We start from the raw sequence: 52,800 nt of genomic DNA on the forward strand, positions 1-52,800 counted from the left end.
CACCCCTCATCCGTCTGCCTCCGGCAGCCACCTTCTCCCTCAAGGGGAGAAGGAAAGCGCCCTACCCTTTCAGCAGCCGATCCCGCGCGGCGTTGACGCGCGCGGCTAGGCCCTCGGTTCCGCCCTGGTCCGGGTGGGCGCGCGCCATCAGCCTGCGCCATGCCGCGTGGATCGTCTGGGCGTCCGCATCGGCCGCGACGCCCAGAATAGCGCGCGCTTCGGCCTTGCTCATGGGCTCGGCGGCTTGAACCGCCCTGCCCGCCACAGGCCGGATGCGCGACTGCACGGCCAACCAGACGCCTGCCGACGCCATCCCGCCCGCGATCAGCCAGGCTCCGCGCGCAGCCGCGAACACCGCTCCGGCCAGCAAGGCGGCGCTTAATATGGTCGCAGAGATGCGCCAGTGGCCGCGCCGGGCGCGTTCGGTCTGGCGACCCAGACGCACCATGGCCCACAGGGCCACGGCGGCCAGCCCCAGCCAGATCAGGCCCATGAAGCGATCAGGCCGCCGCGTCCATGGCGGCGATGGCGTCGTCCAGGCCCAGGGCCTGCATCAGATTGCGCATCTCCTGGCGCGCGGCGACGTGGGCCAGAGAGACCGACACCGGGCGGATGTCGTTCGACAGGTCCGCCACGGTCAGGCCGAAAGGGAAGAGCTCGCGATAGATGACCCGGTCGCGCAGACCCGGCCCGACGCGGAAACCGACCCGCTTGGCCAGCTTGTTCATGCGCGAGGCCAGACGACGACGGTTGCGCGCCTCGGCCACGGCCAGGCGGTTGGTGACGACGATCCAGTCGATGGTCACCTGACGGCCCTCGGTGATGGCGCGGTGCTTGCGCGCCTCCCAGACGCTTTCGGAATAGATGGAGGGTCGGATCAGATCCAGCGTCACCGGATCCACCTCGCCCAGCAGGTCGAAGTCGACGAAGCTGTCGTTCATCGGCGTGACGATCTGGTCAGCGCGGCCATGCGCGGCGCGTGACAGAGCCGTGTCGCCGCCCGGCGTGTCGATCAGGATGACGTCGGCCACGGCCTTGGCCTCGGCGAAGGCGGCCTCGAAGCGGGCCATCTGGTCGGCTTCATCAGCCTTGTGCAGAGCCTTGCCGTCGCCCATGTCCGGCACGATCGGCTGCGGCAGTTCATGGCCGTTGGCCTTGGTCCAGGCGAGGCGGTTGGCGAAGAACCGCTCTAGCGAGCGCTGACGCAGGTCCAGGTCGATGACCGCAACCTTGCGCCCGGCGTGCAGAAGGCCGGTGACGATGTGAATGGCCAGGGTGGACTTGCCCGCCCCGCCCTTTTCATTGCCGATGACGATGACCTGAGGCTGCGCCATGTGAAATCCCACTGTGATCAGCAGGCGCGACTCATCTTCGTCCGCCGCCCGCCCATGGGCCGCAAGATCAGCCTCCGAGGGGCAATCGTCAACGAAACCTTAAGCTGAGCCTGTGGACGATCAGACCGAGGCCGCGCCGGATCGTGCGCACCACGGGTCCGAAGCCGCCAGGTCGCGGCACAGGGCCTGAGCCTGTCCGGCGGTGGCGGCGACCTTCAGCCGGAACAAACGACGCCCGCCGATCTCGACTGCCTCATAGACGGGCTGAAGTTCCGACAGCACCGTCCCGCCCGGCCCTCGGCTCAACCGCATCCAGGCCGCGCGGGCGCCGTCCTCGCTGGAATAGGCGCCCAGTTGCACATGGCGGGCAGCGACTATCATGGGCTTGGGCGCCGTCACGGCCGGCGGCGGAGCCTCGGGATCGGGATAGGCTGTCGGCGTAGGCCCAGGCGTAGGTCCAGGCGCAGAGGCCAGGCGGACCTTGGCGGTCAGGCCTTCGCGCGCGTCCCACAGTTCATGCGGGGTCATCAGCTCGACCTTCAGCGGAGCGGCGCGCTCACGCGGACGATCCGACGCAGCGACCGAATGCGCGTTCCCCGCCTCCTCGCCGGACAAGGGAATGGCGGCGATCCGTTCGGCGGCGCTCTCGAACCGATTGGGGTCGCTTTCCACCACGCCGCAACCGATCAGCAGCCCAGCAAGGACGCAGATCGGCGCAAGACGCAGGAGGACGGAGGCGTTCATACCGCCACATTGGACGACGGATTTTGAGACAGGGTTGAGGAACAGGCTTAACGTCGATTTACCCTGTTCCTCAGCCGGGCCTGTCAGCCGATGGCGCCGACGCCGCCCTCGACATCGCCCGGCGCCACATCGGCGTCGGTCAGGGCCAGGGTCCAGCCGTGGTGGGTGTTCAGGCCCCAGCGACGCGCGCCCGAGCCGTCGCCCGCGTCGCCGCCCGCCGTCACCACGACGCGGCGGCCCTTCGGCAGGGCCGGCGGATCGATCTTGCCCACGGCCAGAGACGTCGGCGTCTCGCCGCCGTAGCCGTCGAAGACGCTGAGCATCGACCATTCGCGGCGCAGGCCGATCCACCAGGGATCGTCGCCGCTGATCGACAGGACGGCCACGCCCTTGCCCTCGGCCGCATGGGCCAAAGCCGCCTGCGGGTCGAGGACCAGCTTGATGTCGGCGGCGGCGCCGAAGCGCAGGCGGGCGCCGTCCACGGCCTTGGCCGGGTCGATGGGGGCCCAGACCTGGACCTGCAGACGGCCCTGACGCGCCAGACCCCAGCCGACGATCTCGCGCCACAGATGCTCGACCGCCTCGCGGTTCTCGGGTTCGCACTGTTTCAGCAGGCGAGCCTGAACGGCCTGCTCGCGGTCAGGACGCAGCTTGGTGTGGGGGCCGGTCGGGGCATCCTTGGCCTTGCCCACCTGGGCGGCGACGGACAGGCGGCGCTCGAACAGTTCGAGGATCTGATCGTCCAGGCTGTCGATTTCGGCGCGCAGGGCGGCCAGCGCCTTCTGTTCGGCGCTCAGTTCAATGGTTTCGGCGGGCCAGACTTGCTGGATGGCGGATTGCGACATGGGAGATGGCTTTCGGCATGGGGATTTCGATAGGGAGGTCGCGTCCGCCGATAAAGACTCAGGCAGGGACGCGCAGAATGGCCGCTTGGGAAGAAGCGGTCGCCAGTGAGACGGTCAGGGTTGGTTAGAAGCCCGACGCCTCAGCCGGCGTATCGAAAGCCGTAATAGCCGTAGCCAAAATAGAAGCCGGCCACCGCGCGCGTGGTGGTTTCAACGGTCATTTGTGCGCGCAGCGAGGACATGAATCCGGTCCGGTTTCTGGATCAAGGTCGATCCGACCGGACCTTAAAGCCGCAAACTTTATGCGCGGTCAACCCTGAGGGGCCGTGAACAGGACAAAACGCGTCCGGTTGTCGCTGAAATCCTGCAAATCGTTGCGCAGAACCACCAATCCATAGACCTCGGCGGCGCGAGCGGGCGCTACGGCGGCGCGGGTCACGTCGTCCGCCTCGGCCACGGCGGCGGCTGCGCCCCCGGTGTCAAACGCCTCGACCGCCGCGATCTTCATCTCATTCAACGCCTTGGAGCATTGCTGCAGGGCGACAGGATGGCTTTCAGCCGTCTTCACATCCGACAAGCGCGCCTCAGGCGCGCCCAGCAGCGCCAGGCGGATCGGCCGCCAGGCCTCGCTGACCGCGACCAGCCTGGCCTGCCGCACCAGGGTGGCGGCGGGTTCGACTACGCCCACGGTTGAGTTCTCGACGGGGATCAGGGCGCAATGGCAGTCGCCGCTCAGGACGGCGTCGATCGCGCCCCGAAAGGTCTCAAAGCCGACCGCCTCGTCCCACGGGCGCAGGTCGAGGCAAGCCTCATGGCTGAAGGCGCCCGGCGCGCCCTGATAGGCGACGCGGCCGGGCGTTTCGTCTTCTGCCGTCATGCGGCCTCGGACCGGGCCTGTCGCCCGGCCTTGAGGCGCTCGGCGACCAGGAAGGCCATCTCCAGCGCCTGATCCGCGTTCAGACGCGGATCGCAGTGGGTGTGATAACGGCTCGACAGATCGTCCTCGGTCACCGCCTGGGCGCCGCCGATGCATTCAGTAACGTTCTGGCCGGTCATTTCCAGGTGGACGCCGCCGGGGTGGACGCCCTCGGCCTCGGCCACATCGATGAAGCTGCGGACCTCGCCCATGACACGGTCGAACGGCCGGGTCTTGTAGCCGTTGCCGGCCTTCAGCGTATTGCCGTGCATCGGGTCGATCGACCAGATGACGCGCTTGCCCGCCGCCTTCACCGCCCGCATCAGACCCGGCAGGCGGTCGCCCACCTTGTCGTGACCGAAACGGCCGATCAGCGTCAGGCGGCCCGGGATGTTGTTCGGGTTCAGGGCGTCGATCAGCGGCAGCAGGTCGTCGGCCGTCATGGTCGGCCCGCACTTGACCCCGATGGGGTTGGAGATGCCGCGCATGAACTCGATGTGGGCGCCGTCCAACTGACGCGTGCGCTCGCCGATCCACAGCATGTGAGCCGAGGTGTCGAACCATTCGCCGGTCGAGCCATCCAGGCGCGTCAGGGCGCTCTCGACGTTCAGCAGCAGGGCTTCGTGGCTGGTGAAGACCTCGACGCGCGACAGGTCGGGATGGGTTTCAGGCGTGACGCCGACCGCCTCCATGAAGGCCAGGGCCTCGGTGATCTTGTCGGCCAGCTCGCGGTAGGCCGCGCCCGCGCCGTCGTCGGCGAAGCCCAGCGTCCAGCGGTGGATGTTGTACAGGTCGGCATAACCCCCGCCCGCGAAGGCGCGCAGCAGGTTCAGCGTCGAGGCCGACTGGTTATAGGCGCGGATCAGGCGCTGCGGGTCAGGCATCCGCTCTTCCGGCGTGAAGCCCATGCCGTTGATGATGTCGCCGCGATAGGACGGCAGCTCGACCCCGCCGATCTCCTCGACCGGAGACGAGCGCGGCTTGGCGAACTGACCAGCGATGCGGCCGACCTTCACCACCGGCTTGCGGCCGGCGAAGGTCAGCACCACCGCCATCTGCAGGATCAGGCGGAAGGTGTCGCGGATGTTGTCGGTCGAGAACTCCTTGAAGCTCTCGGCGCAGTCGCCGCCCTGCAGCAGGAAGGCGTTCCCCGCCTCGACCTGGGCCAGATGGTCGGTAAGCTTGCGCGCCTCGCCCGCAAAGACGAGGGGCGGCATCGCGCGCAGCTCGTCTTCGACGCGCGCCAGTTCGGCGGCGTCCGGATAGTCCGTCGGCATATGCAGGACGGGCTTGTTTCTCCAGGATTCGGGGGTCCAGCGCTTACTCATGCCGGCAAGATAGGCCTTTCCCCCGCCTTGAACAATGAAGCTTGCGCGAAATCAGCCGTTAAGCGGTTTCCATGCCTCATCGGCGGGCAGTGGCGCGAACAGGGCCTCGATCTGGGCGTTCGAAACCGAAGAAAGCTCGGCCGGCGACCACTGGGGCGCATTGTCCTTGTCGATGATGACGGCGCGCACGCCTTCCTGGAAATCGTGGGTCTGAACCACGCGCCCGCCCAGGGCGTATTCCATCGCCATGTTGTCGGCGAAGTCGGTCAGGGTCGCCCCGGTGCGGATCTGGCGCAGCGAGATCTTCAGCGACTGCGGCGACTTGGTCTTCAGGACGTCCAGCTGCTTCAGCGCCCACTCCGATCCGTCAGCCGCAAGGGCGGCGACGATCTCTTCCACAGTGTCGAAGGCGAAAAGGCGGTCGATGGCTTCGCGGTGCGGAGCCAGCGGCGACGGCCCGGCGTCGCCGGCGATGCGATCGGCGACCGCTTTCGGGTCGGCGGGCGCGGCCAGAAGTTCGGTCTTCAACGCCTCGACGCCCTCGCTCGGCGCAAAGTGGGTGTGAATGCCCAGCGCCACCGTATCCGCCGCCTTCAGACGCGCGCCGGTCAGCGCCAGCCACACGCCCGTCTGGCCCGGCAGGCGCGGCAGGAACCAGCCGCCGCCCACATCGGGGAACAAACCGATGCCCGTCTCGGGCATGGCGTAGGTGGTGCGCTCGGTGGCGATGCGGACGTCGGCGGGCTCGCTGATGCCCACGCCGCCGCCCATGACGATGCCGTCCACCACCGCCGTGATCGGCTTGGGATAGACGAACATCAGATGGTTCAGCTGGTATTCGGTGCTGAAGAAGGCCTTGGCCTCCGAGGCGTCCCCTGCCCCGCTCTCGGCGATCATGCGGATGTCGCCCCCGGCGCAGAAGCCGCGCTCCCCTGCATGGTCGATCAGCACAGACTTCACCGCGTCGTCAGCGCGCCAGGTCAGCAGCGCCTCGATCATCGCCTCGCACATGGGTCGGTTCAGGGCGTGGATCGCCTTCGGCCTGTTCAGGGTGATGCGGCCGACACCATTTTCGATGCGGGTGATGACTTCGGATTCAGTGCTCATGCCTTGGGTCTAGAGCCGGCGCCGTCGCGGGTAAAGCCGAAGAGCCGTCTTGCATTCGCGCTGCAGCAGCGTTGGTATGGCCCCGCCTGGTTCACGAAAGACAGCACTCCATGCTCATCGCCGCGATGACAGCCGCCCTGACCCTGACCGCCGCTCCCGCCGATGAAAGGGGCGCTCAGTGGGTGACGCACGACGTATCGGGCGAAGGCGCGGTCGCCAGCTTCCTGAACTGGAACTTCACCGGCGTCATCACCCGCGCGCACTGTGCGGGCGGCCAGGTCACATTCCAGTATTTCTATGACTTTCCGGGATCGCCCGCCCCCGGCCAGCGCGCCCTGACCCTGACGGTCGACGGCGCGGACTACCGACTGACGCCCTCGGTCGATGAGATGGACCGGCAGGTCTACACCCTGTCGCCCGAAGGCAAGGCCGCGCTGAAACAGGCGCGCAACGTCGATCTCGACGCCCCGAACGAGGCGGACGAGCCCTGGTATCTGGGCCAGTCCGCCGCGCTGGTGAACCTGGCGAGGCGCTGCGGCTGAGGCCTAGACCATTATCGATTCGGATTGGATCAATCCGAACTCGGATCAATGGTCCAGCATCAATGCCTAGAGCGAATATCTGAGTTCACATGCGATCGCATGTGAACCGACTTCGCTCTAGCGCGCCAGCTCGCGCGCCACGATCACGCGCATGATCTCATTGGTGCCTTCCAGGATGCGGTGAACGCGCAGGTCGCGCACGATCCGCTCCAGCGGGTAGTCCTTCAGATAGCCGTAGCCGCCGTGCAGCTGCAGCGCCTGATCGGCGATCTGGAAGCAGGCGTCGGTCGTCAGGCGCTTGGCCATGGCGCACCACTTGGTCTTTTCCGCGTGGCCGGTGTCGATGGCCCAGGCGCCGCGCAGCACCATCAGGCGGGCGGCCTCAAGGTCCGTGGCCATGTCCGCCAGCTCGAACTGGGTGTTCTGGAACTGGCCGATGGCCTGGCCGAACTGCTTGCGGCTGGCGACGTAGTCCTGCGCCGTCTCCAGCGCCAGACGCGCCCCGCCCAGCGAGCAGGCGGCGATGTTCAGGCGCCCGCCGTCCAGACCGGCCATGGCGTATTTGAAGCCCGCGCCTTCCTCGCCCATCAGATTGGCGACCGGCACCCGGCAGTCGTCGAAGCTGACCACGGCGGTCGGCTGGGCGTTCCAGCCCATCTTCTTCTCATTGGCGCCGAACGACAGGCCGGGCGTGCCCGCCTCAACCACCAGGGTCGAGATGCCCTTCGGCCCCTCGCCGCCCGTGCGGACCATGACGACATAGACATCCGACGTCCCGGCGCCGGAAATGAAGGCCTTGGCGCCGTTCAGCACATAATGGTCGCCGTCGCGCACCGCCGTCGTCCGCAGCGCCGCCGCGTCAGAGCCCGAGCCCGGCTCGGTCAGGCAGTAGCTGGCGATCTTCTCCATCCCGACCAGCGACGGCACGAAGCGCGCCCGCAGCTCGTCCGAGCCAAAGCTGTCGATCATCCACGTCGCCATATTGTGGATCGAGATAAAGGCCGCCGTCGCCACATCGCCGCGCGACAGCTCTTCAAAGATCAGCGCCGCCTCGACCCGGCCCAGGCCCATGCCGCCATGTTCCTCGCCCGTATAGATGCCGGCGAAGCCCATCTCGGCGGCGGACTTCAGCACGTCGACCGGGAAATGCTTGTCTTCATCCCAGCGGGCCGAATGCGGAGCCAGCTCGGCCTCGGCGAAGGCGCGGGCCGCGTCCTGAATGGCGCGTTGATCGTCGGTGAGGGCGAAGTCCATGAAAGCTCCCGCATTACAGCCTGCCCTCTGACGGGGCGTTCGGGGCGCTTCTAACGGCTGGCGACGCGCGCGTCACCTTGCAGATGCGTCAGCACCCACACCCCGCTCATCCCGACGGACGCCGGGATGAGCGGGAGATAGGGCGAGCATAGGTGGACAGTTCGTCTTTTGCCTCTACCCGCGCTTTGTTTTAAGCCGCGCGCATGACCATGCCCTTCCAGCCCGCCGCCTTTCCCTACGCCCGCCCGCGTCGCCTGCGTTCGCAGCCGTGGGTGCGTCGTCTGGTCGCCGAGACGACCCTGACGCCCGCCGATCTGATCTGGCCGCTGATCGTCCATGACGGCGCCGAGGACCGCCAGCCGGTCGCCTCCATGCCGGGCGTCTTCCGCCTGTCGCCCAAGGAGGCCGCCAAGGCCGCCGTCGAGGCGCGCGATCTGGGCATTCCGATGGTCGCCCTGTTCCCGAACGTGAACGACGGGCTGAAGGACAATGTCGCCACCGCCGCCACCGACCCGGACGGCCTGATTCCCGACTGCATTCGCGCCATCAAGGACGCTGCGCCCGAGATCGGCGTCATGACCGACGTGGCGCTGGACTGCTACACCGACCACGGCCACGACGGCGTTCTGGAGAACGGCCGCATCGTCAACGACCCGACGCTGGAACGGCTGGCCGAGCAGGCCTTCATCCACGCCCACGCGGGCGCAGACGCTGTGGCTCCGTCCGACATGATGGACGGCCGCGTTCAGGCCATCCGCGAGGCGCTGGAAGCCAACGGGCTGAGCGACACCCTGATCATCAGCTATGCCGCCAAATACGCCTCGGCCTTCTACGGCCCGTATCGCGACGCGGTGGGCTCGTCGAAATCCCTGACCGGCGACAAGAAGACCTATCAGATGGACTTCGCCAACGCCGAGGAGGCTCTGCGCGAGGTGGCTATGGACCTGTCGGAAGGCGCTGACGCCCTGATCGTCAAGCCGGGCCTGCCCTATCTGGATATCGTCCGACTGGTGTCGCAGACGTTCAAGGTTCCGACCTTCGCCTATCAGGTGTCGGGCGAGTACGCGATGATGCAGGCCGCCTTCGCCAACGGCTGGCTGGACCCGGACCGCGCGATTCTGGAAAGCCTGCACGCGTTCAAGCGCGCGGGGGCGTCCGGCGTCATCAGCTACTTCGCGCCGCAAGCCGCGCGGATGATGGGCTAAGTCCCTTCTCCCCTTGTGGGAGAAGGACGCGTCAGGCGGTCGGATCGACCGCCTTGCCGTATTTGCCGCGGAAATAGGTCAGCGCGTCGCCGGGCCGGGTATCGAACGCCTCAACCTGGCCGACGATGACCAGATGGTCGCCCATGACGATGCGCTCGTGAGTCCGGCAGGTCAGACGCGTCACCGCATTCAGCAGGCGCGGCGGCTCGGGATCATCCACCGCGAACTCATCGTCCGACAAACGGCACACGCCCCAGGCGAAGCGATCAGACATGGCCTGATCCTCGACCGGCAGCATGTGCACGGCGAAGCGGTCGGCCCCGGCGAAGGCGTCGTGGCGGTCGGACTTGATGTCCATGCACCACAGCACCAGCGGCGGATCCAGCGAGACCGAGGTGAAGCTGTTCACCGTGATCCCCAGCGGCCCGTCGACCGTATGGGCCGTGACCACGCACACCCCGGTGGCGAACCCGCCCAGCGCCCGGCGATAGGCGCGGGGGTCGAAATCATCGGCGGGGGAAGCGGGCGACTGTGACATGGCCATCAGCTAGGCTGTGCGACCCGCATCGGCAAGGGCGCGGCGCGCCGTCGCAGCTCTCCGCAACCGCTTCTTAAGCCCCGCATGGGATTTAGGGCGAACGAACACGGTTAAGACGGACCCGCCCCATGGCGCTGAACGATCGCCCGATCCTGATCAAGAAGGTGAAGAAGGTGTCCGGCCACGGCCATCACGGCGGCGCGTGGAAGGTGGCCTACGCCGACTTCGTCACGGCCATGATGGCCTTCTTCCTGCTGATGTGGCTGATCAACACGACTGATCCGGAGCAGAAGCGCGGCATCGCCGAATATTTCGCCCCGGCCAACGTCTCGGCCTCGACCTCGGGCTCCGGCGGCATCCTGGGCGGCACCTCGCTAGGCGATTCCGAAGGCGCCAAGGGCGCCGGGTCCAACGCCGTCATCGAACAACTGGCCCCCGAGGCCCCCGACGCCCCACAGGAAGCAGGCCAGAACTCCAACCTGGCCTCGGCCAGCGAAGCCGCCCTGCGCGCCGAGATCGCCCGGCGTGAGGCCGCTGACTTCGCCAGCGCCGCCGAATCCCTGCGCCAGGCCATGCAGTCCATGCCGGAACTGGCCGAGCTGTCGAAACAGCTGATCATCGACCAGACGCCCGAGGGCCTGCGCATCCAGTTGGTCGATCAGGAAGGCCGCTCGATGTTCGAGAACGGCTCGGCCCGCCCCAATCCGCGCGCCCAGCTGCTGCTGCGCGCCGTGGCCAAGGTCATCAACCAACTGCCCAACCGCATCAGCATCACCGGCCACACCAGCGCTGTCGCCGGCTCCAGCCGCGCCAGCAGCCCCGGCGACTGGCCCCTGTCCTCGGCGCGCGCCGACGCCTCGCGTCTGACCCTGCAGGGCGCGGGCGTGAACAGCGACCGGGTCTATTCGGTCGCGGGCAAGGCGGGCTCCGATCCGCTGTATCCCGACGACCCGTCGCTGGCGGGCAACCGCCGCATCGCCATCGTCCTGCTGCGAGAGGCGCCGGTCCTGCCTACGGACACCAGCCTGTGAGGCCGTGCGGCGACACCTTCGCCGCACGAAGAAGGCTTGCGAAAACGGCTGGTTGCGCGCCAAATCAGATCATGAGCCGCGCGTATCCATCCGGCCCCTGTGCGGGCGCTGAAACCGTCACGGAGCGACAGCCGTGACCCAGCACTTCTTCTCGCGCCAACTCCGCTTCTTCATGACGGCCAGCGCGCCCTGCCCCTATCTGCCGGGTCAGTTCGAACGCAAGGTCTTCGCCAACCTGCCGTTCAACGACGGGGCCGACGTCAACGACGCCCTGACCCAGGCCGGGTTCCGCCGCAGTCAGAACATCGCCTACCGCCCGGCCTGCGAGGCCTGCGCGGCCTGCGTCTCGGTGCGGATTCCGGTGGCGGACTTCGAACCCTCGCGCTCGCGCCGCCGCATCCTGGCCCGCAACGCCGACCTGTCGCGCGGCCTGGTCGAGGCCGAGGCGACGATGGAGCAGTTCAACCTGCTGCGCCGCTATCTGAACGCCCGCCACCCCGGCGGCGGCATGAGCGACATGAGTTGGCTGGACTATGTATCGATGGTCGAGGACACCGCCGTCCGCACCCATTTGATCGAATACCGCCTGCCCAGCGAGGATGACGGCCCCGGCCGCCTGGTCGGCGTCTGCCTGACCGACCTGCTGCATGACGGCCTGTCGATGGTCTACAGCTTCTTCGACCCGGATCTGGAGCGCCGCAGCCTGGGCCGCTTCGCCATCCTGGATCACCTGCATCAGGCCCAGACTGTGGCCCTGCCGTATGTGTATCTAGGCTACTGGGTCCAGGGCTCGCCCAAGATGGACTACAAGGCCGAGTTCCGCCCGCTGGAGGCCCTGCGCCCCTGGGGCTGGGAGCGGCTGGAGGAATAGACGCCACGCCTCTCCCTCCCCTTCATGGGGACGGTGGTCGCGCAGCGACCGGGTGGGGAGGGAGAAGACTGCGTCAGGTCGTCGGCACCGCCGTGCCTGCGGCCTGAGGCGCTCCGCCCCACGGCCCGTCGTCCCGACCGCCGGCGAACTGCACCAGGGCCGCGATCCTTTTCGAGATCGGCGGATGAGTGGCGAACAGGCCCGAGAACCCCGCCTTCTCCGCCGTATTATCCAGGAACATGCCCCTCAGTTCATCCGGCGCCTCCAGCTTCGACTGGCCCGACACCTTGCGCAGGGCCGAGATCATGGCGTCCGGGTTCTTGGTCAGCTCCACCGCCCCGGCGTCGGCCACATACTCCCGCGTCCGCGACAGGGTCATGCGGATGACGGCGGCCAGGCCGAAGCCGATCACCCCGATGGCCAGGCCGATCAGGATCAGCGGCATGGCGTTCTTGTTGTTCCCGCCGCGGCCGCCGCGCACATAGAACAGGCTGCGGAACACCAGTTCAGCCACCACGCTGATAATCCCCGCGAAGATCGAGGCGATCACCATGGTCCGCACGTCCTTGTTGATGACGTGGGTCAGCTCGTGCGCCAGGACGCACTCCATCTCGTCGCGGTTCAAGGTCTGCATCAGGCCGCGCGTGACGGTGACGCTGTAGTTGCCCTCGTGCAGGCCGGACGCATAGGCGTTCAGCGACGGGCTTTCGATGATGCGCAGGGCGGGCGTCTTCATCCCGCGCGAGATCGCCAGGTTCTCCAGCAGATTATAGAGGTCCGGCTCGCTCCGACGCTCAACCTTTCGCGCTCCGGTCATGACGTCGATCATCATCTGATTGCCGAAATAGGCGATGACGAACCAGATCGCCGCCGCGATGGCGGCGAAGGGCACTGTCCAGCCCAGCATGGACGCCGCCAGCGCCAGATCCTGACCCAGGTCGCCGCCCGAATTGGGCAGAAGGCCGAACCCCATCATCAGCACCTGAATGCCGAACAATATGCCGACCAGCAGCACCGGGAACCCGGCCAGCAAGATCGCCGACCGGGTGTTGTTCCGCCAGATGTGGGTCTTGAGGCCGACGGCCTGACCGAAAACCGCCATTGGGGCTTAGAACTTCACCGTCGGCGGGGCGGCGTTCAGGGCAGCACGTTCGCCCTCGCCCACGTCGAAGAAGGGCTTGTCCGCGCCGAAGCCGAACATCCCCGCGAACAGGACCGTCGGGAACTGACGGCGCACGGCGTTGAATTCGCTGACGGCGTTGTTGAAGAAGCGGCGCGCGGCGGCCAGCTTGTTCTCGATGTCCGACAGGTCCATCTGCAACTGCTGGAAGTTGGCGTTGGCCTTCAGGTCCGGATAGGCCTCGGACACGGCGAACAAGCGGCCGAGCGTCGCCGTCAGCATGTTTTCGGTCTGCACCTTCTCGTCGATGGTGCGAGCGCCCGCAGCGGCGGCGCGCGCCTGGGTCACGGCGTCCAGGGTGCCGCGCTCGTGCGTGGCGTAGCCCTTCACCGTCTCGACCAGGTTGGGGATCAGATCCTGGCGTTGCTTCAACTGCACGTCGATGTCGGCGAACGACTGGTTCGCCGTCTGATCCAGCTTCACCAGCTTGTTGTACGCGCCGACCACGACGAACAGCAGAATGACGACGATGACGCCGATGATGATCCAGGTGATCATTGAGCCTCCTCCGAAAGATCAGCCGCGACTATGCGGGCCGGAAGACGCCGCAACCAATGAATTCGGCGTCACCCTTCCCTCTCCCGCCGGGAGAGGGTTGAACTCAGCGGAACTTGCGCAGGCCGCGCGGACCCTGGCGGCCGGCGCCGGCGCGTTTGCCCAGCCAGTCCTTCCAGTCCGGCCAGTTGCGGCGGCGGCCGCCGCCGTCGGCCCATTCAGGCCCCGCTTCGGCGTTGAACACCGCCACATCGGCCAGGCCGCCCTGCTTGTAGTTCTGCAGCTTCACGCCCTTGCCCCGGCCCATTTCGGGCAGTTCGGCCAAGGGGAAGATCAGCGCCTTGATGTTCTCGCCGATGACGGCGACGTGGTCGCCCTGCGGCTGGCTGGGCACGCGCAGCATGGCCAGCATCTCGCCGTTCAGCACCTGCTTGCCGCCGCGCTTCTGAGCCAGAAGGTCGTTCTCGGGCGCCACGAAACCGTAGCCCGCCTTCGAGGCGACCAGCAGCTTTGCGTTCGGCTCATGCGCTACGACGTTGATGATCTCGGCCTTCTCGTCGAGATCAATCATCAGACGCAGCGGTTCGCCGTGGCCGCGCCCCGACGCCAGCTTGTCGGCGCCGATGGTGAAGATGCGCCCGTCCGACGCCCCGACCAGCAGCTTGTCCGTCGTATAGGCGGGGACCAGGAAGCCCAGCTTGTCGCCTTCCTTGAACTTCAGTTCCGAGGGATCGTCGACCTTGCCCTTGGCGGCGCGGATCCAGCCGCGATCGGACAGGATGACGGTGATCGCTTCGCGCGGGATGAAGGCTTCCGGCGCGACGAAGGCCGAGGCGTCGACCGCCTCTCCCATCAGGGTGCGGCGCGGCGAGACCAGCGCCTTGCGCACGGCCTCCAATTCCTTGCCGATGGCCTTCCACTGCCTGGCCTCGGAGGACGTCAGCGCCTGCAGCGCTGCAAGTTCTTCCGACAGCTCATTGAATTCCTTCTCGATCGTCATTTCTTCGAGACGGGCCAGCTGGCGCAGGCGGGTGTCGAGAATGAAGTCGGCCTGAAGCTCGCTCAGTCCGAACGTCGCGATCAGGGCCGCCTTGGGCTGCTCTTCCTCGCGGACAATGCGGATGACCTCGTCCAGGTTCAGGAAGACGATGCGCAGGCCTTCCAACAGGTGCAGGCGCTTCTCGACGCGGGCGATGCGCCACTGGCTGCGGCGGTTCAGCACCACGCGGCGGTGATCCAGGAAGGCCTGCAGGCATTCCTTCAGACCCATGACGCGCGGCGTGCCGGTGGCATCCAGCACGTTCATGTTGATGGGGAAGCGCACCTCGAGATCGGACAGCTTGAACAGGCTTTCCATCAGCATTTCAGGCTCGATGGTGCGGTTCTTCGGTTCGAGGATCAGGCGGATATCCTCCGCCGACTCATCGCGCACGTCGCCCAGCAGGGGCGCCTTCTTGTTCTCGATCAGGTCGGCCAGGGCCTCGATCAGGCGCGACTTCTGCACCTGATACGGCATCTCGGTGATGACGATCTGATAGGCGCCGCGATCGAGCTTTTCCTCGACCCATTTGGCCCGCAGCCGAACACCGCCACGGCCGGTCTCATAGGCGTCCAGAATGGCGGCCTGGCTTTCGACCGACACGCCGCCCGTCGGGAAGTCCGGCCCCGGCACGATCTGCATCAGATCGACGGTCGTGGCGTCCGGCCGCTCCAGCAACAGATGGCAGGCGTCGATCAGTTCGCCCACGTTATGCGGCGGGATGGAGGTCGCCATGCCCACGGCGATGCCCGACGATCCGTTGGCCAGCAGGTTGGGGAAGCCCGCCGGCAGGACCACCGGCTCTTCGTCCTGATCGTCATAGGTGGGGCGGAAGTCGACCGCGTCCTGATCGATGCCGTCCAGCAGCAGGACGGCGGCGGACGTCAGCTTGCACTCGGTATAGCGCATGGCCGCCGCGCTATCGCCGTCGATGTTGCCGAAGTTCCCCTGCCCGTCCACCAGCGGATAGCGCTGAGCGAAGTCCTGAGCCAGACGGACCAGGGCCTCATAGATGGAGGCGTCGCCGTGCGGGTGATAGCCGCCCATGACCTCGCCGACGACCTTGGCGCATTTGCGCGCGGCCGCCTGCGGGTTCAGCCGCATCTGGTGCATGGCGTACATAATGCGCCTGTGCACCGGCTTGAAGCCGTCGCGCACGTCGGGCAACGCCCGGTTGGTGATCGTCGACAGGGCGTAGGCCAGATAGCGCTTGGACAGCGCATCGCCCATCGGCTCTTCGACGATGCGGCCGCCTTCGGGCGTCGGGGTGTGGATGGTCATACGGCTTCGAATCAATGATCGGACGAGGAAAGTCTAGCGCAGCCGAGGCCTGACGCCGGGATTGTCAGCGCCTATCTGTGCAGAAACGCGCGAGGGAGCCCCAATGAAGACCGCCCTGACCGACCGCCTCGGCCTGACCGTCCCCCTGATCCAGGCGCCGATGGCGGGAACCTCGACCGCCGAACTGGCCGCCGCCGTGTCGAATGCGGGGGCGCTGGGCTCCATCGCCCTGGGGGCCATCGACGCCGAGGCGAGCCGTAAGGCCATCCGCGCGGTGAAGGCGCTGACCGACCGGCCGTTCAACGTCAATCTGTTCTGCCATGCGCCGATCGCGGCCGATCCAGCGCGCGACGCCGTCTGGATCGACAGCCTGCGTCCGATCTTCACCGAGTTCGACGCGGCGCCGCCCGAGCGCCTCAACGACATCTACCAGAGCTTCCTGACCGACGACGCCAAGCTGGCCGTGCTGGTCGAGGAACGGCCTGCCGTGGTCAGCGTCCATTTCGGCCTGCCGCGCGCCGATCAGGTGGCGGCGCTGAAGGCGGCGGGCTGCGTCCTGGTCGCCAGCGCCACCACGCCCGAGGAAGGCCGCGCCGCTGTCGCCGCCGGGTTCGACATGGTGATCGCCCAAGGGGTCGAGGCGGGCGGTCATCGCGGTGTCTTCGACCCTGCCGACGATCCGCGCTTTGCGACCTTGCCGCTGACGCGCCTGCTGGCGCGTGATCTGCCGATCCCCGTCGTCGCGGCGGGCGGGATCATGGACGGCGCCGGGATCGCGGCGGCGCTGACGCTGGGGGCGGCCGGGGCGCAGATGGGGACAGCCTTCGCATCGTGCCCGGAATCGGCGGCGGATGCGGCCTATCGGGCGGCCTTGGCAGGAGTCGAGGCCGGGCGCACGCGGGTCAGCGCGGCCATCTCCGGCCGCCCGGCGCGCGGGGTCGAGAACGCCTTCATGCGCCGCGCCGATGAGACGAAGATCGCCGCCTATCCTTACGCCTACGACCTCGGCAAGGCGCTGAACGCCGCGGCCAGGGCCAAGGGAGACAACGGCTATGCTCCGCACTGGGCCGGGCAAGGCGCGCCGCTGGGCCGGGCGCTGCCTGCCGCCGAACTGGTCGCGATGCTGGAAAGGGAAACGCGCGAGGCGATTGCGGGGCTGACCCGCCTCTGACCCTTCCCGCTCATCCCGGCGAAGGCGTTACAGCCGCCCGGCGTCGCCCAGCTTGTCGATCATCCAGACCCGCGCGGGCGGCAGGGGCCGGTTCAAGGCGTGGAAGACGAACTGCTCAAGAAAATGCCCCGTCAGCTCCAGCCCCGCCTTCACGTCTCCCTCGCCCAGCCCCGCCTGCGCGCCCAGCATGAAGGGGGGAAGAGCCAACAGCTTGTCGGCATAGGGCGCGCCCGCCTCACGGCTGACGGCGCGGCCGGTGCGGGGGCTGACCCAGACCAGATCGTCCATCGACCCCGTTGAGGCGCAGCGCGACAGATCGAGACCGAAGCCCAAGTCCTCCAGCAACCCGGCTTCGAACCGCACGAAGATGGCGGGCCAGACCTCGGGCACGGCGAACGCGCCCATCAGCGCCTCAAAGGCGTAAAAGGCGCCGGGATGCGGCTCCCGCTCCGGCAGGGCGCCCTGCGCCACCGCTGCGGCGGCGCTCAGTCCGGTCAAGGCCAGCGGGTCGTCGAACAAGGCGGCCGGGCCTTCGCCCACCGGCTCCAGCCGCGCCGAACCCAGCTGATCCGACGTCCGCGACCGCAGATCGGCCACGACCCGCGCGCCGGGCTGAAGGAAGGGCCGCATCCGACGCGACGCCCCGCCCGCGACATAGGCGGCGCGGCGGCCGTGCCGCTCGGTCAGCAGATCGACCACCGCCCCCGTATCGCCATGCGCCCGCGCCGACAGCACGAAGGCGTCGTCCTGAACCTCCATCAGTCGGCCTTGATGGCGTCGACGACGGCGCGCGCCTTGTCGTTCGGTACGGCGAAGCTGAGGACGTATTGCTCGATCTTCCAGCCGTCCTCGGTCAAGCGCAACACGCCCGAGCCGCGCGTGGTCCCATAGGCGTCATTGTCCAGCACCTCGTCGAACCAGGCGACGCAGCGGCAGTCGATCGGGGCGATGGTCACGGTCCGCGCCGTCGGTCGATAGGTCCAGCCCTTGCCCTGCGAGAAGTAGGGCGTGGCGTAGGCGCGGAACTCCGGCAGGCTCCACCGCTCGGCGGCATCGGTGCCGATGAAGCGGGCGTCCGGCGTGAAGGTCGCGAAATAGGCCTCGCCGTCCGCCACCGAGGCGGCGGCGTGCATGGCGTCCAGCGTGCGCTCGACAGGCGCAGTCTCGGCGGACGCGGCGGACAGTTGGAGCATCATCAGGGCGGCGGTGATCATGAAGATGTTCTAGTCCTGTTCCGAAGTTCGTGAAAGCTCCCACACATCCGCTCATCCCGGCCCCAAGAAACGGAAACCTCGCTCGCCCTGTGCGTTCCGCCTCCATCCGAAGGAGGGTCTCATGAAGATCGTCACCAGTCTCAGCTTCCAGGGCCAGTGCCGCGAGGCGCTGGAGTTCTACGCCCGCATCCTGGGCGGCAAGGTCACGGCCGCCTTTCCGTTCGGCGACGGCCCGCCCGACATGCCGGTCGATCCCAAATACAAGGACTGGTTGATGCACGGTTGGTTGGAGATCGGGGACCAGGCCATCATGGGCGCCGACCTGCCGCCAGAGTTCGCCCCGAACATCGACAAGCCCAAGAACGGCTTTGACGTGTCGTATCACACCGACGACCTCGCCAAGGCGCGCGAAGTCTTCGACGCCCTGTCCGAAGGGGGCAAGGTCGGCATGGCTTTCGCCGAAACCTTCTGGTCGCCCGGCTTCGGCAGCCTGACCGACAGGTTCGGCATCCCGTGGATGGTCAACACCAACCCGGCGGCGGACTGGAAACCCGGCGGTTGACGCCTTTGTGATCACGGACTGTTACGACCAAAGCCGTATTGGAATCAGGGTGATGCGGCGCCTATGTCCGCGTCGTTCCTTGAGCCCTCCCCGGCTCCAGCCGTCAGGTTTGCGATGTCCCGCGTCCGTAACGCCGCCCTCAAGTCGAAGATCATGTCCGCCCAGGACGCCGCCGCCCTGATCCCGGCCAACTCGACCGTGGGCATGAGCGGCTTCACCGGCTCGGGCTATCCCAAGGTCGTGCCGATGGCGCTGGCCGAGCGGATCGAGGCCGAGCATGCGGCAGGCAATCCCTTCAAGCTGAAGGTCTGGACCGGCGCCTCGACCGGGCCGGAACTGGACGGCGCCCTGGCCAAGGCCGACGGCATCGAGTTCCGCCTGCCCTACAACTCCGATCCCATCGCCCGCGAGAAGATCAACAAGGGCGAGATGGAATACCTCGACATGCACCTGTCGCAGGTGGCGCCGGTGGCCTGGCAGGGTTTCCTCGGCCCGCTGGAGACGGCGGTGGTCGAGGTGTCGGGCATCCGCGAGGACGGCGCCCTGATCCCTTCGTCCTCCATCGGCAACAACAAGACCTGGCTGGACCGCGCCGACCAGATCATCCTTGAGGTCAACAGCTGGCAGAACGCCGCGCTGGAGGGGATGCACGACATCTATTACGGCACCGCCCTGCCGCCCGCGCGGGTGCCGATCCCGCTGACCAAGCCGACCGACCTGATCGGCGAGACCGTCTTCCGCGTCGATCCGTCCAGGATCGCCGCCATCGTCGAGACGGACAGCCCCGACCGAAACCTGCCCTTCGCCGCGCCGGACGCCAGCGCGACGGCCATCGCCGGGCATCTGATCGAATTCCTGCAGCATGAGGTGAAGCTGGGCCGCCTGCCCGCCCATCTGCTGCCGCTGCAATCGGGCGTGGGCAATGTCGCCAACGCCGTGCTGGCGGGTCTGGCCGACAGCCCGTTCGAGAACCTGACCGCCTATACGGAGGTGCTGCAGGACGGGATGCTGGACCTGCTGGACTCAGGGAAACTGACCGTCGCCTCGGCCACCGCCTTCTCGCTCAGCCCCGAGGCCGCCGCCGATCTGAACAGCCGCATGGAGCAGTTCCGCGGCAAGATCATCCTGCGCCCGCAGGAAATCTCGAACCACCCGGAGATCATCCGCCGTCTGGGCTGCATCGCCATGAACGGCCTGATCGAGGCCGACATCTACGGCAACGTCAACTCGACCCACGTGATGGGCTCGCGCATCCAGAACGGCATCGGCGGCTCGGGCGACTTTGCGCGCAACGCCTATATCTCCTGCTTCGTCACGCCCTCGACGGCCAAGGGCGGCAAGATCTCGGCCATCGTCCCCATGGCCAGCCACGTCGACCACATCACCCAGGACGTGCAGGTTATCGTCACGGAACAGGGACTGGCCGATCTGCGCGGCCTGTCGCCCAAGCAGCGCGCGAAGGTCATCATCGCCAACTGCGCCCACCCCGACTATCGCGACGCGCTCAGCGATTATTACGCCCGCGCGCTGAAGGGCTCCTACGGTCTGCAATCGCCGCATTTGCTGACCGAGGCGCTGTCGTGGCACCAGCGGTTCATTGAGACAGGCTCGATGAAGGCCTGACCGGCCTTCGTCCTTATCGCGCCAGCGCCGTCGGGAACGGACGCCCCAGAGCCTCGGCCATCGCCTGCTGATTGATGAGCAGCACCTGATCGCGCAGGTGGTAGTTGTTCGACAGCACCACCACCGTCACTTCCTGATCCGGTTGATAGGACACCAGGTTGCGGAACCCCGCCCAACTGCCGGTGTGATAGATCTGGCGATCGCTGAACGGCGAAGAGGTCCGCTCGCCCAGGGCGCTGACGTAGATGCCGTAGCCATAGGCCCGATGCGGGCCGCGCCGCTCGGGCATGTCGTCCGGGGCGTGGTCGGCGATCAGGTCGTCATAGGCCTTGTCGCTCAGGACGTGGCCCTGATGCAGTGCCCGGTTCCAGGCCAGCATGTCGTCCAGCGTCGAGTACAGCGCGCCCGCGCCCGCAACGACGCTGACGTTGGCGATGGGCTGCGGCGTCAGACCGGCCGGAAACAGGCCGTAGCCCATGGCCAGACCCTGGGCGTCGTTATTCACGTCCGAGCCGGTGTCCTTCATGCCCAGAGGCTTGAGGATCGCCTGCTCCATATAGGTCTCGAACGGCTGGCCGCTGGCCTTTGACACGATCTCGGCCGCCAGGTTGAAGGCGGCGTTGTTGTAACGGACCTTCGTCCCTGGCTCGAACTGCAGGCCATAGCGGGCCGAGGTCTCGGTCAGTTCCTGCGGCGTGCGGTGGGTGACGCGGATACGCCCCCACTCCGCCTGGGCCATCACGTCCGGAATGCCCGACGTATGCGACAGCAGGTGATGGATACGCAGCGGCCGCCAGGCGTCGGGGCACGGCTCGATCCATTTGCAGACCGGATCATCGACCGACAGCCTGCCCTCGTCCTGAAGCTTCAGAACGGCGACGGCGGTGAACTGCTTGGACACCGAGGCCAGGCGGAAACGGGTGTCCAGGGCGAAGGGCGTGTCCGTCTCATAGTTCGCCTTGCCATAGACCTGACGGAACAGGATCTGATCGCCCTTGGCCACCAGCACGGCGCCCGTGAACTGCTTGCTGGCCGCCATCTCATCCAGCCGCGCCTTGAGGTGCGGCAGGGCCTCGACCACCTCGACCGGCGGGCGCTTGGGCAGGTCTGTCCGATAGACGGCGGCCGCCTGGGTTTCCGGCGCGACAGCCTTCACGAACCACGCCCCCGCCCCGGCCGAAATCAGGCCGGCGACGACGAGGGAACCGAGGAACCAGGGCCTTCCGCCCGCGGTCTTGGGGACGATAAACACGAGACTAGACGTCAAACTCCAGGCCGAACTGGGCGTACAATGCCTTTGAGTCTTGCCATTTGGGATCGACTTTGACGGTCAAAAACAGGTGAACAGGCCGATCCAGGATCTCGATCAGTTCCTCGCGCGCCTTCTGGCCGATCCATTTCAGGGTCTGGCCGCCCTTGCCCAGGACGATCGGGCGCTGGCTTTCGCGCTCGACATAGATGGTCTGTTCGATGCGGGCCGAGCCGTCCGCCTTGTCCTCAAACGAGGTCGTCTCGACCGCCGCCGAATAAGGCAATTCCTCATGAACGCGCAGATAGACCTTCTCGCGCGTGATCTCGGCGGCCAGAACGCGCAGGGGCACATCCGCCGACTGGTCTTCGGGATACAGCCAAGGCCCCTCGGGCATGGCCAGGGCCAGTCGGGTCTTCAGGTCGTCCACGCCGTCGCCGCTGAGCGCCGAGATCATGAAGACCTCGGAATAGACGCCCGTCTCGAACAGGCGCTGCGACAGGGCCAGCAGGGTGTCGCGACGCATCCCGTCGATCTTGTTCAGCGCCAGGATGACCTTGGTGTCGGTCGCCTTCAGATTGGCGATGATGGTCTCGGTGTCCTCGGCCGAGCGACGGTCGGCGGCGGTGCCTTCGCGACCTTCAGCGTCGATGTGCGACTGGGCGTCGATCAGGTGGACGACCACGTCAGCGTCCTGCGCCCCGCCCCAGGCCGAGGCGACCATGGCGCGATCCAGACGGCGGCGCGGCGTGAAGATGCCGGGCGTGTCCACCAGCACGATCTGGGCGTCGCCCTTGATGGCGATGCCGCGCACGGGAAAGCGCGTGGTCTGAACCTTCTGGGTGACGATGGAGACCTTGGAGCCGGTCAACCGGTTCACCAGCGTCGACTTGCCCGCATTGGGCGCGCCGATGATGGCCGCGAAGCCCGCGCGCTGGCCGGTGATCTCGGTGGTTTCGGGGGTCTCGGTCAAATTACGTCTTCTCGTTTCAATAGGGCGATGGCGGCGGCCTTTTCCGCCTCCTGTCGCGAACGTCCCTGGGCGCGGGCCGGTTCATAGCCGGTCACCGTCGCCTCGACCGTGAAGGTCGGCGCATGATCCGAGCCGGTGCGCTGGACCACCTCATAGGTCGGCAGCGGACGGCCCTGGCCCTGCGCCCATTCCTGCAGGGCGGACTTGGGATTGGTCACCGCCGCACTCGGAGGCGCGGCTAATTCTTCGGCCCAGGCGCGTTCGAACACGGCCTGAGCGGCGATCAGACCGCCGTCGCGATAGACAGCCGCCAGGATCGCCTCAACAGCATCGGCGATGACTCCGGCCTTTCTGCGGCCGCCGGTCTTGGTCTCGCCGGGCGACAGACGCAGGGCGTCGCCGACGCCCAGCCGTTCGCCCACGCGGGCGCAGGCGCTCTTGTCCACCAGGGCGTGCAGACGGGCGGACAACTGTCCCTCGTCCGCCGACGGGTAATCCCGCACCAGACGGTCCGCGACCAGCAAGCCCAGCACCCGGTCGCCCAGAAACTCCAGCCGCTCGTTGTCGGCGGGAACCTGCGGACCTGCGCCTTCGCCCACGCTGGAGTGGGTCAGGGCGCGTTCCAGCAGCTCAGGCTCGGCGAAAGCGTGGCCCAGGCGCTGGCGCAGGGCCGCCACGGCCTCGGCGCGCACGTTCGTGCGTCCGCCGGCCATCAGTCGAGGATCTTGAAGAACCGGCTGAAGCGCACATTGGCGAACCAGCTGACCGGGTTGAACAGCGAGGCGCCCGGCGTCCACGAGAACATGATGATCTCGGCCTTGCCGACCAGGTTCTCGGCCGGGACCATGCCCACGCCCGCCGACATCTCGACGCGGCTGTCGATCGAGTTGTCGCGGTTGTCGCCCATCATGAAGTAGTGGCCGGCCGGAACCTCATACAGCGGGGTGTCGTCCAGATCGCCGCCGGGACCGAAGTCCTGCGTCATGAAGGTGCGGCCGCCCGGCAGGGTCTCACGCACCTGGGTCACGGCGCGCGGGCCGAACATGTCGGCCATCTGGGCGCGGTTGACCACCACGTCCTGAACCGGCGCGCCGTTGATGTAGAGCTTGTTGGCGATCATCTGCACCTTGTCGCCCGGCAGACCGATCACGCGCTTGATGTAGTCCGTCTTGTTGTCACGCGGCAGCTTGAACACGGCGATGTCGCCGCGCTCGGGCCCCTTGCCCAGGATGCGGCCGTTGAACACGGGCGGGCTGAACGGGATCGAGTGTTTCGAGTAGCCGTACGACCACTTCGACACGACGATGTAGTCGCCCTCGTACAGGTTCGGCTCCATCGACGCCGACGGGATGGTGAAGGGCTGGAACAGCAGCACTCGCAGCACCAGCGCGATCAGCAGGGCGAAAACGACGGTCTTGATGATCTCGACCGTTTCGTTGCTCGCGGACTTTTCTTTCTTCACTCGCTTGGCCTTCCTGGAGCGCCGGGGCGCAAAGATCGGTGTCTCGCTGTCGAGGGCTTCGGGGTCGTCCCCCATATCGAAGGGCGCATCGCCGTCATCACTCCAGATCGGCCGTGTCATAGCCGGATCGAGGGCCGGACTGGCCGCACCGCCGTTCGCCTTGGGGTCGTCGCTCATCGTCTGCTCGAATCCCCCGCCGAACGCGGGGTTTGAAGGTCGAGGCGTAGTCGCTGAAACCGCCGCGAGCAAGACTCTGGATGATGAAGGAACCGCAACCTTCGCGGCAGTATCAGGCCTGGGGAGCCGCCTTCGGCAAGGCTTCGATCACCACGAAGGCAAGCGCATAGGGATGTTCGTCGCTGAGGGTCAGGTGGATGCGCGCCTCATGCCCCGGCGGGGTCAGGCGGGCCAGATGCTCGGTCGCGTGGCCCGTCAGGGCCAGGGTCGGCTGACCCGAAGGCAGGTTCACCACCCCCATGTCGCGCCAATAGACATCCGATCGCATCCCGGTTCCCAGCGCCTTGGCGCAGGCCTCTTTCGCCGCGAACCGCTTGGCGTAGCTCCACGCCGGATCGGCCTTGCGGTCGGAGCGCGTGCGCTCCAGCTCGGTGAAGACACGCTGTTTGAAGCGGTCGCCGAAACGGTCCAGCGAGGCCTGAATGCGGCGGATGTCCGACAGGTCGGCGCCGACGCCGATGATCATGACACAGCCTCGTCCATGGCCGCGCGCATCCGACGGATGGCGGCGTCCAGGCCGACGAAGACCGCCTCGCCGATCAGGAAGTGGCCGATGTTCAGCTCGACGATCTCGCGAATGGCCAGAACCTCGCCGGCCGTGGCGTAGTCGAGGCCGTGGCCCGCATGGACCTCCAGCCCCAGAATGTCGGCCTGGGCCGCGGCGGCGGCCAGACGATCAAATTCGACCGCGCGCTCGGCCGGGTCGGTCAGGTGGCAGTAGCGGCCAGTGTGGAACTCGACCACCTGGGCGCCGACGGCGGCGGCGGCCTCGACCTGATCTTCGGACGGTTCGATGAACAGGCTGACGCGGATTCCAGCGTCGGACAGGGCCTTCACCACCGGGGCGATGCGAGCCTCGTGACCGGCGACGGCCAGGCCGCCCTCGGTCGTCACTTCCTCACGACGTTCCGGCACCAGACAGGCGGCGTGCGGGCGGTGGCGCAGGGCGATGGCCAGCATCTCCTCCGTTACCGCCATCTCGAAGTTCAGCGGCTTGTCCGCACGGCGGCACAGGGCCGTCAGCACGTCGATGTCGGCGTCGGTGATGTGGCGGCGGTCTTCGCGCAGGTGGGCGGTGATGCCGTCGGCCCCGGCCGCCAACGCCGCCTCGGCCGCACGGGCCGGATCGGGATGAGCGCCGCCGCGCGCGTTACGAACCGTGGCGACGTGGTCGATATTGACGCCCAGACGAACCCGCTGACGCTTCATCCCGTTCTCTCTTCTCTATTTCGACAGGCGGCGGCTGCCCGGATCCTCGACCGGCAGGGCGGCCAGTTCCGGCGGCAGGGCGTCGGCCGGATAGGCCGGCACCTCCATCGAGGCCAGGGCGATCAGCGGCACGCCCACATCGACCTTGCCGCCCGAACGGTCGACGATGCAGGCGGCGGCGACGACTTCGCCGCCCGCCTTCTGGATCGCGGCGATGCATTCGCGCGAAGAAAGCCCCGTGGTGACGATGTCCTCGACCATGACGATCTTCTCGCCCGGCTCGACCGAGAAGCCGCGACGCAGTTTGAACTCGCCGCCCTCGCGCTCGACATACATGGAGCGCACATTCAGGTGCTTGGCCGTCTCATAGCCGGGGATGATGCCGCCGACGGCAGGCGAGATCGCCGCATCGACCGGGCCGACCGTGGCGATGATCTTTTCCGCCAGCGCCTTGCACAGGCGCTCGCAGCGGGCGCCGTCCATGAAGACCAGGTTCTTCTGCAGGAAGACCGGGCTGTGCAGGCCGGACGAGAGGACGAAATGGCCTTCGCGCAGGGCGCCGGCGTCGCGGAATTCGTTGAGGACGTCTTCAGTGTTCATGAAAGCCGTCCTTAGACCCTGCAGCGGCCGCCCTCAACCCGCGCCCTATTTGATCTCGCAGTTGGGCTTCAGTCCGCCTTCCAGCAGCTTGGTCCACACCGTTTCAGCGTCATCGGCGAAGGCGAACAGATCCATGTCCGACGCCTTGACCATGCCGTGCTCGATCAGGGCGTCGAAGTTGATGATCGAGCGCCAATAGGCCTCGTCGAACAGGACGATGGGAATCGGCGGCGCCTTGTCCGTCTGACGCAGGGTCAGGATCTCGAACAACTCGTCCAGCGTGCCGAAGCCGCCGGGGAAGACCACCAGGGCGTTGGCCCGCATCGCCAGGTGCATCTTGCGCATGGCGAAGTAGTGGAACTGGAATGTCAGTTCGGGCGTGGACCAGGGATTCGGGAACTGCTCGTGCGGCAGGGTGACGTTGAAGCCGATGGACGGCGCCCCCGCCTCGTGCGCGCCCTGGTTGGCGGCCTGCATGATGCCCGGACCGCCGCCGGTGGCGATGACGTTGTCACGCACCTCGCCCGGTTCGCCCCGGAAGGCGCCGCCGCGTTCCGAGGCGATGCGGCCGAACTCGCGCGCCTGCTCGTACCAATAGGCGTGGCGGCCGTCGCCATTCACGCCAACGCGGGCGCTGCCGAAGACGACGATGGTCGAGCGGACACCCCAGGCCTTCAGCGCTTGCTCGGCTTTTTCATACTCCATCAGGAAGCGCACGCCGCGCATCGACTCGCCCAGCAGGAAGTCCTGATCCAGAGCGGCCAGACGATAGGAGGGCGAGGCCATCTGGGCCTCGTTGGCGAGCTTCTGTTGTTCGGGAGACATTTCGGCCTTGTCGTAAAACACTAAAGAGGCGGCGGCGATTAGCCGCGTGCGCGGTCGACGGTGTCGACGGACGGATTGGCCCGAAGGGCCGCGATGATCATGGTCGCGTGGCGGGCGTCTTCAACCTCTACGTCGATATCGACGTCGAAGAAGTCCTGCTGACGATGCGCCATGCTGAGATTGAGGATGTTGCCGCCCGCCTCGCCGATGATGGTGGCGACCTGGCCCAGAACGCCTGGAGCGTTCTTCATCGTAGCGTGCAACTTGACCGCGCCGACAGCGCTGCGCTCGGCCTGCGGCGTCCATTGCAGATCCTGCCAGACGGAGTCGTCGTCCGCGAAATCGGCCAGGGTCTGGCAGTCGATGGTGTGGACCGTCAGCCCCTTGTCCGGCTCAAGGATGCCGACGATGCGATCGCCGGGCACGGGGGAACAACACTGGCCGAAGTGGATGCTGACGCCAGGCGTCAGGCCGCTGCCGCGCACGAACAGGCGCGGCGATTCCGCGCCGATGCGCTTGCGTTCGGGTCCGGCCTTCAATTGACCCTTCAGCGCCGGGAACAGGGTCTCGGCCACGCGTGTCGCGGTCAGACGGCCCCGACCGATAGCGTCGAACATGTCCTCTTCGGACGGCATGGCGAAGGTCTTGAGCGTCTCGGTCAGCTTGACCTCTGTCAGCGCCTTGCCCGCGCGCTCCAGCGTCTGTTCCAGCGTCGTCTTGCCCAGACGCACGAACTCTTCGCGCTCCGAGGTCCGGATGTGGCGGCGGATGGCCGAACGGGCGCGGCCCGTGACCGTCAGGCTGCGCCAGTCGGTCGGCACCTCGCGCTTGGTCCCGCGGATGATCTCGACCACGTCGCCGTTCTGAAGCGCGGTGCGCATGGGCTTCAACTCGCCGTTGATCTTCACCCCGACGGCGGTGTCGCCGACCTCGGTGTGGACCGCATAGGCAAAGTCCAGCGGCATCCCGCCGCGCGGCAGAGTGATCAGCGTCCCCTTGGGCGTGAAGACGAAGACCTGGTCCAGATACATTTCGAGCTTGGCGTGCTCGACCCAGTCCTCGCCCCCCTCCCCGTGCTCGATCACCTGAACCAGATGGCGCAGGTTCAGCAGGGGGTCGCGGCCGCCGTCCGCCTCCATCGCCTCGCGGTCGAAGCCGTAGGACTGGTTCTTGTAGGCCCAGTGCGCCGCCACGCCGTCCTCGGCCACACGATCCATGATCTCGGTGCGGATCTGCATCTCGATGCGCAGACCACCCGGCCCGACCACCGTGGTGTGCAGCGAGCGATAGTTGTTCGACTTGGGCGTCGAGATGAAGTCCTTGAACCGCTCGGGCACCATCGGCCAGGCGCGGTGGATGACGCCAAGGGCGCGGTAGCAGTCGTCCTCGCTCTCGACGATGACGCGGAAGCCGTAGATGTCCGACAGGGACGAGAAGCCGACGGTCTTGCGCTGCAGCTTGCGCCAGATGGAATAGGGCGTCTTCTCCCGGCCCTTGACCCTGGCGCCAAGCCCCGCTTCGGACAGGACGCGTTCGATCTCGGGCGAGACGGCCTCGATGGCGCTGCCGTTTTCGAGTTTCAGGGCTTCCAGACGGCGCTGGATGGCGACGCGCGCCGTGGCGTTCAGATGTTCGAACGCCAACTCCTCCAGTTCGGCGGCGATGGAGTGGATGCCGATCGACCGGCCCAGCGGAGCGTAGACTTCCAGCGTCTCGCGGCTGATGCGCTCGCGCTTCTCCGGCTTCACGAAATGAAGGGTGCGCATGTTGTGCAGGCGGTCGGCCAGCTTGACCAGCAGCACCCGCACGTCGCGCGAAATGGCCAGAATGAACTTCCGCAGGTTCTCGGCCTGGCGCGTATGCTCGGCCTGAAGCTCCAGCCGCGACAGCTTGGTCACGCCCTCGACCAGGACGGCGACCTCTTCGCCGAACATCTCGGCGATGTCCTCGCGCGTAGCCGAAGTGTCCTCGACCACATCATGCAGCAGGGCGGTGACGATGGTGGCCGTGTCCAGGCGATAGTCGGTCAGGATGCCCGCGACCTGGATCGGATGGGCGAAATAGGGATCGCCGGAGGCTCGCAGCTGCGAGCCGTGCATCTTCATCGCATAGACATAGGCGCGGTTCAGCAGCGCCTCATCGGCGGTCGGATCATAGGCCTTGACCGCCTCGATCAATTCGAACTGGCGCATGATCGGTGCGCGTTTGGGTTCAGACAATACAGGGCCTTCAGACGACTTCGGCGCCGCCTCGGGAAGAGACGACGCCGATGTGTTGTCCTGCAGATTCGCGGCGGGGTCCATCGGCGTGTCCGTCTGAGGCCGCGCCGCCCGCCTTGCTACCTTGGTGACCAGGTCGGTCGTCAGTAGCGTTCCTCCTGGCCCCCGTCGCGGTCGCTCTGCAGCGCGCGGATCAGTTCGGCCTCGGCCATGTTCATGTGCTGCGGCTCGGCCAGCAGGGCCACGACTTCGGCTTCATCCTCAGCCTCGGTGCGTTCATCGACGCGCTGCAGGGTGGTGATGATGTTCTCGCGCAGTTCGTCCGGCACGACGGTTTCGTCGGCCAGTTCGCGCAGGGCGACGACCGGGTTCTTGTCGTTGTCGCGGTCCAGCGTCAGCGGCGCGCCGTTGGCGATGTTGCGGGCGCGGTGGCCGGCCAGCAGAACCAGACCAAAGCGGTTCGGCACCTTCTCGATGCAGTCTTCGACAGTGACGCGGGCCATGAAATTCCTCTGGCGGCAGGGAGAACCGCACAAAATATAGGTTGAAAGCCGATTGTGCAACGCCGCGAAGGCGGGATTGGGGCGGATCGGCGTGAGTTAAGCCTCCCCTCGCCCGATAGTCCGCCTCGCGTCAAGCCCTGGGCAGAGGGCGCGCGTCGCGGCCGACCTCGGCTTGCGCCGCCAGATCGCCCGCCCGACGGCCGCAGACAGGGTGCGTCCACTCCGGCGCCACCTCGGCCAGCGGTCCCATGACGAACAGCCGGTCCGCCGCGCGCGGATGCGGTAGAATCAGCCCGCTTAGGTCGCCGCTGAGACGCCCATAGGCGATCAGGTCCAGGTCGAGCGTCCGCGGCGCATTGCGCGCAGTCCGCACGCGGCCGAACAGATCCTCGATCCGCCCCAGGGTCCGCATCAGGGTCGAGGGGTCATGGGCGGTGCTGACCACGGCCACGCCGTTCAGGAAAGGCGGGTCGGTCGGGTCGGGCCAGGCCTGGGACGACCACCAGGACGAACGGGCCAGCACATCCAACCCCTCGGCGCGGAATCGGGCCAGCGCCGCCTCCAGCGCCTCCACGCAAGAGGACCAATCGCCCTTGTCATTGCACCCCAGTGCGACGATGACTGCCGCGTCCAGATCGATCTCGCGCCAGGATTCGCCTGCGGCGTCGGTCGGGGCTTTCATTTTCTCGACCATATCGACGGACTCATATTGGTTCATGACTGATCACCCGGACGACCGCATCGCCCTGTTCATCGACGGCGCCAACCTCTATTCGGCGGCCCGCGCCCTGAACTGCGACCTCGACTTCAAGAAGCTCTCGACCTGGTTCGTCGGCGAAGGCCGATTGATCCGCGCCTATTATTACACGGCCATCATCGAGGGCGAAGAATTCTCGCCCGTGCGGCCGCTGGTCGACTGGCTCGATTACAACGGCTTCACCGTCGTGACCAAGCCGGTCAAACGCTTCACCGACGCCCAGGGCCACAGCCGCACCAAGGGCAATATGGACATGGAGATCGCCGTCGACATGCTGGAGCTGGCGCCGCGCCTGGATCAGGCGGTGCTGTTCTCGGGCGACGGCGACTTCCGCCGCGTGGTGCAGGCCCTGCAGGCCAAGGGCGTGCGCGTCACCGTCGTCTCGACGGTCAAGAGCCAGCCGCCCCAGATTTCCGACGACCTGCGTCGCCAGGCGGACGCCTTCATCGACCTGGCCGACATCATGACCCAGGTCGGCAAGCCCAAGGCCGCGATGAATCAGGGCGTGACGCGCACCCTGGACCGGAGCGATCGCGCGTGAGCGCAGCATTGAACCCGGAACCAGCGCGCGACTGCCCCCTGTGCCCGCGCCTGGTCGAGTATCGGGCCGAGAACGCGCGCCAGAACCCGGACTGGTGGAACGGCCCCGCGCCGTCGTTCGGCGATCCGAACGCGCGCCTGTTGATCGCGGGCCTGGCGCCGGGCCGCACCGGAGCCAACCGGACGGGCCGCCCCTTCACCGGGGACCATGCGGGCTGGCTGCTGTACGACACGCTGAAGAAGACGGGCTTCGCGCAGGGCCGCTATGACCCTGACGGGCATGACGACCTGACGCTGATCGACTGCATGATCACCAACGCCGTGCGCTGCGCCCCGCCGCAGAACAAGCCGACGGCGACGGAAGAGAACACCTGTCGTCCCTTCCTAGTGGATCGGCTGAGCGCCCTGCCCCGGTTGAAGGTGATCGTGACCCTGGGCGACGTGTCGCGACGCAGCATCCTGCGAACGCTGGGCTACCCCGGCTCGGCCATTCCGGCGGGACACGGGGTCGAGGGCCAAGTCGGCCGCTACACCCTGATCAACAGCTATCACTGCTCGCGGTTGAACACGAATACGGGACGGCTGACGGCCGAAATGTTCGAGGACATCTTCGTTCGCGCCAGAGCGGCGCTGGAGACCTGAGGCCTCAGCCGCCGGCGATGTCCCCGGCGACCATCACCGGTGCGGCCGGCTCGCGGAAATAGCGGTCGATGCCCTCGGCGACCGAGCGCATCAGGCGGCGGCGGGCGCGTTCGTCGTTCAGGACGCGCTCGTCTTCCGGATTGGTGATGAAGCCCATCTCCAGCAGAATGGCCGGAACGTCAGGCGCCAGCAGCACGGCCAGACCCGCATCGCGGTGGCTGCGCCGCAGCAGCGGATGATCAGCCCCTTCCAGATGGGTCAACAGCACCCGCGCGAACTGGGCCGAGCGGTTCTGGGTGGCGCGCTGGGTCATGTCCAGCAGGATGCGATCGACCGAAGGATCGCGTCCCGGCAGGCGCAGATCGCGCTGCCAGTCGTCGCCCTTGGTGAACTCGCGCACGGCGCGACCGGCGCCCTGTTCGGACAGGGTGTAGACGCTGGCGCCGCGCAGGGCCGGGTCGGAACCGGCGTCGGCGTGCAGCGAGATAAACAGGTCGGCGCCCGCGTCACGCGCGATCTGCACCCGACGGCCGTGGACTACATAGACGTCGCCGTCGCGGGTCAGGCGCACGCGATAGCGGCCGGTGCGCTCCAGCGCCGTCTTCAGCTCGCGGGCGGCGGCCAAAGTGACGGCCTTTTCCTGAACATGCTGGCCCTGGGCGCCGGGATCGCGACCGCCGTGGCCGGCGTCGATGACGATCAGGGGCTTTTCAGCACGCGCCTGTTCGCGGCGCGGCGCGGCGACCGGGACCGCAGCGGCGGCGCCCGTGGCCTTCAGGTCGATGACGTAACGATAGTGGTCCACCCCGTCGCCCGGCGGCAGCAGGAAGCGACGCTCGATCTCGGCGCCGCGCGCCAGGTCCAGCCGCACGCGCGACGCGCCCGAAGCCGCGCTGACCTCATAGCCGCGCACCAGGCCCGAGCCGCTGCCTTCCAATCCACGCGCAGGGCTGACGCCCGCCAGCGACAGGATCACCCGCCCGGCCGAGCCGTCCTCAACCACCTGCCCTCGGGTCGTGCGACCCAGATCCAGAACCACGCGGGTCCGCTGGCTGTCGCCGCCGAAGCGCAGACGCACGATTTCGCCGTCCGGACCGAAGGCCAGACCGCGCGTCGCCGTGAGCGCGACAAGGCAGATGACGACGAACGCCAGGCCGGTCATCGACCATTCGCGCACGCCCCAACGGCTCAGATTGTCACGCCACCGACCCAACATCAGAGGGAATTCGCCCTGCAGTTTAGAAGTCAGGATGGGCCCAGGGTTTAAGGATTTCGTTAAGACCTCTTACCGGCGCGCGGTTCTTTTATTTTCCGCAACATCTGCCTATTATCGGTTCCGCATGCGATCGATCGCGCCGCCCGTCATCTGTTGGGCTCAGGCGCGCCCTCCTCGCGGCGTTGAACTTTTCACCAATTCCGAGGATCGCGCGGCCTGGCCGTCGATCCGAAGATACGGGTTCGGGATGCAGCCTTGATCGGCGCGTCCGGGCCCAGGACCGACAACCTTATGGGCCGACCCGCCTGCGCTCCCGAACGGCAAGATCATGCCGCTCTCGCTTTCTGCGAGGGGATGACGCGCGCCCTGGCCCCCATTTCCATTCGGCGAGCCGCCCCTATTCCCGCGACTGAGTTCGCGGCGCACGGCCTGGCGCGCCTGAGAGAGACCTTCAATGTCAAAAACCATGTTGATAGACGCGGCGCACGCGGAAGAGACGCGCGTCGCGATCGTGGACGGCCGCCAGGTTGAGGAATTCGATTTCGAATCCCGCGCGCGCCGCCAGCTTCGCGGGAACATCTACCTCGCCAAGGTCACCCGCGTAGAGCCCAGCCTGCAGGCCGCCTTCGTTGAATACGGCGGCAACCGCCACGGCTTCCTGGCCTTCAACGAAATCCACCCGGACTATTATCAGATCCCGGTCGCCGACCGCGAAGCCATCATGGCCGAAGCGCACGACGACGCGGACGAAGACGATCTGGGCCGTGAATCCGACGACGCCGATTCCGACGGCAAGCTGGCCGACGAAGAGCGCCTGAAGCGCCGCCTGATGCGTCGCTACAAGATCCAGGACGTCATCAAGCGCCGCCAGATCCTGCTGGTGCAGGTCGTCAAGGACGAGCGCGGCGCCAAGGGCGCGGCCCTGACCACCTGGCTGTCGCTGGCCGGCCGCTACTGCGTGCTGATGCCGAACACCGGCAAGGGCGGCGGCATCTCGCGCAAGATCACCAACACCTCGGACCGTCGCCGGCTGAAGTCCGCCGCCGCTGCGCTGAAGGTGCCCCAGGGCATGGGCCTGATCATCCGCACGGCGGGCGCCAAGCGCACGCGGGCCGAGATCAAGCGCGACTATGAATATCTGCTGCGCCTGTGGGAGACGATCCGCGAACTGACCCTGCGCTCCAACGCGCCGGCGATGATCCACGAAGAAGAGAACCTGGTCCGCCGCGCCGTGCGCGACATGTACGACAAGGACTTCGACGGTATTCAGGTCGAGGGCGTCGAGGGCTTCAAGCAGGCCCGCGACTTCATGCGCGTGCTGATGCCGTCCCAGGCCAAGAAGATCCACCTCTATCAGGGCTCGCGCCCGCTGTTCGCCGCGAACGGCATCGAAGAGGTGCTGACCCAGATCCACCAGCCGGTCGTGCCGCTGAAGTCGGGCGGCTATCTGGTCATCAACCAGACCGAAGCCCTGGTCGCCATCGACGTGAACTCGGGCCGCGCCACCAAGGAGCGCAACGTCGAGGCCACGGCCACCAAGACCAACCTGGAAGCCGCCGTCGAGGCCGCCCGCCAGTTGCGCCTGCGCGACCTCGCCGGTCTGATCGTCATCGACTTCATCGACATGGACGAGGGCAAGAACAACCGCGCGGTTGAGAAGGCTCTCAAGGACGCCCTGGCCAAGGACCGCGCTCGCATCCAGATGGGCCGCATCTCCGGCTTCGGCCTGATGGAGATCAGCCGTCAGCGTCGCCGCCTGGGCGTGATCGAAGGCGCGACCGAGGTCTGCGAATGCTGCCAGGGCGCCGGGCGCGTCCGCTCGGCTGAATCGGCGGCCCTGACCACCCTGCGCGCCGTCGACATTGAGGCCGGAAAGAACGGCGCCGGTTCGGTGAACCTGCGCGTCTCGACGGTCGTGGCCCTGTATATCCTGAACCACAAGCGCGACTATCTGCAGTTCCTGCTGGAGCAGCGCGGCGTCAACGTCGTCATCCAGATCGACGACAGCCTGGCCCAGGGCGAGCACTCGATCGAGCGCACCGAGACCAACGAAGACTTCGTCGCGCCGGAAAGCCACATCGACCTGGCTGACCTGGACGACGGCTTCGACGACAGCGCCTATGACGACGAGGACGAAGACGCCCAGGACGAAGACGACTTCGGCGACGATGAGGACGAGGCCGATCTCGACCGTGAGGACGAGGACGACGACGAGGCCCGCGCCCGTTCCGAACAGGACGACGACAGCCGCAGCGGCGGTCGCCGCCGTCGCCGTCGCGGCGGTCGCCGTGACGAGGAAACCGAAGCCGTCGCTTCTGACGATGACGATGACAGCCGGGGCGGCCGCCGCCGTCGTGGCCGTCGCGGCGGTCGCCGGATGCGCGAAGAAGGCGAACGCGACGTCTACGCCTGGGTGCGCGGCCGCACCCCGTCGCTGCAAGACCCCTACGTCTGGTTCGACCCGATCAACCCCGAAGCCGCCCGCCCCGAGCGCAAGCCCGAGCGCGTTCAGGAAGAGACGGATCAGAATGTCAGCCTCGATCAGGTCGCCGCGTCGGAAGAAGGCCGCAACGGCCGTTCGCGCCGTCGTCGCGGTCGCGGTCGCGGCCGTGGTCAGGGCGACCTGGCGCACGAGGCCAAGGTCGAGGACCGCGCCGCCAATGAAGGCCTGCCGCCCGTCGGCTCGCCCGATACGCCCATCGCCGTCCTGATCGAGGATGAAGCGACCGAAGCCGCTCCGTCGGCCGAGACCGCCCCTGCCCCGCAGACGATCGAGGCGCCGAAGCGTCGCCGTGTTCGCCGCAAAGTGACGAGCGCCGCCGCCGAGGAAACGACTACGGCCGCCGTTGAGCAAGACGCCGAACCGACCGTCGCCGAGGCGGAGACCGCAGTCGAAGCCGCTCCGGTCCCTGTCGAACTGGACGTCACGCCCGCCGTGGCCGCCCGCATCGAACAGGCGATCGAAGAAGCCTTGGTCGAAGAGGCTCCAGTCGAAGACGTCGTGGCCGCAGAGGTCGTGATCGAGGAAGCCGTCGTCATGGCCGAACCGGCCCCGGCGCCGACGGCCGAGGTCGACATCGCGGCCATCATCGCCGACGATCCGAACCAGATCGGCGCCGCGCCCGCCAAGCCCAAGCGCGGCTGGTGGCGCCGTTGATCGGACACGATTAAGCTGGAAGCTGCGGGGGAGAGACCATCGCTCTGGAGTTCGTCATGACCAGGACGCCCCCCGCCGCAACCCGCTTTCGGCGCTATCTGGCCGCCAGCGTCGGCGCCCTCGCGGTGCTGGCCTCGGCCGCTGCGGCCCAGGCGCAGAGCCTGATCCGGGATACCGAGATCGAGGGCATCATCCATGAGTGGTCCGAGCCCGTGCTCGACGCCATGGGCCTGGACCCGAACGAGGTCGAGATCCTGCTGGTCAACGACAATGACCTGAACGCCTTCGCCACGCGCGGGCGGATCATGGGGTTGAACACCGGCCTGATCCTGCGGACCAAGAACCCCAATCAGCTTCTGGGCGTGATCGCCCACGAAGCGGGGCACATCAAGAACCGCCACACCCTGCGCGACGGCGCCCAGAACGCCGGAATGCAGCCGATGATCATGACCATGGCGCTGGGCGCCCTGGCCGCGATCGCGGGCGCCCCGGATGCGGGCGCGGCCCTTTTGGCCTCCAGCCAGTATTTCGGCACGCTGGGCGCCCTGCGCTACATGCAGAGCCAGGAGGGCGAGGCTGACATCACCGGCGCCCGCGCCCTGGAGCGCGCGGGGGAATCCGGCCGCGGCATGGTCGAGTTCTTCGAGAATTTCCGCGCCCAGGAAATCTTCTCGGATCAGCGCCGCTATCCCTATTTCCGCAGCCACCCCCTGTCCTCGCAGCGGATCGAGGCCCTGCGCCCAGCGGTCGAGGCGGCCTCCCATTACGACAAACGCGACAGTGACGAGCGCATGGCTCAGCACACGCTCGTCGTGGCCAAGATCCGCGCCTTCATGGACGCGCCCAACGCCACCTTGCGCGACTATCCGTCCAGCGACGTCTCCCTGCCCGCCCGCTACGCCCGCGCCATCGCCTGGTATCGCGACGGCCAGACGCAGAAGGCGCTGGACGCAGTCGACGCTCTCTTGGCCGAACAGCCTGAAAACCCCTACTTCTGGGAGTTGAAGGGCCAGATCCTGTTCGAGGAAGGCCGCCCCGCCGAGGCTCTGGGCGCGCATGAGAAATCGGTCGAACTGAAGCCGGACGCCCCCCTGCTTCGCATCAATCTGGCCCATGCCCTGATCGAGACCAGCGACGCCTCCAAGCTGACTGAAGCCGAGAACCAGTTGAAGCGCGCCCTGGCGCTGGAGCCGGACAACACCATGGGTTGGCGCCTGCTGTCCCAGGCCTACGCCAGCCAGAACAAGGAGGGCGAGGCCCGCCTGGCCTCCGCCGAGTACTGGTTCGCCCTGCGTCGCCCGGAACAGGCCGCCCAGTTCGCCATGCGCGCCCGCGACATGCTGGATCGCAGTTCGATCGAATGGCGTCGCGCCACCGACATCGTCCTGGCTTCGGGCGCGACCGAAAAAGACATCACCGACGCCGAGCGCCGCAACGAACAGCGCAGCCGCTCAGGCGTCATTCCGCCCGGCGCCTGACGCCGAAACCGCCTTCCTCTTTTGCGCCTGACGAGACCTTGATGACCGACGACGCCCCCCGATCTGACCAGACGCCGGACCAGACCGCCGACCAGACCGTCGTGACGTCGCCCGCCGCCGCCAAGGGCCGCTTCGCCCTGTCGGGAACGGTGCTCGGCGGCGCCGCCGTGGCCATGTCGGCGGTCGCCCTGGTCCTGTCCGCCGCGCCTTATCTGAGCGGCGGATTCGGTGGCAAGGTGCGCGACTATCTGGTCAGCAACCCCCAGGTGCTGGACGAAGTCCTGGCCGCGCGCGAGACGATGGAATCCCAATCTCGCGTCCAGACCATCAACGCCGCCGCCGCCGCCAATCCGGCCCTGCTGGCTGTCGATGCGCGCGACCCGGCCTTTGGTCCGGCGAACGCCAAGGTGACGGTGATCGAATTCTTCGACTTCCGCTGCCCCGGCTGTAAGGCCGTGGCGCCTGAATATCGCGCCCTGATGGCGGCCCATCCCGAGGTGCGTTTCGTCTTCAAGGACTGGCCGATCCTGGACCGAGGCGACGACGTGTCCTCGCAATACGCCGCCCGCGCCGCCCTGGCCGCGCATCAGCAGGGCAAGTATCTGGCCGTCTATGACGCCCTGATGGCCGAACGCGCGCTGGACCGCGCTTCCATCGACCGCATCCTGGCCGACAACGGCGTCGACATGGCCAAGGCGAACGCCGCCATCTCCGCCCCGGAGATGACCCGCCACGTCACCGACATCCACGCCTCGGCCGCAGCGCTCGGCCTGCAGGGCACGCCGACCTTCTTCATCAACGGCGTCGCCAGCCCCGGCATCGACCCGCGCGAAGTCGGCGCCCTGATTGAAGCCGCCAAGAAAAAGGGCTGACCTTTCGATCAGCCCCTCGGCATTTTCAGATCAACCCCGCCAGCGGCGAGGACGGATCGGCGTAGAACCGCTTCTTCATCCGTCCCGCCAGGTAGGACTCACGCCCGGCGATGACCGCGTGCTTCATGGCGCTGGCCATCAGCAGGGGATCGCGCGCCTCGGCGATGGCGGTGTTCATCAGCACGCCGTCGCAGCCCAGCTCCATGGCGATGGCGGCGTCCGACGCCGTGCCGACGCCTGCGTCGACCAGCACCGGCACCTTGGACTGCTCCACAATCAGGCGGATGTTGATCGGGTTCTGCACCCCCAGGCCCGAGCCGATCGGCGCGCCCAGCGGCATGATGGCCACGGCGCCCGCGTCCTCCAGCTTGCGCGCATAGACGGGGTCGTCGGTGCAATAGACCATGACCTCAAAGCCCTCGGCGGTCAGCAGCTTCAGCGACCGCAGCGTCTCTTCCATGTCGGGGAACAGGGTCTTGGGGTCCGCCAGAACCTCCAGCTTGACCAGGGTCCAGCCGCCGGCCTCGCGCGCCAGGCGCAGAGTCCGCACGGCGTCCTCGCCGGTGAAGCAGCCCGCCGTGTTCGGCAGATAGGTGTATTTCTTCGGGTCAATGAAGTCCGTCAGAACCGGCTGGTTCGGATCGGTCAGGTTCACCCGGCGCACGGCCACGGTGACCATCTCGGCGCCCGAAGCCTCGGCCGCCGCCGCGTTCTGGGCGTAGTCGCGATACTTGCCGGTGCCCACGATCAGGCGCGAGTTGAAGGTGCGGCCGGCGACGGTCCAGCTGTCGGTGCGGGGAGCGGTGTCAGTCATGGTTTAACGACCTAGCGCCGCCATGCGTCGGGGGGAAGCGGCGTTGCGGGATTTGATCGGTCAGCCCCCGCCTACGAACTGCACCAGTTCGATCTTGTCGCCCTCGGCCAACGCCGTCTCGCCGTGCAGCGAGCGCGGCACGATCTCCAGGTTGCGCTCGACCGCCACCTTCTTGGGGTCCAGCGACAACTCCTGAACCAGGTCCAGAATGGTCGTGGCTGTGGTTTGCCGAACCTCGCCGTTGACTTCGATACGCATCACATCTTTCCGAGCAGCAATAAGCACATATTGCAGACGCGCCTCTCTTTCGGCCCGCCGCTGACGGCGGAGATATAGCGCGTTTGCGCACGACGGGCATCAGTCGGCGCCAGACGCCTTTCAGACGATCATACGGTCGCTCAAGGCGCGGGTCTTAAGCGAGCGGATCGCGCGGCCTATCGTATCGAACACGGGACCGGCCTCCTCCTCCATTTCAGCATAGGCGCGCTCGAACTCTGGGGTCAGCCTGTCCAGCAAGGCCAATTGTTCGCGCCCCCTGTCGGTGATCTCGATCAGGTTGACGCGCTGGTCGTTGGGATCCGGACGGCGGCTGACCAGATCCAGGGCCAGCAGCTTGGGCATCTTCTGCTGAATGAGCTGGTGCGAACGGTCCAGCGCCCGCACTAGATCGGCGACAGAGACCGGGCCGAGCGTCGCAATGGCGCCCAGCAAGGACGAGGACTTCACCGGGATGACAATGCCCGCGCGCTTGAACACCTCGGCCGACTGCTGCTCGATCAGTTCGCTTAGCTGCTCGCTGAGCCGGCCCAGGAAGGTGCGATCCAACTCGATCATTCGTTCAACCACTCCTCAGTCCAGGCGGCGATAGGTTTCCCGCTCGCCGGACTTCCACACTCGCTCCAAGCCGCTCACACGGCCATTCTCGCGCACCAGACGGAATCGGTAGTCGTCTGTTCCCTGCACTGCAAACAGCGCCTTCTCGATCGGCTCAAGGGCCAAAACGAAGCGATCGCGCCAATGGTAGGCCAGACCGCCGGCGGTGCGCGTCAGGGTGCGTCCCTCATAGGTTCCGACCGCGGCGTCCAGCTCCGCGTCGCTCGGGGACTGGCCGGTCAGCGCAGCCTCAACCGGAACCAAGGCCCATTCAGCCTCTGCGTCGCCTGCATCCGCGCGGCTCTTCAGCAGGAATTTCTGCGCCGCCAACAGAGCCTCCGAAGCTGGAACAGCCAGATCAGGGGTCACGCCGACGCCCTCGAAATCCTTACCGTCGATCGGATCGCGGATCTGACCGAACGGAACCTGCAGCATGAAGCGGTCATCAATCGGCACGCGGGTGACGGGATGCGCGCCGCCGGCGGTCTGTTCCCCGATCACGGTCGCCCGACCCAGACGTTGCAGTGAAAACGCCATCCATTCGGCCGATGAAAAGGACGTCGATCCGGTCAGGACCACCACGGGAATATCCGCTGACCGCCAGCCCGACACCGCAGGCAGGCTCCATTGGCTCCGCACCACCTGCGCCCCCTTGTCATTGTAGTTGTAGTCGAAGAATTCCTGATCCTTGCCCGCTGGATAGAGGTAGCTCATCAGGAACTGCGCCATCTCCAGGACGCCGCCGTTGTTGTAGCGAAGGTCGAAGATCAGCCCCTTGGCCCCTTCGGCGAAATGCATGGCCGCCGCCGCCGTCTCCTGGGCGTATTGCGGGTCGGCGAAGAAATCGAAGCGCACATAGGCCAGATCGCCGTCCAGCCGCCGCGCCTCACGAAACCCGAAATTCGCCGCGCGCTCGCTGTCGCGTTGCGCCTGGGTCGTCGTCTCGCCGCTTGCCTTGGCTCGGCGGTCAGCCGCGACCTCGTCAGGATCGAAAGCCACCGAGAAGTGCAGATCCTCGCTCGCCTTGACCAGGCCTTGAGACAGGCTCTCGGCGAAGCGATCGGCTTCCATCGGCTGCGATTGAATCCGCCTGCCCAGTTCAGCGGATATGGCCGGAATCCGGTCGGGAAAAACATAGTTCTGCTGCAACGCCGTCTCGAGGCGAGCAACGACTTCTCGCTGCGCCCCGTGATCCAGGGTCTGCGCATCGACCGAAGCCGGGATCAGGACAGCGACGCTCAGCAGCGAGAGAAAAACTCGAGAAATCACGTCCAGACCTCACAATGAAATATATTGTGCAATATGTTGTAATTATTTCTTACGTCAACCGCCCGCGGCAGGACCGGACACGAAACGCGCGCGAGCTCGTTCCTGCATCGCTGTCCTGAGACGGCGCCTTGCAGCTCGCCTCCTGTGCCCTTAGGTCAACTTATCACCGGCCCGCTTTGCGTCGCGCCATACCTGAGCTACAACGCCCGACCGAATCCGCGCGGCGGCGCGCCTGTTTTGCGAGCGAATGCCCGAAACTCTCACCCTCTATGTCCTGAACGGCCCCAACCTGAACCTTCTCGGGGTTCGGGAGCCGGACATCTACGGACACGAGACCCTGGCCGACGTGCAGGCGATGTGCGAGGCGGCGGCCGAGGGCGCGCGCGTGGTGTTCCGCCAGTCGAACCATGAAGGTCAGCTGGTCGACTGGATCCAGGAGGCTAGGGCCGAGGCCGACGCCCTGGTCATCAATCCGGCCGCCTTCACCCATACCTCGGTGGCCCTGCTGGACGCGCTGAAAACGCTGAGCATCCCCGTGGTCGAGTGTCACCTGTCGAACCCCGCCGCGCGCGAGGCGTTTCGGCATCACTCCTATGTGTCCCTGGCCGCGACCGGCGTGATCGCCGGCTTCGGTCCCCGCAGCTATGAATTGGCCGTCCGGGCTGCTCTGGACCTGGCGCGCCGCGCCGGGGCCAAGGGCTGACCGCCGCGCGCCGTCTGAAGATCAAGTAGAAGAGACCCCCATGTCCGACGACAAGAACAAGAACATCGACGCCGACCTGGTCCGCAGCCTGGCCGACATCCTGAACGACACCGACCTGACCGAGATCGAGGTCGAGCGCGGCGATCTGAAGATCAAGGTGAAGCGCGAAATCACTGTCGCCGCCGCTCCGATCCAGTACGCCGCCGCTCCGGCTGCGGTCGCCCACGCCGCGCCGGCCGCCGCGCCGCTCTCCATGCCGTCGGACCCCGCCACGATCGTCGCCCGCGCCGGCGAAGAGGTGAAGTCGCCGATGGTCGGCACCGCCTATCTGCAGCCCGCGCCGGGCGCCGATCCCTTCATCAAGGTCGGCGACAAGGTGAAGAAGGGTCAGACCCTGGTCATCGTCGAAGCCATGAAGACTATGAACCCGATCCAGTCGCCGCGCGACGGCGTGGTGACTGAAATCCTGGTGGGCGACGCCCAGCCGGTCGAGTTCGGCGAAGCCCTGGTCGTTCTGGAAGCCTGAGCCCCATGTTCACCAAGGTCCTGATCGCCAACCGGGGCGAGATCGCGCTGCGCATCCACCGCGCATGCAAGGAGATGGGAATCTCCACCGTCGCCGTGCACTCCGAAGCCGACCGCGGCGCCATGTGGGTGCGCCTGGCCGACGAGAGCGTCTGCATCGGCCCCGCGCCGGCGGCCAAGTCCTATCTGAACATCCCCTCGATCATCGCGGCGGCGGAAATCACCGGCGCCCAGGCGGTCCACCCCGGCTACGGCTTCCTGTCGGAGAACGCTCGCTTCGCCGAGATCGTCGAGGCCCACGGCCTGGCCTTCATCGGCCCCAAGCCTGAGCATATCCGGGTGATGGGCGACAAGATCACCGCCAAGCAGACGGTCAAGGAGGCGGGCATCCCCGTCGTCCCCGGCTCTGACGGCGAAGTCGAGACGGTCGAACAGGCCATCGAAGCCTCCAAGGCCATCGGCTTCCCCCTGATCGTCAAGGCGGCCGCCGGCGGCGGCGGTCGCGGCATGAAGGTGGCGATGACGGCCGACGACCTGGTCGAAGCCGTGCAGACGGCCCAGACCGAGGCTCTGGCCGCCTTCGGCAACGGCGCCGTCTATATGGAGCGCTACCTCCAGAAGCCGCGCCACATCGAGATCCAGGTCATCGCCGACAGCCACGGCAACGTGGTCCACCTGGGCGAACGCGACTGCTCGCTGCAACGCCGCCACCAGAAGGTGCTGGAAGAGGCCCCCTCGCCCGCCCTGTCGGCCGAGGGCCGCGCCAAGATCGGCGAGACGGTCAACAAGGCCATCGCCGCCATCGGCTACCTGGGCGCCGGGACCATCGAGTTCCTGTGGGAGGACGGCGAGTTCTTCTTCATCGAGATGAACACCCGCCTGCAGGTCGAGCACCCGGTCACCGAGATGATCACCGGCGTCGATCTGGTGCGCGAACAGATCCGCATCGCCGCAGGCCTGCCGCTGTCGTTCACCCAGGACGATATCGAGTTCAAGGGCCACGCCATCGAGGTGCGGATCAACGCCGAGAACTCGGAAACCTTCACCCCGTCGCCGGGCACGATCACCGAGTTCCACGCACCGGGCGGTCTGGGCGTGCGTCTGGATAGCGCCATCTACGCCGGCTATTCGATCCCGCCCTATTACGACAGCCTGATCGGCAAGCTGATCGTCCACGGCCGCGACCGCGAGGAGGCGCTGGCCCGCCTGAAGCGTTCGCTGGGCGAGACGGTCATCAGCGGCGTCGACACCACCATCCCCCTGTTCCAGAAGCTGCTGCAGGAGCCGGACATCCTGTCGGGCGACTATGACATCCACTGGCTGGAGAAGTGGGCGGCGGCGCAGAAGGCCAAGGCCTAAGCGCCCGCCTTGCCCAAGGCTCCCGAAGAGCCGGGTTTCAGCGCGAGCGGCCCTTCCGACGTCTTCGGACCGGAGGCGCTGCTCGCCTGCTACGCGCGGGGCGTCTTCCCCATGGCCGAGGCGCACGACGATCCGCGCGTCTTCCTGGTCGAGCCGGACCAGCGGGGCGTCATACCGCTGGATCGCTTCCACATTCCCTCGCGCCTGCGCCGCACCGTGCGGAGCGAGCCGTTTGAAGTGCGGGTGAACACGGCCTTCGCCGCCGTTCTGGACGCCTGCGCCGCGCCCGCGCCGGGGCGCGAGGACACCTGGATCAACGCCCCGATCCGTCGCCTCTATGTCGAACTGCATCAACGCGGCTTCGCCCACAGCGTCGAATGCTGGCGCGACGAAGCCCTGGTCGGCGGCCTGTACGGCGTCACGCTGGGCGGCGCCTTCTTCGGCGAGAGCATGTTCAGCCGGGCGACGGACGCATCCAAGGTCGCCCTGGTTCACCTGGTCGCGCGGCTAAGGAAAGGCGGCTGGCGCCTGCTGGACACGCAGTTCCTGACCGAGCATCTCAGCCAGTTCGGCGCCGTGGAGACGCCGCAGGAAGCCTATCTACGGATGCTGCCTTGGGCCTTGCAGGCGGCGCCGGACATGGACGCCTTCACCGCCCCGTTGAGCGGGACCGAGGCCGTGGCCTACGCCTTACAGCCCACAACCCAGGCGTCGTAGACCGGGTGTTGCAGCCCGCTGACGCTGGGCGATGAGGCGAACATCCAGCCCTTGAAGACCTGACGCGCCTCGGTCGGCACGGCCAGGCCGCGCGGCTGAACGCCGACCTCCATATAGGCGATGGCGTCTTCGGTCATTTCGTCAGAGGCGGAGACCTCGCAGGCGCGGGCCTTGAACAACAGAGTCCTGCCGAAGCGCACCGGGCGACCGCCGACCTCGACCTCGAAACGCATGGTCTCGGCCGTCGTCTTGTCCACCGCCTGGATGACCGCGATGCGGCGACGCTGACGCACGCCCGGCGGCGTGGTCGGAGCGGCCGGCGCGGGCGCAGCCTCTTCTTCGGCGGTCAGGTCTTCAGGCACTTCTTCCTGAACGGCGACTTCCTGTCCCTGGACCGCGACGGTCGGGACGCCGGGCTGCGCGGGCGCCGCCGGGTTCGTCGCAGGATTGGACGCGGGAGCCTGGCCGCCGTTGGCGGGCGGAGTCTGCGGCTGCGGCTGCGTCGGTTGCAGCGGCGTGCGGCCGGTGTCGCGCAGCAGGTCGCCGATCGGATCAGCCGGAGCCGGCGTCGCGTCTTGCGGCAGGTCCATCAGGGCGCTGGCCACGCCGACGCCCGAGATCGCCAGTCCCGCGACGACCACCCCGGCCAGCAGGACATGGCGAAGGGTCATTCCGGGCTCCAGGCCTGATAGTCGCCGGTGGCGGCCGGGCGTTGGCCCAGGGCGGCCAGAGAGCCTTGCGGACGGCGCGCCATCGGCGTGCCCGTCATGTTCGGCAGGTGATCCTTTTCCCACGCCTGACGCGGCAGCGGGCGCTCGGCCGGGCTCTCGTCATAGGTATAGCGCAGCCAGCCCTGCCATTCCGGCGGAACCTTCGTCGCTTCGGCGTAGCCGTCATAGATAACCCAGCGTCGCTTGCGGCCGTCATAGCTGACGGTGTCGCGGGATTCGTAATAGCGGTTGCCGAACTCGTCCGTGCCGACCAGCTGGCCGCGTTTGCCGACGGTGAACAGGGTGCCGATCGTGGCGCCGTTCCACCAGGTGAAGATCTTGCTCAGCACGTCGTCGAACTCACTCGAATCCACCGCCCAGGGAAGGTCCGGCGGCGCAGGCCGATCATAGAAACCGCGACGCCCTACGTCCAGCATGGAGCGCAAGGGAAACGCCTCAACATCTTGTGGGCAAACCTCGCACGAACCACAACATACGTTGAACGCCCGTCAGATCTGCCGGTAAGCTGGTTCAGACGACATGCGTGGAGACGTGGAATGCGCTTCAAGGCTCGCTTTGCTCCTCTCGCCGCGACGCTCTCTTTCGAGCCCCGCGAGATCGAGCGCGGCCGCGCCCTGACGCCGGTCTCGGCGCCCGCCGGGTGGACCGACGTCCGCGTCGAGGCCTGGCTGGACTGGGCTGAAAGCCAAGCGCTGTCGCAGCCCGACGCCCTGGACGCCGCCATTCACGACTGGGCCGCGCGACTGGCGTCCGAGGGGCAGGAAGGCGGCGGCCTGGCCACAGCCGCCGAGGCCGAGCGATTCGCCGCTGAACTGGCGGCGTCCGTGTTGCTGGGCCTCGCCGCGCCCGCCCTGCCGACGACGAACGCCTTCCTGCCGCTGATCGACCTGTCCGAACCGGATGCGCCGCGGGCCCTGTCGGCCCAGGCCGCCGCCTGGCGTGGGCGCCGCCTGTCCGGGCGCGCGACCGAAGCCCTGGCCAAGGCGTTGGGCGAGGTCGCCGACGCCGTCTCCCGTTGCGAAGGCCCACGCGAGGCCTGCGCCGATCCCGCCGCCAACCCTGCCCTGGCCCGCGCCGCCGTGGCTGCACGCCGCTGCGGCGCCGGCGACGCCGACATCCTGCGCGCCACTCAGGGCGAGGCCGCTGATCTCGTGGTCGAGGCCGTTGAACTGCCCGCGACCCTGCCCGTGCTGGCGGCGCGCGATACGACCGCCTCGGGCGATCCCCGAACCGCCGCCGTGGCCGAGGCCATGCAGGAAGGCCCGGTCGTCGTCGCCTTTTCGCCTGCCGACGCCGAAGCCATGGCCGCCGTTGAGGCGAGCGCACGAACGGTCCTGAACCTGCCCGCCCTGGCGGCGCTGGCAGGGGCGGACTTCGACGCCGCCCTGGATGCTCTGGTCGCCTTGTGGACCACGGCGCTGGATATCGAACTGGACCAAACCGGCCGCGCCGAGGCGCAGGCCTCTCGGCCCATCGCCCTGGGCCTCGGCGGCCTAGCGGATTGGGCCGTCAGCCAGGACGCGACCGACCCGGCCGCGCAGGCGTCCGCGCTCGGGCGCCGCGTCTCTGACATGGCGTCCCAGACCTCCTGCGACCTGGCGATGCGACTGGCCCCCTGCCCCGAATGGGCCGCCGCCAAGGACGACGTCATCGCCACGCTACAGGCGCAAGGGCGCGACGCCGCCGCGCTGGAGCAGAACGGACGACGCAACGCCGTGATCGGCCTGTTCGTCGACGAGGCCGAACTGGACCTGCGGCTGGGCCTGTCGCCGTTCGGCGCGACGGATGTGTTCCAGACCGCCGACGACGAGGTCGCCCGGCGACTGAGGCCCGCCGTGGTCGCCGCCATCATCGCGGCGGGCGGCGACGTCCAGGCGGCGGAGCGCCATCTGTTCGGCCGCCGCACCCTGGCCGAGGCGCCGGGCGTGAGCCACGGGCGTCTGCGCGAACTGGGCTTCACCGATCTGGAGCTGGAAGCCATCGAGCGCGCCCTGGCCCTGGTCGAGGATTTCGGCCTCGCCTTCGCCCCGCCGGTGCTGGATGCGGGCTTCATCGGCGACGTGCTGGGGCTGACGCCGGACGAAGGCGCCCTGCTGCCCCGCCTGGGCTTCACGGCCGACGAGATCGAGGCCGCGACCGCCTATGTCTTCGGTCGACCGGACCTGTCGGACTGGGATCAGGCGCCGCCGTCGCTGACGACCCTGCTGGCGACGCCGAGCGCCGATCTGGAGGCGGCGCTGCGCCAGGCGGTCGAGCTGTTCAGCGACGCGCCCGACGCCCGCCCTCGCCTGCTGGACTGGCGCTCCGACGCCATGCAGATCAGCCGCGCCATCGCCGACGGCGCGCGCGACGATCGCCGCGTCGTGGCTTTGCGTCGCGCCGAAGCCCCGCACAGCTTCCGCCTGGACCTGCCCGAGGTCGAAGCCCCCCGCCGCGCCGAAGCCCCGCCGCAAGCCGCGCCCCAGACCGTCGAGCGCGTGGTCGAGAAGGTGGTCGAGCGCGACCGCACCCGCCGCCGCCTGCCCGACCGTCGCAAGGGCTATATCCAGAAGGCCTCGGTCGGCGGCCACAAGGTCTATATCCACACCGGCGAATACGAAGACGGCGAACTGGGCGAGATCTTCATCGACATGCACAAGGAAGGCGCCGCCTTCCGCTCGATGATGAACAACTTCGCCATCGCCATCTCTATCGGCCTGCAATACGGCGTGCCGCTGGACGAGTTCGTGGACGCCTTCGTCTTCACCCGGTTCGAGCCGTCAGGGCGGGTCACAGGCAATGACTCCATACGCTCGGCGACCTCCATCCTCGACTATGTGTTCCGCGAGCTGGGCGTGTCCTATCTGGACCGGCGTGAACTGGCGCAGGTCACGCCCGAAGCCGCCAATCTGGACGGCATGGACGGCGCCCCCGCCGATGCGCCCCAGCCCGTGCCCGCCGCCCGCTTCATCTCCAAGGGTTTCGCCCGAGGCGCAGCGCCCGACAATCTGATCGTCGCCCCCTTCGGCCGGAAGGAGCCGTCGCCGCGCACCACGCCGCAAGCCCAGGCCGGCCCCTGTCCCGAGTGCGGCGACCTGATGCTGACGGATCGGAACGGGACGCCCGTATGCGGCGCCTGCGGTGCGACGCCCAAGGTTCAGGGCTAGGTCTCGTTCATGCGTTGAAACGGGACGCACTGTCCCGAAACGGCGGCCCGCTTCTTGCTGCAACAGGCGCAAAGTCTGGAGCCATTCGCATGATCCGTCCCGCAATCGCCCTTCTCGCCGCCGTCGGCCTGACGCTGACGGCCCTGCCCGCCTCGGCGCAGAACGCCTCTCAGATCAGCCAGGTGCGTCGCGGCGCCTCCTGCCCCGGCTGCAACCTGTTCCAGGGCGACTTCTCGGGCCTGGAGCGCACAGGCCTGAACCTGGCGGGCGCCCGCGTCCGTCAGGCGGATATCAGCCTGTCGGTGATGAACCGCACCAACTTCAGCCGCGCCGACCTGCGCGACGTCGAGGCCTATGGCGCTGTCCTGTCCAGCTCGAACTTCACCGGGGCGGACCTGACCAACGCCAGCTTCGTCGGAACCTATCTGGAAGGCGCCGCCTTCGCCGGGGCCAAGCTGAACGGAACCAATCTGTCGGGCGCCGAGATGTCGCGCGCGCGCGGCCTGACCCAGTCGCAGCTCAATCAGGCCTGCGGCGACCAGAACACGGTTCTGCCTTCAGGCCTACGCATTCCCGCCTGTTGAGCGTCGCCTTCGTTACCACGATTTAAGTAGGGTTTTTACGGACTAAGGCGCATTCAGGAGGGGTGATGAAACGCTCCATTTCACCCCTGCGCCGTCTGGCCCTCGCCGCCTCAGCCCTTGTGGGAATGACGACGGCCGCCCCCGCCCTGGCCGGCGTCGTGGACACGACCTGGACCCAGGACCGTGACGTCGCCCGCATGGTGTCCCTGGGCGGCAGTTGCGTCCGTTGCGAACTGTCGGGCCGCGATCTGTCCGGCGCCACCCTGACCGGCGCCAATTTCGCCAACGCCACCCTGGTCGGGGCCAATCTGCGCGGCGCCGAACTGGTCGGCTCGAACTTCGTCGGCGCCGACTTCAGCCGGGCCGACATGCGCGGCATCGAGATGGTCGGCTCGACCTTCACCACCGCCAACCTGACGGGCGCCCAACTGATGGGTGCAGAGGCGACCGGCGCGGTCCTGATCCGGGCCAATCTGACCGGCGCCAATCTGACCGGCGCCGAGCTTCAGGGCGTCAACATGAACAGCGCCGTCCTGGTCCGCGCCCGTCTGAACGATGCGGAGATCTTCGGCGCCACCCTGGCCAATGTGAACGCCAGCGGCGCAGACTTCACGGGCGCCGACATCAAGGCGTCCAACCTGTCGGGCGGCAACTTCGACAACGCCTCCTTCCGAGATGCAGACCTGGACAGCGCGCGCCTGTCCGGCGGCAGCTTCAATCGCACCGACTTCCGCGACGCCTCCCTGCGCCGCACCGACATTCGCGGCCTGGACCTGTCCCGTGCGCGCGGCCTGACCGCCGGTCAGGTCGAAGAGGCCTGCGGAGACGCCTCGACCCGCTTGCCGGGCGGCCTGACGGCCCGCAACTGCCGTGGCGGCGTCCGTGTCATCCGCACGCCGCCTGCGCCTCCAGTCCCTCCGGTTCCGCCGCGCCAGCGCAACCTGGTCATCACCTCGGGCAACTAAGCCCCGGACGCAAAAAAGGGAGGGGTCGCCCCCTCCCTTTTCCAATTCAGCCCTATGGCTCCGATCAGATCTTAATCGGCAGCTGGGTGCGGATCGACAGCTCCTTCAGCTGACGCTCCTCAGCCTCGGCCGGAGCGCTCATCAGCAGGTCCTGGCCCTGTTGGTTCAGCGGGAAGGCGATGACCTCGCGGATGGCCTGCTCGCCGGCCAGCAGCATGACGATGCGGTCGATGCCCGGCGCCAGACCGCCATGCGGCGGCGCGCCGTAGCGGAAGGCGTTCAGCATGCCGCCGAACTGCTCTTCGACCACCGAGGCGTCGTAGCCGGCGATCTCGAAGGCCTTCAGCATGATCTCGGCCTTGTGGTTCCGGATCGCGCCCGAGCACAGCTCATAGCCATTGCAGACGATGTCATACTGGTAGGCGCGGATGGTCAGCGGGTCCTGCGTCTCCAGCGCCTCCATGCCGCCCTGCGGCATCGAGAAGGGGTTGTGGCTGAAGTCGACCTTCTTCTCTTCTTCCGACCATTCGAACATCGGGAAGTCGACGATCCAGCAGAACTTGAACTGGTCTTCGTCGACCAGCTTCAGCTCCGTGCCGACGCGGGTGCGCGCCAGGCCGGCGAACTTGGCGAAGACCGACGGCAGGCCGGCGGTGAAGAAGGCGGCGTCGCCCTTGCCTAGACCCAGCGAGGTCATCAGGGCCTCGGTCGGCTCCTGACCCAGGTTCTTGGCGATGGGGCCGCCCCACGACTGCTGATCGTCCGACCAGAAGATGTAGCCCAGGCCCGGCTGGCCTTCGCCCTGCGCCCAGGAGTTCATGCGGTCGCAGAAGGCGCGCGAGCCGCCCGTCGGCGCCGGGATGGCCCAGACGGCGTTCTTCTCGTCGGCGCCCAGGATCTTGGCGAACAGGCCGAAACCGCCGTCGCGGAAGTGGTCCGACACGTCCTGCATCTTGATCGGGTTGCGCAGGTCCGGCTTGTCCGAGCCGTACCACTTCATCGACTGTTCGAACGTCAGGCGCTCGAAGCCCTTGTGCTCCATCGTCTGACCGAAGTCGTTGGTGAAGGTTTGCACGGCGTCGATGGGCGACACCGGCTTGCCCTCGCCGAACTCGGTGAACAGGCCGTGCATCAGCGGCTCGATCGCCTGGAAGACGTCTTCCTGGGTGACGAAGCTCATTTCCACGTCGAGCTGATAGAATTCCAGCGAGCGATCAGCGCGCAGGTCTTCGTCGCGGAAGCAGGGCGCGATCTGGAAATAGCGGTCGAAGCCCGACACCATCAGCAGTTGCTTGAACTGCTGCGGGGCCTGCGGCAGGGCGTAGAACTTGCCGGGGTGCATCCGCGAGGGCACCAGGAAATCGCGCGCGCCTTCCGGCGACGAGGCCGTCAGGATCGGGGTCTGATACTCCAGGAAGCCCTGGGCGCACATGCGGTTGCGGATCGACTGGATCACGCGCGAACGCAGGACGATGTTCTTGTGCAGACGCTCACGACGCAGGTCGAGGAAGCGGTTGCTCAGGCGAATCTCTTCCGGGTATTCCTGCTCGCCGAAGACGGGCATCGGCAGTTCGGCGGCTTCCGACAGAACCTCGACGGCCTGGACGCGCACCTCGACCTCGCCGGTCGGCAGGTTGGCGTTGACGGTCGAGCCTTCGCGCAGAACCACTTCGCCGTCGATCTTAATGACGCTCTCGGCGCGCAGACGCTCGACCACTTCAAAGCCCGGCGTTTCGGGGTGCAGGACCAGCTGGGTCAGGCCGTAGTGGTCGCGCAGGTCGATGAACAGCAGGCCGCCGTGGTCGCGCTTGCGGTGGATCCAGCCCGACAGACGAACATTCGCGCCCGCATCCGTCGAACGGAGGGCGCCGCAGGTGTGGGTGCGATAGGCGTGCATGATCGGATTTCGTCTGAAAACGGCTGTCGAACAGCGTGAATTAGGAGCGGGGAAAGGCCCATCATCGCCCCCGAAAGTCAAGGCTGACGCCCGATCGCCCAGATGAATCGCCCCTGATACGCCATCCACAGGGCGAGGCAGGTTGTCCCCGTGATCCCGCCCTATCAACAGAGACGCCCACGGCTCGGCCCGGCTAGGGTCCATCCTCATGAACGCCTCGGCCGCCGAAATCCGTCAACTGCGCCTGCCGCTGCAGCAGGAGACGCCGCAGCGCGCCTCCGACCTGGCGATCTCGGAAGCGAACGCCGCAGGCGTGGCCGCTCTGACCACCTGGCCGGAAGCGCCCGGCGCCATCCTAGCCCTGTTCGGTCCGGCGGGCTGCGGCAAGAGCCACCTGGCCGCTGCCTGGGTCGAGCGCACCGGCGCCATCGCCCTGCACGGCGCCGAGGCCGCCCTGGTCGACCCGCTGGAGCTTGAGGGCCGCCCCGTCCTGCTGGACCGGGCCCAGGATGCGGACGACGAAAGCCTGTTCCACCTGATCAACCTGACCCAGTCGGGCGGCGGGGCCCTGTTGCTGGTGTCGCGCGACCCGCCCGCATCGTGGGCCACCGACCTGCCGGATCTGCGCTCGCGCTTGAACGCCATCCGCACCGTGGGAATAGAGGCGCCCGACGACGTGGTCTTCGCCGCCATGCTGCGCCGCGCCTTCGCCAGCCGGAACATCACCCCCGCCGACGAGCTGATCGACTATCTGGTCCGCCGCATCGACCGCTCGGCCGACGCCGCCGAAGCCGTGGTCGACCGTCTGGACGCCCTGCACCGCCCGGTGACGCGCGTATTGGCCCGTCAGGTGCTGGACGGGGAACCCTAACCCCGCTCATCCCCGCGGAGGCGGGGACCAAGTGCTTTGGCTTCAAGCTCGCGCTTGGGACCATGAAGACCTTTGAGCCGAGCGCTCGTGGCTCTCACTGGGTCCCCGCCTCCGCGGGGATGAGCGG

General features: G+C 67.4%; 53 protein-coding genes. 20 read left to right on the forward strand and 33 right to left on the reverse strand.

The window, feature by feature from the left end; translation table 11 throughout:
• Positions 1 to 61: 61 nt before the first annotated feature.
• The 7 genes from FM111_RS07090 to FM111_RS07120 all read right to left on the reverse strand — a co-directional run bounded on the left by FM111_RS07090 (position 62) and on the right by FM111_RS07120 (position 6,274).
• Entirely contained in the window at positions 62 to 493 is a 432-nt protein-coding gene (locus FM111_RS07090) for a molecular chaperone DnaJ (protein ID WP_087140272.1), read from the reverse strand.
• A 7-nt stretch (positions 494 to 500) separates the two neighbouring features.
• Positions 501 to 1,334 (reverse strand): division plane positioning ATPase MipZ, encoded by an 834-nt coding sequence (locus FM111_RS07095; protein ID WP_087140273.1) that lies wholly within the window; start codon positions 1,332 to 1,334, stop codon positions 501 to 503.
• A gap of 120 nt (positions 1,335 to 1,454) precedes the next feature.
• Complete coding sequence (locus FM111_RS07100) at positions 1,455 to 2,078, reverse strand: SPOR domain-containing protein (protein WP_087140274.1); 624 nt, start codon at positions 2,076 to 2,078, stop codon at positions 1,455 to 1,457.
• Between the two features lie 83 nt (positions 2,079 to 2,161).
• Positions 2,162 to 2,923, reverse strand: coding sequence for a chorismate mutase (locus FM111_RS07105; protein WP_087140275.1), 762 nt, complete (start codon positions 2,921 to 2,923; stop codon positions 2,162 to 2,164).
• Positions 2,924 to 3,233: 310 nt separating this feature from the next.
• On the reverse strand, positions 3,234 to 3,800 hold the full coding sequence (locus FM111_RS07110) for a prephenate dehydratase domain-containing protein (protein ID WP_087140276.1): 567 nt from the start codon (positions 3,798 to 3,800) through the stop codon (positions 3,234 to 3,236).
• Complete coding sequence (locus FM111_RS07115) at positions 3,797 to 5,167, reverse strand: class II 3-deoxy-7-phosphoheptulonate synthase (RefSeq protein ID WP_087140277.1); 1,371 nt, start codon at positions 5,165 to 5,167, stop codon at positions 3,797 to 3,799. Before FM111_RS07115 ends, FM111_RS07110 begins: the two co-directional genes overlap by 4 nt.
• Before the next feature lie 51 nt (positions 5,168 to 5,218).
• Positions 5,219 to 6,274: an enoyl-CoA hydratase/isomerase family protein gene (locus FM111_RS07120; protein WP_087140278.1), complete on the reverse strand. Its 1,056-nt coding sequence runs from the start codon at positions 6,272 to 6,274 to the stop codon at positions 5,219 to 5,221.
• Between the two features lie 110 nt (positions 6,275 to 6,384).
• On the opposite strand from FM111_RS07120, the gene FM111_RS07125 reads away from it, so the two are divergent.
• Positions 6,385 to 6,816, forward strand: coding sequence for a hypothetical protein (locus FM111_RS07125; protein ID WP_087140279.1), 432 nt, complete (start codon positions 6,385 to 6,387; stop codon positions 6,814 to 6,816).
• A 117-nt stretch (positions 6,817 to 6,933) separates the two neighbouring features.
• Here the strand turns inward: FM111_RS07125 and FM111_RS07130 are convergent, their stop codons facing one another.
• Positions 6,934 to 8,070 (reverse strand): isobutyryl-CoA dehydrogenase, encoded by a 1,137-nt coding sequence (locus tag FM111_RS07130; RefSeq protein ID WP_087140280.1) that lies wholly within the window; start codon positions 8,068 to 8,070, stop codon positions 6,934 to 6,936.
• A 203-nt stretch (positions 8,071 to 8,273) separates the two neighbouring features.
• On the opposite strand from FM111_RS07130, the gene hemB reads away from it, so the two are divergent.
• Positions 8,274 to 9,275, forward strand: a complete 1,002-nt coding sequence (gene hemB / locus FM111_RS07135; RefSeq protein WP_087140281.1) for a porphobilinogen synthase — start codon at positions 8,274 to 8,276, stop codon at positions 9,273 to 9,275.
• 31 nt (positions 9,276 to 9,306) lie between these two features.
• Here the strand turns inward: hemB and FM111_RS07140 are convergent, their stop codons facing one another.
• On the reverse strand, positions 9,307 to 9,819 hold the full coding sequence (locus FM111_RS07140) for a flavin reductase family protein (protein ID WP_256968131.1): 513 nt from the start codon (positions 9,817 to 9,819) through the stop codon (positions 9,307 to 9,309).
• A gap of 122 nt (positions 9,820 to 9,941) precedes the next feature.
• Here FM111_RS07140 and FM111_RS07145 point away from each other — a divergent pair, with 122 nt between their 5' ends.
• Both FM111_RS07145 and FM111_RS07150 read left to right on the forward strand, forming a co-directional pair.
• Complete coding sequence (locus tag FM111_RS07145) at positions 9,942 to 10,844, forward strand: flagellar motor protein MotB (RefSeq protein ID WP_087140282.1); 903 nt, start codon at positions 9,942 to 9,944, stop codon at positions 10,842 to 10,844.
• A gap of 133 nt (positions 10,845 to 10,977) precedes the next feature.
• Positions 10,978 to 11,715, forward strand: coding sequence for an arginyltransferase (locus FM111_RS07150; RefSeq protein ID WP_087140283.1), 738 nt, complete (start codon positions 10,978 to 10,980; stop codon positions 11,713 to 11,715).
• A 73-nt stretch (positions 11,716 to 11,788) separates the two neighbouring features.
• Here FM111_RS07150 and FM111_RS07155 read toward each other — a convergent pair whose 3' ends face one another.
• The 3 genes from FM111_RS07155 to parC form a co-directional block, all read right to left on the reverse strand.
• Positions 11,789 to 12,817 (reverse strand): M48 family metallopeptidase, encoded by a 1,029-nt coding sequence (locus FM111_RS07155; protein WP_087140284.1) that lies wholly within the window; start codon positions 12,815 to 12,817, stop codon positions 11,789 to 11,791.
• A 6-nt stretch (positions 12,818 to 12,823) separates the two neighbouring features.
• Positions 12,824 to 13,393, reverse strand: a complete 570-nt coding sequence (locus tag FM111_RS07160) for a LemA family protein (protein WP_087140285.1) — start codon at positions 13,391 to 13,393, stop codon at positions 12,824 to 12,826.
• Between the two features lie 103 nt (positions 13,394 to 13,496).
• Complete coding sequence (gene parC, locus FM111_RS07165) at positions 13,497 to 15,710, reverse strand: DNA topoisomerase IV subunit A (protein WP_087140286.1); 2,214 nt, start codon at positions 15,708 to 15,710, stop codon at positions 13,497 to 13,499.
• Between the two features lie 103 nt (positions 15,711 to 15,813).
• Here parC and FM111_RS07170 point away from each other — a divergent pair, with 103 nt between their 5' ends.
• Positions 15,814 to 16,881: an NAD(P)H-dependent flavin oxidoreductase gene (locus FM111_RS07170; protein WP_087140287.1), complete on the forward strand. Its 1,068-nt coding sequence runs from the start codon at positions 15,814 to 15,816 to the stop codon at positions 16,879 to 16,881.
• A 27-nt stretch (positions 16,882 to 16,908) separates the two neighbouring features.
• Here the strand turns inward: FM111_RS07170 and recO are convergent, their stop codons facing one another.
• Both recO and FM111_RS07180 read right to left on the reverse strand, forming a co-directional pair.
• Complete coding sequence (gene recO, locus FM111_RS07175; RefSeq protein WP_087140288.1) at positions 16,909 to 17,640, reverse strand: DNA repair protein RecO; 732 nt, start codon at positions 17,638 to 17,640, stop codon at positions 16,909 to 16,911.
• Positions 17,640 to 18,095, reverse strand: a complete 456-nt coding sequence (locus FM111_RS07180; protein ID WP_087140289.1) for a nuclear transport factor 2 family protein — start codon at positions 18,093 to 18,095, stop codon at positions 17,640 to 17,642. Before FM111_RS07180 ends, recO begins: the two co-directional genes overlap by 1 nt.
• A 121-nt stretch (positions 18,096 to 18,216) precedes the next feature.
• On the opposite strand from FM111_RS07180, the gene FM111_RS07185 reads away from it, so the two are divergent.
• Together FM111_RS07185 and FM111_RS07190 are read left to right on the forward strand one after the other, a co-directional pair.
• Entirely contained in the window at positions 18,217 to 18,657 is a 441-nt protein-coding gene (locus FM111_RS07185) for a VOC family protein (protein WP_087140290.1), read from the forward strand.
• Positions 18,658 to 18,771: 114 nt separating this feature from the next.
• Positions 18,772 to 20,280, forward strand: coding sequence for an acetyl-CoA hydrolase/transferase family protein (locus tag FM111_RS07190; RefSeq protein WP_087140291.1), 1,509 nt, complete (start codon positions 18,772 to 18,774; stop codon positions 20,278 to 20,280).
• A gap of 13 nt (positions 20,281 to 20,293) precedes the next feature.
• On the opposite strand, the gene FM111_RS07195 is transcribed toward FM111_RS07190, so the two are convergent.
• The 11 genes from FM111_RS07195 to folK form a co-directional block, all read right to left on the reverse strand.
• The gene (locus FM111_RS07195) at positions 20,294 to 21,436 is read right to left on the reverse strand and encodes a serine hydrolase domain-containing protein (protein WP_256968132.1); all 1,143 of its coding nucleotides are present in this window, start codon (positions 21,434 to 21,436) and stop codon (positions 20,294 to 20,296) included.
• Between the two features lie 100 nt (positions 21,437 to 21,536).
• Positions 21,537 to 22,502, reverse strand: coding sequence for a GTPase Era (gene era, locus FM111_RS07200; RefSeq protein ID WP_087140293.1), 966 nt, complete (start codon positions 22,500 to 22,502; stop codon positions 21,537 to 21,539).
• Positions 22,499 to 23,215, reverse strand: a complete 717-nt coding sequence (rnc, locus tag FM111_RS07205; RefSeq protein ID WP_087140294.1) for a ribonuclease III — start codon at positions 23,213 to 23,215, stop codon at positions 22,499 to 22,501. Before rnc ends, era begins: the two co-directional genes overlap by 4 nt.
• Positions 23,215 to 24,141: a signal peptidase I gene (gene lepB / locus FM111_RS07210; protein WP_087140295.1), complete on the reverse strand. Its 927-nt coding sequence runs from the start codon at positions 24,139 to 24,141 to the stop codon at positions 23,215 to 23,217. Before lepB ends, rnc begins: the two co-directional genes overlap by 1 nt.
• Before the next feature lie 112 nt (positions 24,142 to 24,253).
• Entirely contained in the window at positions 24,254 to 24,667 is a 414-nt protein-coding gene (acpS, locus tag FM111_RS07215) for a holo-ACP synthase (RefSeq protein WP_087140296.1), read from the reverse strand.
• A complete protein-coding gene (locus FM111_RS07220; RefSeq protein WP_087140297.1) occupies positions 24,664 to 25,410 on the reverse strand; it encodes a pyridoxine 5'-phosphate synthase in 747 nt (248 codons plus the stop codon). Before FM111_RS07220 ends, acpS begins: the two co-directional genes overlap by 4 nt.
• A gap of 15 nt (positions 25,411 to 25,425) precedes the next feature.
• Positions 25,426 to 26,010 carry an orotate phosphoribosyltransferase gene (gene pyrE / locus FM111_RS07225; RefSeq protein ID WP_087140298.1) on the reverse strand — a complete coding sequence of 195 codons (585 nt, stop codon included), beginning with the start codon at positions 26,008 to 26,010 and terminating at the stop codon, positions 25,426 to 25,428.
• A 45-nt stretch (positions 26,011 to 26,055) separates the two neighbouring features.
• Positions 26,056 to 26,835 carry an LOG family protein gene (locus FM111_RS07230; protein ID WP_087140299.1) on the reverse strand — a complete coding sequence of 260 codons (780 nt, stop codon included), beginning with the start codon at positions 26,833 to 26,835 and terminating at the stop codon, positions 26,056 to 26,058.
• Between the two features lie 38 nt (positions 26,836 to 26,873).
• The gene (locus tag FM111_RS07235) at positions 26,874 to 29,027 is read right to left on the reverse strand and encodes a RelA/SpoT family protein (RefSeq protein ID WP_179205047.1); all 2,154 of its coding nucleotides are present in this window, start codon (positions 29,025 to 29,027) and stop codon (positions 26,874 to 26,876) included.
• Between the two features lie 170 nt (positions 29,028 to 29,197).
• A complete protein-coding gene (gene rpoZ, locus FM111_RS07240; RefSeq protein ID WP_087140301.1) occupies positions 29,198 to 29,557 on the reverse strand; it encodes a DNA-directed RNA polymerase subunit omega in 360 nt (119 codons plus the stop codon).
• 130 nt (positions 29,558 to 29,687) lie between these two features.
• The gene (gene folK, locus FM111_RS07245) at positions 29,688 to 30,275 is read right to left on the reverse strand and encodes a 2-amino-4-hydroxy-6-hydroxymethyldihydropteridine diphosphokinase (RefSeq protein ID WP_143276057.1); all 588 of its coding nucleotides are present in this window, start codon (positions 30,273 to 30,275) and stop codon (positions 29,688 to 29,690) included.
• Between folK and FM111_RS07250 the strand changes: the two genes are divergently transcribed.
• Complete coding sequence (locus FM111_RS07250) at positions 30,274 to 30,855, forward strand: LabA-like NYN domain-containing protein (protein WP_087140302.1); 582 nt, start codon at positions 30,274 to 30,276, stop codon at positions 30,853 to 30,855. The genes folK and FM111_RS07250 overlap by 2 nt on opposite strands.
• Positions 30,852 to 31,496, forward strand: a complete 645-nt coding sequence (locus FM111_RS07255) for a uracil-DNA glycosylase (protein WP_087140303.1) — start codon at positions 30,852 to 30,854, stop codon at positions 31,494 to 31,496. The genes FM111_RS07250 and FM111_RS07255 overlap by 4 nt, the downstream gene beginning before the upstream one ends.
• A 4-nt stretch (positions 31,497 to 31,500) precedes the next feature.
• Here the strand turns inward: FM111_RS07255 and FM111_RS07260 are convergent, their stop codons facing one another.
• Positions 31,501 to 32,712 carry an N-acetylmuramoyl-L-alanine amidase family protein gene (locus FM111_RS07260; protein WP_087140304.1) on the reverse strand — a complete coding sequence of 404 codons (1,212 nt, stop codon included), beginning with the start codon at positions 32,710 to 32,712 and terminating at the stop codon, positions 31,501 to 31,503.
• A 454-nt stretch (positions 32,713 to 33,166) separates the two neighbouring features.
• Here FM111_RS07260 and FM111_RS07265 point away from each other — a divergent pair, with 454 nt between their 5' ends.
• From FM111_RS07265 to FM111_RS07275, 3 genes are read left to right on the forward strand one after another with little or no spacing between them, the layout of a single operon-like run.
• On the forward strand, positions 33,167 to 35,869 hold the full coding sequence (locus tag FM111_RS07265; RefSeq protein WP_087140305.1) for an Rne/Rng family ribonuclease: 2,703 nt from the start codon (positions 33,167 to 33,169) through the stop codon (positions 35,867 to 35,869).
• Positions 35,870 to 35,925: 56 nt separating this feature from the next.
• Positions 35,926 to 37,347, forward strand: a complete 1,422-nt coding sequence (locus FM111_RS07270; RefSeq protein ID WP_087140306.1) for a M48 family metalloprotease — start codon at positions 35,926 to 35,928, stop codon at positions 37,345 to 37,347.
• A 41-nt stretch (positions 37,348 to 37,388) separates the two neighbouring features.
• Positions 37,389 to 38,219 carry a thioredoxin domain-containing protein gene (locus tag FM111_RS07275; protein ID WP_087140307.1) on the forward strand — a complete coding sequence of 277 codons (831 nt, stop codon included), beginning with the start codon at positions 37,389 to 37,391 and terminating at the stop codon, positions 38,217 to 38,219.
• A 25-nt stretch (positions 38,220 to 38,244) separates the two neighbouring features.
• On the opposite strand, the gene FM111_RS07280 is transcribed toward FM111_RS07275, so the two are convergent.
• From FM111_RS07280 to FM111_RS07290, 4 genes are all read right to left on the reverse strand, one after another.
• Positions 38,245 to 39,033, reverse strand: coding sequence for a thiazole synthase (locus FM111_RS07280; RefSeq protein WP_003168099.1), 789 nt, complete (start codon positions 39,031 to 39,033; stop codon positions 38,245 to 38,247).
• Positions 39,034 to 39,093: 60 nt separating this feature from the next.
• Positions 39,094 to 39,291, reverse strand: a complete 198-nt coding sequence (gene thiS, locus FM111_RS16450; protein WP_218779184.1) for a sulfur carrier protein ThiS — start codon at positions 39,289 to 39,291, stop codon at positions 39,094 to 39,096.
• Between the two features lie 120 nt (positions 39,292 to 39,411).
• A complete protein-coding gene (locus FM111_RS07285) occupies positions 39,412 to 39,867 on the reverse strand; it encodes a MarR family winged helix-turn-helix transcriptional regulator (RefSeq protein ID WP_087140308.1) in 456 nt (151 codons plus the stop codon).
• A 15-nt stretch (positions 39,868 to 39,882) separates the two neighbouring features.
• On the reverse strand, positions 39,883 to 41,175 hold the full coding sequence (locus FM111_RS07290; protein WP_256968134.1) for a S41 family peptidase: 1,293 nt from the start codon (positions 41,173 to 41,175) through the stop codon (positions 39,883 to 39,885).
• A gap of 247 nt (positions 41,176 to 41,422) precedes the next feature.
• Between FM111_RS07290 and aroQ the strand changes: the two genes are divergently transcribed.
• The 4 genes from aroQ to aat are packed head-to-tail and all read left to right on the forward strand — an operon-like array spanning position 41,423 to position 44,479.
• Positions 41,423 to 41,878 carry a type II 3-dehydroquinate dehydratase gene (aroQ, locus tag FM111_RS07295; protein WP_087140309.1) on the forward strand — a complete coding sequence of 152 codons (456 nt, stop codon included), beginning with the start codon at positions 41,423 to 41,425 and terminating at the stop codon, positions 41,876 to 41,878.
• Positions 41,879 to 41,918: 40 nt separating this feature from the next.
• The gene (accB, locus tag FM111_RS07300; protein WP_087140310.1) at positions 41,919 to 42,404 is read left to right on the forward strand and encodes an acetyl-CoA carboxylase biotin carboxyl carrier protein; all 486 of its coding nucleotides are present in this window, start codon (positions 41,919 to 41,921) and stop codon (positions 42,402 to 42,404) included.
• 5 nt (positions 42,405 to 42,409) lie between these two features.
• Positions 42,410 to 43,762, forward strand: a complete 1,353-nt coding sequence (accC, locus tag FM111_RS07305; protein ID WP_087140311.1) for an acetyl-CoA carboxylase biotin carboxylase subunit — start codon at positions 42,410 to 42,412, stop codon at positions 43,760 to 43,762.
• Between the two features lie 9 nt (positions 43,763 to 43,771).
• Positions 43,772 to 44,479, forward strand: a complete 708-nt coding sequence (gene aat, locus FM111_RS07310; protein WP_087140312.1) for a leucyl/phenylalanyl-tRNA--protein transferase — start codon at positions 43,772 to 43,774, stop codon at positions 44,477 to 44,479.
• Here the strand turns inward: aat and FM111_RS07315 are convergent.
• Positions 44,446 to 45,150 carry a DUF2155 domain-containing protein gene (locus FM111_RS07315; RefSeq protein WP_087140313.1) on the reverse strand — a complete coding sequence of 235 codons (705 nt, stop codon included), beginning with the start codon at positions 45,148 to 45,150 and terminating at the stop codon, positions 44,446 to 44,448. The two genes, aat and FM111_RS07315, sit on opposite strands and share 34 nt — an antisense overlap.
• Positions 45,147 to 45,539 carry an NADH:ubiquinone oxidoreductase subunit NDUFA12 gene (locus FM111_RS07320; RefSeq protein WP_179205048.1) on the reverse strand — a complete coding sequence of 131 codons (393 nt, stop codon included), beginning with the start codon at positions 45,537 to 45,539 and terminating at the stop codon, positions 45,147 to 45,149. The genes FM111_RS07315 and FM111_RS07320 overlap by 4 nt, the downstream gene beginning before the upstream one ends.
• Positions 45,540 to 45,746: 207 nt before the next feature.
• On the opposite strand from FM111_RS07320, the gene FM111_RS07325 reads away from it, so the two are divergent.
• From FM111_RS07325 to FM111_RS07335, 3 genes are all read left to right on the forward strand, one after another.
• The gene (locus FM111_RS07325; RefSeq protein WP_087140315.1) at positions 45,747 to 48,356 is read left to right on the forward strand and encodes a TSCPD domain-containing protein; all 2,610 of its coding nucleotides are present in this window, start codon (positions 45,747 to 45,749) and stop codon (positions 48,354 to 48,356) included.
• A gap of 89 nt (positions 48,357 to 48,445) precedes the next feature.
• A complete protein-coding gene (locus tag FM111_RS07330; RefSeq protein ID WP_087140316.1) occupies positions 48,446 to 48,940 on the forward strand; it encodes a pentapeptide repeat-containing protein in 495 nt (164 codons plus the stop codon).
• A 65-nt stretch (positions 48,941 to 49,005) separates the two neighbouring features.
• The gene (locus tag FM111_RS07335; RefSeq protein WP_087140317.1) at positions 49,006 to 49,905 is read left to right on the forward strand and encodes a pentapeptide repeat-containing protein; all 900 of its coding nucleotides are present in this window, start codon (positions 49,006 to 49,008) and stop codon (positions 49,903 to 49,905) included.
• Between the two features lie 64 nt (positions 49,906 to 49,969).
• Here FM111_RS07335 and aspS read toward each other — a convergent pair whose 3' ends face one another.
• Positions 49,970 to 51,802, reverse strand: coding sequence for an aspartate--tRNA ligase (gene aspS, locus FM111_RS07340; protein ID WP_087140318.1), 1,833 nt, complete (start codon positions 51,800 to 51,802; stop codon positions 49,970 to 49,972).
• Between the two features lie 208 nt (positions 51,803 to 52,010).
• On the opposite strand from aspS, the gene FM111_RS07345 reads away from it, so the two are divergent.
• The gene (locus FM111_RS07345; RefSeq protein WP_087140319.1) at positions 52,011 to 52,673 is read left to right on the forward strand and encodes a DnaA ATPase domain-containing protein; all 663 of its coding nucleotides are present in this window, start codon (positions 52,011 to 52,013) and stop codon (positions 52,671 to 52,673) included.
• Positions 52,674 to 52,800 lie beyond the last annotated feature (127 nt).

This window comes from Brevundimonas diminuta 3F5N, assembly GCF_900163625.1.
In the GTDB taxonomy this organism is placed as follows: domain Bacteria; phylum Pseudomonadota; class Alphaproteobacteria; order Caulobacterales; family Caulobacteraceae; genus Brevundimonas; species Brevundimonas diminuta_A.

Excerpts from the sequence above, each read along its gene's own strand:
- FM111_RS07090 (WP_087140272.1), bottom strand. The coding sequence starts at position 493 with ATGGGCCTGATCTGGCTGGGGCTGGCCGCCGTGGCCCTGTGGGCCATG.
- FM111_RS07095 (WP_087140273.1), bottom strand. The coding sequence starts at position 1,334 with ATGGCGCAGCCTCAGGTCATCGTCATCGGCAATGAAAAGGGCGGGGCG.
- FM111_RS07100 (WP_087140274.1), bottom strand. The coding sequence starts at position 2,078 with ATGAACGCCTCCGTCCTCCTGCGTCTTGCGCCGATCTGCGTCCTTGCT.
- FM111_RS07105 (WP_087140275.1), bottom strand. The coding sequence starts at position 2,923 with ATGTCGCAATCCGCCATCCAGCAAGTCTGGCCCGCCGAAACCATTGAA.
- FM111_RS07110 (WP_087140276.1), bottom strand. The coding sequence starts at position 3,800 with ATGACGGCAGAAGACGAAACGCCCGGCCGCGTCGCCTATCAGGGCGCG.
- FM111_RS07115 (WP_087140277.1), bottom strand. The coding sequence starts at position 5,167 with ATGAGTAAGCGCTGGACCCCCGAATCCTGGAGAAACAAGCCCGTCCTG.
- FM111_RS07120 (WP_087140278.1), bottom strand. The coding sequence starts at position 6,274 with ATGAGCACTGAATCCGAAGTCATCACCCGCATCGAAAATGGTGTCGGC.
- FM111_RS07125 (WP_087140279.1), top strand. The coding sequence starts at position 6,385 with ATGCTCATCGCCGCGATGACAGCCGCCCTGACCCTGACCGCCGCTCCC.
- FM111_RS07130 (WP_087140280.1), bottom strand. The coding sequence starts at position 8,070 with ATGGACTTCGCCCTCACCGACGATCAACGCGCCATTCAGGACGCGGCC.
- hemB (WP_087140281.1), top strand. The coding sequence starts at position 8,274 with ATGACCATGCCCTTCCAGCCCGCCGCCTTTCCCTACGCCCGCCCGCGT.
- FM111_RS07140 (WP_256968131.1), bottom strand. The coding sequence starts at position 9,819 with ATGGCCATGTCACAGTCGCCCGCTTCCCCCGCCGATGATTTCGACCCC.
- FM111_RS07145 (WP_087140282.1), top strand. The coding sequence starts at position 9,942 with ATGGCGCTGAACGATCGCCCGATCCTGATCAAGAAGGTGAAGAAGGTG.
- FM111_RS07155 (WP_087140284.1), bottom strand. The coding sequence starts at position 12,817 with ATGGCGGTTTTCGGTCAGGCCGTCGGCCTCAAGACCCACATCTGGCGG.
- FM111_RS07160 (WP_087140285.1), bottom strand. The coding sequence starts at position 13,393 with ATGATCACCTGGATCATCATCGGCGTCATCGTCGTCATTCTGCTGTTC.
- parC (WP_087140286.1), bottom strand. The coding sequence starts at position 15,710 with ATGACCATCCACACCCCGACGCCCGAAGGCGGCCGCATCGTCGAAGAG.
- FM111_RS07170 (WP_087140287.1), top strand. The coding sequence starts at position 15,814 with ATGAAGACCGCCCTGACCGACCGCCTCGGCCTGACCGTCCCCCTGATC.
- recO (WP_087140288.1), bottom strand. The coding sequence starts at position 17,640 with ATGGAGGTTCAGGACGACGCCTTCGTGCTGTCGGCGCGGGCGCATGGC.
- FM111_RS07180 (WP_087140289.1), bottom strand. The coding sequence starts at position 18,095 with ATGATCACCGCCGCCCTGATGATGCTCCAACTGTCCGCCGCGTCCGCC.
- FM111_RS07185 (WP_087140290.1), top strand. The coding sequence starts at position 18,217 with ATGAAGATCGTCACCAGTCTCAGCTTCCAGGGCCAGTGCCGCGAGGCG.
- FM111_RS07190 (WP_087140291.1), top strand. The coding sequence starts at position 18,772 with ATGTCCCGCGTCCGTAACGCCGCCCTCAAGTCGAAGATCATGTCCGCC.
- rnc (WP_087140294.1), bottom strand. The coding sequence starts at position 23,215 with ATGGCCGGCGGACGCACGAACGTGCGCGCCGAGGCCGTGGCGGCCCTG.
- lepB (WP_087140295.1), bottom strand. The coding sequence starts at position 24,141 with ATGAGCGACGACCCCAAGGCGAACGGCGGTGCGGCCAGTCCGGCCCTC.
- acpS (WP_087140296.1), bottom strand. The coding sequence starts at position 24,667 with ATGATCATCGGCGTCGGCGCCGACCTGTCGGACATCCGCCGCATTCAG.
- FM111_RS07220 (WP_087140297.1), bottom strand. The coding sequence starts at position 25,410 with ATGAAGCGTCAGCGGGTTCGTCTGGGCGTCAATATCGACCACGTCGCC.
- pyrE (WP_087140298.1), bottom strand. The coding sequence starts at position 26,010 with ATGAACACTGAAGACGTCCTCAACGAATTCCGCGACGCCGGCGCCCTG.
- FM111_RS07230 (WP_087140299.1), bottom strand. The coding sequence starts at position 26,835 with ATGTCTCCCGAACAACAGAAGCTCGCCAACGAGGCCCAGATGGCCTCG.
- FM111_RS07235 (WP_179205047.1), bottom strand. The coding sequence starts at position 29,027 with ATGCGCCAGTTCGAATTGATCGAGGCGGTCAAGGCCTATGATCCGACC.
- rpoZ (WP_087140301.1), bottom strand. The coding sequence starts at position 29,557 with ATGGCCCGCGTCACTGTCGAAGACTGCATCGAGAAGGTGCCGAACCGC.
- FM111_RS07250 (WP_087140302.1), top strand. The coding sequence starts at position 30,274 with ATGACTGATCACCCGGACGACCGCATCGCCCTGTTCATCGACGGCGCC.
- folK (WP_143276057.1), bottom strand. The coding sequence starts at position 30,275 with ATGAACCAATATGAGTCCGTCGATATGGTCGAGAAAATGAAAGCCCCG.
- FM111_RS07260 (WP_087140304.1), bottom strand. The coding sequence starts at position 32,712 with ATGTTGGGTCGGTGGCGTGACAATCTGAGCCGTTGGGGCGTGCGCGAA.
- FM111_RS07265 (WP_087140305.1), top strand. The coding sequence starts at position 33,167 with ATGTCAAAAACCATGTTGATAGACGCGGCGCACGCGGAAGAGACGCGC.
- FM111_RS07270 (WP_087140306.1), top strand. The coding sequence starts at position 35,926 with ATGACCAGGACGCCCCCCGCCGCAACCCGCTTTCGGCGCTATCTGGCC.
- FM111_RS07275 (WP_087140307.1), top strand. The coding sequence starts at position 37,389 with ATGACCGACGACGCCCCCCGATCTGACCAGACGCCGGACCAGACCGCC.
- FM111_RS07280 (WP_003168099.1), bottom strand. The coding sequence starts at position 39,033 with ATGACTGACACCGCTCCCCGCACCGACAGCTGGACCGTCGCCGGCCGC.
- thiS (WP_218779184.1), bottom strand. The coding sequence starts at position 39,291 with ATGCGTATCGAAGTCAACGGCGAGGTTCGGCAAACCACAGCCACGACC.
- FM111_RS07285 (WP_087140308.1), bottom strand. The coding sequence starts at position 39,867 with ATGATCGAGTTGGATCGCACCTTCCTGGGCCGGCTCAGCGAGCAGCTA.
- aroQ (WP_087140309.1), top strand. The coding sequence starts at position 41,423 with ATGCCCGAAACTCTCACCCTCTATGTCCTGAACGGCCCCAACCTGAAC.
- accB (WP_087140310.1), top strand. The coding sequence starts at position 41,919 with ATGTCCGACGACAAGAACAAGAACATCGACGCCGACCTGGTCCGCAGC.
- accC (WP_087140311.1), top strand. The coding sequence starts at position 42,410 with ATGTTCACCAAGGTCCTGATCGCCAACCGGGGCGAGATCGCGCTGCGC.
- FM111_RS07315 (WP_087140313.1), bottom strand. The coding sequence starts at position 45,150 with ATGACCCTTCGCCATGTCCTGCTGGCCGGGGTGGTCGTCGCGGGACTG.
- FM111_RS07325 (WP_087140315.1), top strand. The coding sequence starts at position 45,747 with ATGCGCTTCAAGGCTCGCTTTGCTCCTCTCGCCGCGACGCTCTCTTTC.
- FM111_RS07330 (WP_087140316.1), top strand. The coding sequence starts at position 48,446 with ATGATCCGTCCCGCAATCGCCCTTCTCGCCGCCGTCGGCCTGACGCTG.
- FM111_RS07335 (WP_087140317.1), top strand. The coding sequence starts at position 49,006 with ATGAAACGCTCCATTTCACCCCTGCGCCGTCTGGCCCTCGCCGCCTCA.
- aspS (WP_087140318.1), bottom strand. The coding sequence starts at position 51,802 with ATGCACGCCTATCGCACCCACACCTGCGGCGCCCTCCGTTCGACGGAT.
- FM111_RS07345 (WP_087140319.1), top strand. The coding sequence starts at position 52,011 with ATGAACGCCTCGGCCGCCGAAATCCGTCAACTGCGCCTGCCGCTGCAG.